Source organism: Ignavibacteriales bacterium (genome assembly GCA_015709675.1).
Classification (GTDB): domain Bacteria; phylum Bacteroidota; class Ignavibacteria; order Ignavibacteriales; family Ignavibacteriaceae; genus H2-BAC3.
Map to the genome: position 1 here is coordinate 2,998,913 of CP054182.1, position 57,671 is coordinate 3,056,583.

The 57,671-nt window shown below is 42.2% G+C and carries 59 protein-coding genes (2 of these 59 running past the window's edge); 13 read left to right on the plus strand and 46 right to left on the minus strand.

Features of this window, described 5'->3' with window-relative positions; genetic code table 11:
- From HRU80_11520 to HRU80_11585, 14 genes are all read right to left on the minus strand, one after another.
- Positions 1 to 650: the 5' portion of a glycosyltransferase family 9 protein gene (locus HRU80_11520; protein ID QOJ29471.1), read on the minus strand. 334 nt of this gene lie to the left of the window's left edge; only the first 650 of its 984 coding nucleotides appear in the window; the start codon lies at positions 648 to 650; the stop codon falls past the left edge of the window.
- Positions 651 to 765: 115 nt separating this feature from the next.
- On the minus strand, positions 766 to 2,298 hold the full coding sequence (locus tag HRU80_11525) for a polysaccharide biosynthesis C-terminal domain-containing protein (GenBank protein ID QOJ30533.1): 1,533 nt from the start codon (positions 2,296 to 2,298) through the stop codon (positions 766 to 768).
- A gap of 1 nt (position 2,299) precedes the next feature.
- A complete protein-coding gene (locus tag HRU80_11530; GenBank protein ID QOJ29472.1) occupies positions 2,300 to 3,244 on the minus strand; it encodes an SDR family oxidoreductase in 945 nt (314 codons plus the stop codon).
- On the minus strand, positions 3,237 to 4,379 hold the full coding sequence (locus tag HRU80_11535) for a hypothetical protein (protein QOJ29473.1): 1,143 nt from the start codon (positions 4,377 to 4,379) through the stop codon (positions 3,237 to 3,239). The genes HRU80_11530 and HRU80_11535 overlap by 8 nt, the downstream gene beginning before the upstream one ends.
- Positions 4,380 to 4,381: 2 nt before the next feature.
- On the minus strand, positions 4,382 to 5,956 hold the full coding sequence (locus HRU80_11540) for an SLBB domain-containing protein (GenBank protein QOJ29474.1): 1,575 nt from the start codon (positions 5,954 to 5,956) through the stop codon (positions 4,382 to 4,384).
- 47 nt (positions 5,957 to 6,003) lie between these two features.
- On the minus strand, positions 6,004 to 8,226 hold the full coding sequence (locus tag HRU80_11545) for a polysaccharide biosynthesis tyrosine autokinase (GenBank protein ID QOJ29475.1): 2,223 nt from the start codon (positions 8,224 to 8,226) through the stop codon (positions 6,004 to 6,006).
- A 30-nt stretch (positions 8,227 to 8,256) separates the two neighbouring features.
- Complete coding sequence (locus HRU80_11550) at positions 8,257 to 8,778, minus strand: SLBB domain-containing protein (GenBank protein ID QOJ29476.1); 522 nt, start codon at positions 8,776 to 8,778, stop codon at positions 8,257 to 8,259.
- A 97-nt stretch (positions 8,779 to 8,875) separates the two neighbouring features.
- Complete coding sequence (locus HRU80_11555) at positions 8,876 to 9,727, minus strand: hypothetical protein (GenBank protein QOJ29477.1); 852 nt, start codon at positions 9,725 to 9,727, stop codon at positions 8,876 to 8,878.
- A 3-nt stretch (positions 9,728 to 9,730) separates the two neighbouring features.
- Positions 9,731 to 10,213, minus strand: a complete 483-nt coding sequence (locus tag HRU80_11560; protein ID QOJ30534.1) for a hypothetical protein — start codon at positions 10,211 to 10,213, stop codon at positions 9,731 to 9,733.
- Positions 10,214 to 10,229: 16 nt separating this feature from the next.
- Positions 10,230 to 10,811, minus strand: a complete 582-nt coding sequence (locus HRU80_11565; protein QOJ29478.1) for a hypothetical protein — start codon at positions 10,809 to 10,811, stop codon at positions 10,230 to 10,232.
- Complete coding sequence (locus HRU80_11570; protein QOJ29479.1) at positions 10,795 to 11,529, minus strand: methyltransferase domain-containing protein; 735 nt, start codon at positions 11,527 to 11,529, stop codon at positions 10,795 to 10,797. Before HRU80_11570 ends, HRU80_11565 begins: the two co-directional genes overlap by 17 nt.
- Positions 11,526 to 12,125 (minus strand): recombination protein RecR, encoded by a 600-nt coding sequence (recR, locus tag HRU80_11575; GenBank protein QOJ30535.1) that lies wholly within the window; start codon positions 12,123 to 12,125, stop codon positions 11,526 to 11,528. The genes HRU80_11570 and recR overlap by 4 nt, the downstream gene beginning before the upstream one ends.
- Complete coding sequence (locus tag HRU80_11580) at positions 12,125 to 12,460, minus strand: YbaB/EbfC family nucleoid-associated protein (protein QOJ29480.1); 336 nt, start codon at positions 12,458 to 12,460, stop codon at positions 12,125 to 12,127. Before HRU80_11580 ends, recR begins: the two co-directional genes overlap by 1 nt.
- Positions 12,461 to 12,477: 17 nt before the next feature.
- Positions 12,478 to 12,666 carry a hypothetical protein gene (locus tag HRU80_11585; protein ID QOJ29481.1) on the minus strand — a complete coding sequence of 63 codons (189 nt, stop codon included), beginning with the start codon at positions 12,664 to 12,666 and terminating at the stop codon, positions 12,478 to 12,480.
- 57 nt (positions 12,667 to 12,723) lie between these two features.
- Between HRU80_11585 and HRU80_11590 the strand changes: the two genes are divergently transcribed.
- The 11 genes from HRU80_11590 (at position 12,724) to HRU80_11640 (ending at position 20,705) form a co-directional block, all read left to right on the plus strand.
- Complete coding sequence (locus HRU80_11590; protein ID QOJ29482.1) at positions 12,724 to 13,380, plus strand: phosphatidylserine decarboxylase family protein; 657 nt, start codon at positions 12,724 to 12,726, stop codon at positions 13,378 to 13,380.
- Positions 13,377 to 14,114 carry a CDP-diacylglycerol--serine O-phosphatidyltransferase gene (gene pssA / locus HRU80_11595; protein QOJ29483.1) on the plus strand — a complete coding sequence of 246 codons (738 nt, stop codon included), beginning with the start codon at positions 13,377 to 13,379 and terminating at the stop codon, positions 14,112 to 14,114. The genes HRU80_11590 and pssA overlap by 4 nt, the downstream gene beginning before the upstream one ends.
- Positions 14,115 to 14,118: 4 nt before the next feature.
- Positions 14,119 to 14,367, plus strand: a complete 249-nt coding sequence (purS, locus tag HRU80_11600; GenBank protein ID QOJ29484.1) for a phosphoribosylformylglycinamidine synthase subunit PurS — start codon at positions 14,119 to 14,121, stop codon at positions 14,365 to 14,367.
- A gap of 5 nt (positions 14,368 to 14,372) precedes the next feature.
- Complete coding sequence (purQ, locus tag HRU80_11605) at positions 14,373 to 15,083, plus strand: phosphoribosylformylglycinamidine synthase subunit PurQ (protein QOJ30536.1); 711 nt, start codon at positions 14,373 to 14,375, stop codon at positions 15,081 to 15,083.
- On the plus strand, positions 15,076 to 15,261 hold the full coding sequence (locus tag HRU80_11610) for a twin-arginine translocase TatA/TatE family subunit (GenBank protein ID QOJ29485.1): 186 nt from the start codon (positions 15,076 to 15,078) through the stop codon (positions 15,259 to 15,261). Before purQ ends, HRU80_11610 begins: the two co-directional genes overlap by 8 nt.
- A gap of 2 nt (positions 15,262 to 15,263) precedes the next feature.
- Positions 15,264 to 15,473: a twin-arginine translocase subunit TatB gene (gene tatB, locus HRU80_11615; protein ID QOJ29486.1), complete on the plus strand. Its 210-nt coding sequence runs from the start codon at positions 15,264 to 15,266 to the stop codon at positions 15,471 to 15,473.
- 11 nt (positions 15,474 to 15,484) lie between these two features.
- Positions 15,485 to 16,903, plus strand: a complete 1,419-nt coding sequence (gene gatA / locus HRU80_11620; GenBank protein QOJ29487.1) for an Asp-tRNA(Asn)/Glu-tRNA(Gln) amidotransferase subunit GatA — start codon at positions 15,485 to 15,487, stop codon at positions 16,901 to 16,903.
- A 23-nt stretch (positions 16,904 to 16,926) separates the two neighbouring features.
- The gene (gene sucD, locus HRU80_11625) at positions 16,927 to 17,958 is read left to right on the plus strand and encodes a succinate--CoA ligase subunit alpha (protein QOJ29488.1); all 1,032 of its coding nucleotides are present in this window, start codon (positions 16,927 to 16,929) and stop codon (positions 17,956 to 17,958) included.
- A gap of 18 nt (positions 17,959 to 17,976) precedes the next feature.
- A complete protein-coding gene (ndk, locus tag HRU80_11630; GenBank protein ID QOJ29489.1) occupies positions 17,977 to 18,393 on the plus strand; it encodes a nucleoside-diphosphate kinase in 417 nt (138 codons plus the stop codon).
- 97 nt (positions 18,394 to 18,490) lie between these two features.
- Entirely contained in the window at positions 18,491 to 19,651 is a 1,161-nt protein-coding gene (locus HRU80_11635) for a DUF1343 domain-containing protein (protein ID QOJ29490.1), read from the plus strand.
- Complete coding sequence (locus HRU80_11640; protein ID QOJ29491.1) at positions 19,644 to 20,705, plus strand: hypothetical protein; 1,062 nt, start codon at positions 19,644 to 19,646, stop codon at positions 20,703 to 20,705. Before HRU80_11635 ends, HRU80_11640 begins: the two co-directional genes overlap by 8 nt.
- 67 nt (positions 20,706 to 20,772) lie before the next feature.
- Here the strand turns inward: HRU80_11640 and HRU80_11645 are convergent, their stop codons facing one another.
- The 14 genes from HRU80_11645 to HRU80_11710 all read right to left on the minus strand — a co-directional run bounded on the left by HRU80_11645 (position 20,773) and on the right by HRU80_11710 (position 37,193).
- Positions 20,773 to 22,089, minus strand: coding sequence for a nodulation protein NfeD (locus HRU80_11645; protein QOJ29492.1), 1,317 nt, complete (start codon positions 22,087 to 22,089; stop codon positions 20,773 to 20,775).
- Positions 22,086 to 23,306: a bifunctional 3,4-dihydroxy-2-butanone-4-phosphate synthase/GTP cyclohydrolase II gene (locus HRU80_11650; GenBank protein ID QOJ29493.1), complete on the minus strand. Its 1,221-nt coding sequence runs from the start codon at positions 23,304 to 23,306 to the stop codon at positions 22,086 to 22,088. Before HRU80_11650 ends, HRU80_11645 begins: the two co-directional genes overlap by 4 nt.
- 14 nt (positions 23,307 to 23,320) lie before the next feature.
- Complete coding sequence (gene yajC, locus HRU80_11655; protein ID QOJ29494.1) at positions 23,321 to 23,620, minus strand: preprotein translocase subunit YajC; 300 nt, start codon at positions 23,618 to 23,620, stop codon at positions 23,321 to 23,323.
- 12 nt (positions 23,621 to 23,632) lie between these two features.
- On the minus strand, positions 23,633 to 24,775 hold the full coding sequence (gene tgt / locus HRU80_11660; protein QOJ30537.1) for a tRNA guanosine(34) transglycosylase Tgt: 1,143 nt from the start codon (positions 24,773 to 24,775) through the stop codon (positions 23,633 to 23,635).
- Between the two features lie 76 nt (positions 24,776 to 24,851).
- Complete coding sequence (locus tag HRU80_11665; protein QOJ29495.1) at positions 24,852 to 25,250, minus strand: thiol-disulfide oxidoreductase DCC family protein; 399 nt, start codon at positions 25,248 to 25,250, stop codon at positions 24,852 to 24,854.
- On the minus strand, positions 25,250 to 26,464 hold the full coding sequence (locus tag HRU80_11670) for an HlyC/CorC family transporter (GenBank protein QOJ29496.1): 1,215 nt from the start codon (positions 26,462 to 26,464) through the stop codon (positions 25,250 to 25,252). The genes HRU80_11665 and HRU80_11670 overlap by 1 nt, the downstream gene beginning before the upstream one ends.
- The gene (locus HRU80_11675) at positions 26,465 to 26,926 is read right to left on the minus strand and encodes a hypothetical protein (GenBank protein ID QOJ29497.1); all 462 of its coding nucleotides are present in this window, start codon (positions 26,924 to 26,926) and stop codon (positions 26,465 to 26,467) included.
- 5 nt (positions 26,927 to 26,931) lie between these two features.
- Complete coding sequence (locus tag HRU80_11680) at positions 26,932 to 28,587, minus strand: methylmalonyl-CoA mutase family protein (protein QOJ29498.1); 1,656 nt, start codon at positions 28,585 to 28,587, stop codon at positions 26,932 to 26,934.
- 75 nt (positions 28,588 to 28,662) lie between these two features.
- Positions 28,663 to 30,537 carry a DNA mismatch repair endonuclease MutL gene (gene mutL, locus HRU80_11685; GenBank protein ID QOJ30538.1) on the minus strand — a complete coding sequence of 625 codons (1,875 nt, stop codon included), beginning with the start codon at positions 30,535 to 30,537 and terminating at the stop codon, positions 28,663 to 28,665.
- A complete protein-coding gene (locus HRU80_11690) occupies positions 30,527 to 31,021 on the minus strand; it encodes a dihydrofolate reductase (protein QOJ30539.1) in 495 nt (164 codons plus the stop codon). The genes mutL and HRU80_11690 overlap by 11 nt, the downstream gene beginning before the upstream one ends.
- Positions 31,022 to 31,023: 2 nt before the next feature.
- Entirely contained in the window at positions 31,024 to 34,143 is a 3,120-nt protein-coding gene (locus tag HRU80_11695; protein QOJ29499.1) for a hypothetical protein, read from the minus strand.
- A 21-nt stretch (positions 34,144 to 34,164) separates the two neighbouring features.
- The gene (gene thyA / locus HRU80_11700) at positions 34,165 to 35,004 is read right to left on the minus strand and encodes a thymidylate synthase (protein QOJ29500.1); all 840 of its coding nucleotides are present in this window, start codon (positions 35,002 to 35,004) and stop codon (positions 34,165 to 34,167) included.
- Positions 35,005 to 35,055: 51 nt separating this feature from the next.
- Positions 35,056 to 36,174 carry a glycerate kinase gene (locus HRU80_11705; GenBank protein ID QOJ29501.1) on the minus strand — a complete coding sequence of 373 codons (1,119 nt, stop codon included), beginning with the start codon at positions 36,172 to 36,174 and terminating at the stop codon, positions 35,056 to 35,058.
- Positions 36,171 to 37,193, minus strand: a complete 1,023-nt coding sequence (locus tag HRU80_11710) for a glycosyltransferase family 9 protein (protein ID QOJ29502.1) — start codon at positions 37,191 to 37,193, stop codon at positions 36,171 to 36,173. The genes HRU80_11705 and HRU80_11710 overlap by 4 nt, the downstream gene beginning before the upstream one ends.
- A 2-nt stretch (positions 37,194 to 37,195) precedes the next feature.
- Between HRU80_11710 and HRU80_11715 the strand changes: the two genes are divergently transcribed.
- Complete coding sequence (locus tag HRU80_11715; protein ID QOJ29503.1) at positions 37,196 to 38,308, plus strand: glycosyltransferase; 1,113 nt, start codon at positions 37,196 to 37,198, stop codon at positions 38,306 to 38,308.
- Here HRU80_11715 and HRU80_11720 read toward each other — a convergent pair.
- Genes HRU80_11720 through HRU80_11780 form a run of 13 tightly spaced genes read right to left on the minus strand, consistent with a single transcriptional unit; the run spans position 38,267 to position 51,752 of the window.
- Positions 38,267 to 39,730, minus strand: a complete 1,464-nt coding sequence (locus HRU80_11720) for an oligosaccharide flippase family protein (protein QOJ29504.1) — start codon at positions 39,728 to 39,730, stop codon at positions 38,267 to 38,269. The two genes, HRU80_11715 and HRU80_11720, sit on opposite strands and share 42 nt — an antisense overlap.
- Positions 39,731 to 40,807 (minus strand): glycosyltransferase family 1 protein, encoded by a 1,077-nt coding sequence (locus HRU80_11725; protein QOJ29505.1) that lies wholly within the window; start codon positions 40,805 to 40,807, stop codon positions 39,731 to 39,733.
- Positions 40,807 to 41,781, minus strand: coding sequence for a GNAT family N-acetyltransferase (locus tag HRU80_11730; protein ID QOJ29506.1), 975 nt, complete (start codon positions 41,779 to 41,781; stop codon positions 40,807 to 40,809). Before HRU80_11730 ends, HRU80_11725 begins: the two co-directional genes overlap by 1 nt.
- The gene (locus HRU80_11735; protein QOJ29507.1) at positions 41,781 to 42,668 is read right to left on the minus strand and encodes a PorV/PorQ family protein; all 888 of its coding nucleotides are present in this window, start codon (positions 42,666 to 42,668) and stop codon (positions 41,781 to 41,783) included. The genes HRU80_11730 and HRU80_11735 overlap by 1 nt, the downstream gene beginning before the upstream one ends.
- Before the next feature lie 3 nt (positions 42,669 to 42,671).
- Positions 42,672 to 43,667, minus strand: coding sequence for a hypothetical protein (locus tag HRU80_11740; GenBank protein QOJ29508.1), 996 nt, complete (start codon positions 43,665 to 43,667; stop codon positions 42,672 to 42,674).
- Complete coding sequence (locus HRU80_11745) at positions 43,664 to 45,241, minus strand: hypothetical protein (GenBank protein QOJ29509.1); 1,578 nt, start codon at positions 45,239 to 45,241, stop codon at positions 43,664 to 43,666. Before HRU80_11745 ends, HRU80_11740 begins: the two co-directional genes overlap by 4 nt.
- 41 nt (positions 45,242 to 45,282) lie before the next feature.
- The gene (locus HRU80_11750) at positions 45,283 to 46,071 is read right to left on the minus strand and encodes a hypothetical protein (protein ID QOJ29510.1); all 789 of its coding nucleotides are present in this window, start codon (positions 46,069 to 46,071) and stop codon (positions 45,283 to 45,285) included.
- A 4-nt stretch (positions 46,072 to 46,075) separates the two neighbouring features.
- Positions 46,076 to 47,074: a site-2 protease family protein gene (locus HRU80_11755; GenBank protein ID QOJ29511.1), complete on the minus strand. Its 999-nt coding sequence runs from the start codon at positions 47,072 to 47,074 to the stop codon at positions 46,076 to 46,078.
- A 6-nt stretch (positions 47,075 to 47,080) separates the two neighbouring features.
- Positions 47,081 to 47,920 carry a DUF1207 domain-containing protein gene (locus HRU80_11760; protein ID QOJ29512.1) on the minus strand — a complete coding sequence of 280 codons (840 nt, stop codon included), beginning with the start codon at positions 47,918 to 47,920 and terminating at the stop codon, positions 47,081 to 47,083.
- A gap of 18 nt (positions 47,921 to 47,938) precedes the next feature.
- Positions 47,939 to 49,027 carry a glycosyltransferase gene (locus HRU80_11765; GenBank protein ID QOJ29513.1) on the minus strand — a complete coding sequence of 363 codons (1,089 nt, stop codon included), beginning with the start codon at positions 49,025 to 49,027 and terminating at the stop codon, positions 47,939 to 47,941.
- On the minus strand, positions 49,012 to 49,647 hold the full coding sequence (locus tag HRU80_11770) for a polysaccharide deacetylase family protein (protein ID QOJ29514.1): 636 nt from the start codon (positions 49,645 to 49,647) through the stop codon (positions 49,012 to 49,014). Before HRU80_11770 ends, HRU80_11765 begins: the two co-directional genes overlap by 16 nt.
- A 5-nt stretch (positions 49,648 to 49,652) precedes the next feature.
- Positions 49,653 to 50,777 (minus strand): glycosyltransferase, encoded by a 1,125-nt coding sequence (locus tag HRU80_11775; protein ID QOJ29515.1) that lies wholly within the window; start codon positions 50,775 to 50,777, stop codon positions 49,653 to 49,655.
- Positions 50,778 to 51,752, minus strand: a complete 975-nt coding sequence (locus HRU80_11780; protein ID QOJ29516.1) for a flippase-like domain-containing protein — start codon at positions 51,750 to 51,752, stop codon at positions 50,778 to 50,780.
- A 104-nt stretch (positions 51,753 to 51,856) separates the two neighbouring features.
- Here HRU80_11780 and bshC point away from each other — a divergent pair, with 104 nt between their 5' ends.
- Positions 51,857 to 53,488 (plus strand): bacillithiol biosynthesis cysteine-adding enzyme BshC, encoded by a 1,632-nt coding sequence (bshC, locus tag HRU80_11785; GenBank protein QOJ29517.1) that lies wholly within the window; start codon positions 51,857 to 51,859, stop codon positions 53,486 to 53,488.
- Positions 53,489 to 53,632: 144 nt separating this feature from the next.
- Here the strand turns inward: bshC and ugpC are convergent, their stop codons facing one another.
- The 5 genes in view from ugpC to deoC are tightly spaced (at most 15 nt apart) and all read right to left on the minus strand, a layout consistent with a single transcriptional unit that may run on beyond the window.
- On the minus strand, positions 53,633 to 54,742 hold the full coding sequence (ugpC, locus tag HRU80_11790; protein QOJ29518.1) for a sn-glycerol-3-phosphate ABC transporter ATP-binding protein UgpC: 1,110 nt from the start codon (positions 54,740 to 54,742) through the stop codon (positions 53,633 to 53,635).
- Positions 54,743 to 54,744: 2 nt separating this feature from the next.
- On the minus strand, positions 54,745 to 56,028 hold the full coding sequence (aroA, locus tag HRU80_11795) for a 3-phosphoshikimate 1-carboxyvinyltransferase (protein QOJ29519.1): 1,284 nt from the start codon (positions 56,026 to 56,028) through the stop codon (positions 54,745 to 54,747).
- Positions 56,029 to 56,030: 2 nt separating this feature from the next.
- On the minus strand, positions 56,031 to 56,609 hold the full coding sequence (locus HRU80_11800) for an RNA methyltransferase (GenBank protein QOJ30540.1): 579 nt from the start codon (positions 56,607 to 56,609) through the stop codon (positions 56,031 to 56,033).
- Between the two features lie 15 nt (positions 56,610 to 56,624).
- The gene (locus HRU80_11805; GenBank protein ID QOJ29520.1) at positions 56,625 to 56,843 is read right to left on the minus strand and encodes a hypothetical protein; all 219 of its coding nucleotides are present in this window, start codon (positions 56,841 to 56,843) and stop codon (positions 56,625 to 56,627) included.
- A gap of 4 nt (positions 56,844 to 56,847) precedes the next feature.
- On the minus strand, positions 56,848 to 57,671 hold the 3' portion of the coding sequence (deoC, locus tag HRU80_11810; GenBank protein ID QOJ29521.1) for a deoxyribose-phosphate aldolase. It continues 46 nt past the right edge of the window; only the last 824 of its 870 coding nucleotides appear in the window; its start codon lies beyond the right edge, outside the window; it ends in the stop codon at positions 56,848 to 56,850.

Here is a 57,671-nt window from a genome sequence, read left to right on the forward strand (position 1 = left end):
GCCGTTTCCGTAAATGAAAGCGACTCTTCAAAAAGTGCCTTTTTGAATTCTTCGGTCAGATAATCAGCCTGAAATACAAAATGTATTTCAAATCTCTTTTTCAGTAACTTCGCTGTTTGGATAAATCTGTTTATTCCCCACTCTTTTGCCTTCCATCCCCCGCCTGGCGCAATCAAAACAGAATTTATTGAAGAAATTCTTAACGGAAACTGCTTTAGTGAATCCGGTGGGAAATCACCAAAATAACCTCTGACAATATCCAGATAAATATCCATGATATGCGGAGTCTGTCTGATGGGAATATAATTATCATAAACTTTACTGTATAGCGGAAGATTTATACCAATTTTCTTTTTCGCAGGTGAGAGAATAGTAATTCCAGCAGAATAAAGTCCTCCGGAAAAGTCAAAGAAATACTCTGCCGGAAGAGAAAAATATTTCCGCCAAAGTGAAAGTTTTAGCACTTTGCCGTGATAGAAAAAATCATTGCGACTGATAATTATAAAATTCACTCCCGGAAAAAGCCTGCTATAAATTTCCCTGTTTTCCTCAAATGTTATAATTGTTACAATCGTACTTCCTGTGTGTTCCAACACCAATCTAAGTGCTGGAATAGTAAAAATCGAGTCACCCAGTTTATGAGATGACATTATAACAGTTCCGTAACGTTTTCCGGGTAAAATTTTCCTAAGCCAGCGCAGCATAGATAACGCAAAATCAGCAACATACTGAAAATAGGTAATAGAATGAACCGGATTATACTTTTTAGTTCGCAGCATTGACCAGGTCTTTATTAAAAACCAGTTTTACTATTCGTAACTTGAACAATCTGGCGAACAAGAAATAAACCAACAACAAGAGAATAAGGAATCCCAGTTTAAGATAAAGGGAGGAAAGAGGTAACCATTGTGCAAGCAGCATACCTAATCCACCTGTTATACTAAGAGATGCAACAATTTTTATAATATTCACGAGTTGAAAATTACTGATTCCGCCTATCCGTTTATAAATCAGAATCAGACTGGCCCCAAACAAGAAAACATAACTGACCGACGTTGATATTGCCAAGGTTAGGTAATTATATTCATGAATAAAGAAATAATTCACAGCAAGCTTAATCAGGAGTGCTGAGATATTTATTAGCAGTAATGCAAATGCCCCGTTAATACCATATAAAAATTTACTAAATACAGCATAAACTGAGTAAAAAATAAGCGAAAGGATGAGAATAAAAAAACTGCTGCTTACCATCTCAAGATCATCAGTAGAAAATGATGAATTAATGTAGACAGTGTTCACAATTTCATAAGGAAATATTAAAAATAGTAAAACTAACGGAAGGATGAGAAAAGTTATTAATTCTATTGACTGCCCTAACTTATTCCGAAGGGCATCAAAATCCTGTTTGGCAAAATAATCTGCCACCCTTGGAAAAAGAGCTGTTGAGAAAGCCATTGCAATCATAGAGACGGGCAGCAGCATAAGATTATTTGCATAATTTAATGCTGATATACTTCCCTCTTTAATCTGTGTGAAAAATGCTCTGTCAACTAATGGGTTAAACTGTCCGACAATCTCAATCAAAACCACTACAATAAAAGCCGGAATCAGTCTGACTCTGGCAAAGCTCATTTTCGCGATAATACTCTTCTCTCTAAGATCCTTCCGTGTAATAAAAATCAAATGAAGAAACTGAAGTACTATTCCAGAAAGATAACCATAGGCTATGGTATAAACTCCAAAGGATCCAGAAGCGAATAGCACAAAAAGAATAATAAGCAGATTAGGCCAGATTTGAGAAATAAGTGAATGCAAATATCTGTTATTAAAATACTCCCAGGAAATAATTATGGATAACACAAAAGAAAGCGGGAGCGTCAGAGTATAAATTAAGAAGAGCTTCTCAGCAAGATCAAATTTCTTAGTTGATATCTCCCCGAGAAATGCATCCAGTACTAATTCAGAAAAAAGTATGAGAATCGCGGCAGTAATTATGGAAAGTAATCCACTCTTAATGAGAGCGGTCTTATAATAGCTTTTAGCTTCAGCAGGATTCCCTGCATTCACCCTGCTGAATGATGGTATATAATAATTCTGGGCAATATAATAAAAAGAGGTGGATATCATCACTGGAAACAGGGTACTGACGAAGTAGATATCAAGATCCTGATTTACGCCAAAAGAGGAGGCAAATACCAGTTCTCGCAGGAATCCAATTCCCTTTCCCCCTGCATTAAAAATTGTTATGAGTACTGATGCCCCGGCTAATGTCTTTAAAAATCCATTACCCTTGAACAGATCAAACGCCTAACTTATTCTTGAAATAGTCAATTGTTATTTTTAATCCTTTATCCCTCTCAACTTTTGGTTCCCAACCAAGCAAGGACTTTGCCCGGGAAATATCCGGCTGCCTCACTTTGGGGTCATCAGCAGGCAAATCCTTATAAATAATCTTTGATTTTGTTCCTGTTATAGAAATAACTTCCTCGGCAAACTGCTTGATTGTTATTTCAGCAGGATTTCCAATATTAACCGGTTCCGATTCACCAGACATCAGTAGAGCATAAATTCCTTCAATCAGATCACTCACATAACAAAAACTTCTGGTCTGTGATCCATCTCCGAATACGGTTATGTCCTCACCGCTTAACGCCTGGGAAACAAATGCAGGAAGAGCCCGTCCGTCATTGAGTCTCATCCGGGGACCGTAGGTGTTAAATATCCTTACAATTCTGGTTTCTACTCCATGGAATCTATGGTATGCCATGGTCATGGCCTCTGCAAATCTTTTTGCTTCATCATATACTCCCCTTGGGCCCACCGGATTAACGTTTCCCCAGTAGGACTCCGGCTGAGGATGGATTTCCGGGTCTCCGTAAACCTCAGAAGTTGATGCAAGTAAAAAGCGCGCTTTTTTCTCCTTGGCAAGACCGAGTACTTTATGAGTACCTAATGATCCCACTTTAAGTGTCTGAATGGGAAGTTTCAGGTAATCAATCGGTGAAGCCGGAGAAGCAAAATGAAGGATATAATCAACGTTTCCCCTCACATGAATGAATTCCGTAACATCATGTTTAACAAACTTAAAAGATTCATTTCCAAAGAGATGTTCAATATTATGAATATCACCGGTCAGCAGGTTATCCATACAGATGACACTATGACCCTTGCTGATAATCAAATCACAAAGATGAGAACCGAGAAACCCCGCTCCGCCTGTTACCAGAAAAACTTTCTTATCCATTACTCATTTTATTTCTTAAGTAACTGAACATCTTCATTTCTCTAATATAAAAAAGTAAAATAATTGTAATTAAAATAAAGATAAAGCCCGCGGCAGTATCCATAATTATTCTTGGTGCAATCTCTTTTTCCGGAATCTGTGGCATATCAAGAATATCAAGAGTCGGCACATCCCGGTTTTCCTGGACCAGTTCTTTATAGTACTGCTGCTGCAGTACGAGATAGACCTCATTCAGAATCTTTGCATCTCTCATGAGATTAGTCAGCTGATATCCCAGTTCAGGCGCGGACTTAAACGACATAAATATATCAGAAGAACTGTTCTCAAGTTTTGAATACTGCTGCTGTAATTCTTCAAGTTTAGATTTTGCGGCTATAACTGCTGAGTGACTCGGTGCAAAATTCTGTTCAAGCAGTCCAATTTGAATTTCCGTAGCAATGATTTCCGCTTTTACCTTGGCAAGTGTCTCCATCGTTGCTTTAATCTGATCAGGTACTGAAAGTGTCCTGTTCTTTAACTGAAACTCCATAAGTGCTTTTTCGGCAGAATCCAATGACGATTTAGTTTTTTCGATCTGCTGTTCTATATACTTCCGTACTTTACCAGCTCTGGAAGATAATTTTTCCTGATTTATTTTGTCAAGACTCTCTATATAGGCATTTGAAATATTTCTGCTCAGCAGTTTGATGGAATCACGTTCATCAGAAAACCGGGCAAAATAACCTGTTTTTACCGTCACATGCATTTTCAGAATTCCCTCTTTCGTCACATCAACATACAGGGATTTTTCAAGCTTCTCAGCCGCCTGATTTCTAGTTTCAGTATCGAAGAATTCTACAAGATTATTTTTATCAACAACATAAAGAGATACGGTTCTGCTTTTGAGAATTTGGGCGTATAATTGTGAATTTACACCTGATGATCCGGAAAGCAGCATGGACAAATCACCCCCCTGTAAGAGAGAAGAAAAACTTCCGGCTTTTGCATTATCAGGAGGGAGAATCGCTACGGGGGAAATATAACTGATTGGAGCGGCCAGCCAGAACCAAAGGAATAAAAATACTGCCCCGGTAACGGACAGCCCGGTAATCTGGTAACGGCGTGAGATGATAATTTTAATAAATTGCTGAATCATTTTTATCGTACACTCACAACAACGGCAACTGTTGCAGCAACTACAGTTGCAACCTGTCCGAGTATATTTAACGTATCCTTAAATATTGTCCAGAATGGAGGAGATGGCGGATCTTCCGGAACCCAGATAATATCGCCTGGACTTAAATCATCAACATCCTCAGCATCGACCCATTCACCAGTTGAAGATTTAACAACACGTACTTCTGAATCTAATGCCCGCCATCCAAATCCGCCCGCTAGTCTAATGTAATCTTCAACAGAGAAACCATCCTTATATTCCAGTTTCCCAGGATTAACGACCTGACCGATAATTGTTACATAATTCTTCTTAGCGGGAAAGTCAATTCTGTCATTTCTTTTAAGAAACACATCTTCTCCTTTATCCCCCTTCTCAAGAAGTGACACAAAATCCACCACCAGTTTTCCTTTTCTTTCTCTCGCCTTAGACTTAAAGTAATCATACTCATCTTCAGTCATATCAGCACGGGGGATCATTTTAATTCGCTCATATTCCGGATCAAACTCCTCACGTCTGACATTCCTGTAAAGTGATGCATCAACCAAGGATGCCTCAGGATGTAATCCTCCCGCCAGTTTTATGATATCGGTCAGTTTTGTAACATTTTTTTCAATCCGGTAGTATCCGGGATATTTCACATAACCCTCAACAAGAACAATGTGTTCTTCAAAAAGAGTAGGATCTTTTCTTATAAGAATTCTGTCACGATCTCTGAGAAGTATTCCTTTCAGATTATCTTTCTGAATATCGATATACGCTGAATACTGAGTTTTGCCCTCTTCATCAAATCTGATTATTTCAATTGAATCCTTACGGGCATCGGAAGTAAATCCGCCGGCAGTACTGATGATATCAGCAAGAGATTCCCCTTCGACAAATTCATAAACACCAGGGTAAGAAACACTACCGCTCAAGGTGACATGCCGGTCGAATCGCGGTATATAAATAAAATCCCCTTCTCTTATATAGGGATTCTGGCTCAATTCTCCCAGCCTGAAAAAACGGAGAAGATCAAATTTCATTCGTGAATTATCCGATGAGGTAACCAGAATATTTCTTATATCTGCAGTTTCTTCTAGAAATTTCCCCGATGAAATAATATCGCTTAATCTGGAATTGGCGAAAAGAATAAGACCACCTGGATTCTTAACACTTCCGGTAATCTGGACTTTTACTTTGCGTATTTCACTTAAAGCTATAAATGTTTTCACTTTCCGGAAATTGTACTGAACGAGTGAATCCAGTTTTAATTTGGCAGATTTTAGTGTGTTGTGTCTTAAATTAACTGCTCCGAGTCCCGGGATGTAAATATTATTTTCATAATCTATTACAGGGGTAAATGTTATCTCCTCTATTCCCATCACTGAGATAAAGAACCTGTCTCCCGGGCCTACTATATATTCTTCATCGGACAGGTTTCCTGAGGATGGTACAATGAAATTATCTCCTGCAGCAAGCAGTAAAGAGTCTTTAACTGGTTTAAAACTTCTTTCCTGCCAGGGCAGAGAATTTTGAGCAAATAAAGTAGAACTTAAAATAAAAAATAAAAGGAGCATTACACTCCTTTTATTTCTCAACAAACTTGCCGAAATCATTCTTTCAATTAGCTGTTAACTGAACCAGGTAATTTAGGTCCCTCAACTTTCTTGGGACGCGTGTAGTAATAATAATATTTGTAATAGGAGCCATAGGTGCTCTTATAGACAAAATTATTAAGAACTATTCCGATAAAATTGATTCCTTCTTTTTTGATGATACCGAGAGCTTTCTCCATGAGTTCAAGTTCTGTGGTATTAGCAGAAACCACAAGCATGGTAGCATCCACAAACTGAGAAAGAATTTCTGAGTCAGAAACCGCGATGATCGGTGGTGAGTCAATTATTACCAAATCATACTTAGATTTAAGCATTTCAAAAAACTCCCTCATCTTATCGGAACCGAGAATTTCTGATGGATTAGGAGGAATAGTGCCTGCAGTTATATAATGCAGGTCAGGAATTTCTGACTGTCTGAGTATCTCTTCAAATGTTGCCTGACCGAACAAGTAGTCAACCACTCCGGGGAATCTGTTTGTCTTGAAGAAATTATGCATACGAGGTTTACGAAGATCACAGTCAACGATGATCGTTTTCTTACCTGCCTGAGCTATACTTCCGGCGAGGTTACCTGAAATCATCGTTTTACCTTCTGAAGGCGCAGAGGAAGTTACCAATAGTGTCTTAAAACTGTTTGAGTCAACTCTGGTAAACTGAATACGTGTTCTAAGTGCTCTGAAAGCTTCGCTGGGGATGGAATCCGGCCTTTTCGCAACGATAAATTCAAACTCATTCTGGCCATTTGCGGTTACAGAACTTTCAATCTGAGGAATCCAGGCCAGAACATTCTCCCCGCGCTTCTGAATATCCTCTGGTGTTTTAACCGTATTATCAAAATAATTCTTCATGAAAACATATCCCACTGAAACACCAAGTCCCATTACCAGACCTATCATAATGATAAGAATACGGTTTGGTTTGCTGTGAGTGTCTGACGGCCTTGCGTTCTCGATTACAATTACTTTACCGGCCTGTGACTGTTCATTTATCACTGCCTCTTGATACTTCTCTTCTACCAGCACATAAAGTTTCTCAAGTGACTGCATTTTTCTCTGAAGTCTTGCAAGTTCAATTGCTGAGCCAGGAAGAATATTGAACTTCTTTTCGAGTTCACTAATAATTACTCCGAGCTGTTGAATGGTTATTCTCAGTGAAGAGTTTTTGATTTCTTCATCAATAATCTTCTGAATGGCAACCTTTATTTCAGCGGGTGTCGAAGCAAGAGCTCCTGCCTTGTAAACATTAATTTTTTCATTGAGCTTTTCTTTAAGATTATCAATCTTACGATTGTAATCTTCAATTAGCTGACCATTTGCTCCGGATTTATTATTCTGAGAAACAAGGTCTCTGCTCAGTTCAAGCTTGGATATTTCATTTTGCAAAGTTTTCAGATAGGTTTCAGCAGAAAAACTCTGAATATAAGCATTTGCTTCAGGATCCTGTTTCTCCAGTTCTTCCTTGAGCTTCTTCAGAGTCTTGTCAGAAGCCATAAGTTCAATTTCTGCCATTCCCTTCTGAGATTCAAATTGAGAAAGCTGGCCGACCAGTTGAGAGGCCTGTTCTTCGAGAACGATGATCCCCCCCTGCTGCTGATATGCTTTAAGTATATCTTCAGAAGCATTCAGTTCATTTAATTTATCTTTCCTCTGATCTTCCAGAAATCTGCGAACGACCGTTAACTGGTTTCGGTTAAATTCAAGGTCGTACTTGAAGTAAACGGAAGCATAGGTACTTGCTATCAGAGCAGCTTCCCAGGCAGATGGCGATTCAGCTTTAATGGTGACGATATCAAGTCCCCTCTTTTGCTCAATAGCCACAGAAGCAAGTCTGTCTGTCAGTCTGGAGAGGGTAATCAGCTGAGGAGGCACTCCGCTTTCAGATGATTGCAGAAGAATGGAAAATCTTGAAGGATCATTATATACCTTAAAACTGTCAATAAGCGCCTGGGCTACTCTCTCCCGGAAATCATAATTCTTAAGAATTTCAATCTCATTTGCAATCACACGGTCATTTCCGAATCCTGATGATTCCATAAAAAAGGGAGCTTCAAGAATATTGGACTTTGCCTGAGAAATTTTTACGGAAGCAGAAGACGTATATATATTTCTTGCCGTGACCGCGTATATAATCGAGAATGTCAGAGTCGTTAAGGTAATAAGTAATATCGGAAACAGATTCAGTCTGATAATATTCAGATAATCTTTCAGACTCAGTGTCTCTGTTTCATTCATAAAGCTGTTCGGTTTCAAATGCAAAACCCCTTACTTGGTTATCTGATAAATTAAAAGCGTTACCGAAATTAAAGCCGATAACGTAGAAAAGCCGAGGGATAAATAATCTCTGAGATACCATCGCGGTTCTCCCGGGAAAACTAGAACATCTCCCGGTAATATGCCCATCACCTTTTTAATGTTTACATCATCTCTGCCCCAGAGTATATTTTCGTAATCAAGGGGAATAATATCGTAGGTTGAATCCGCTTTCATGCGGTAGAGACGAATTTCATCCAGTTTTGCATCGTTAGTTGGACCACCCGCAAGTGTAATTAATTCTATTACATTAAGAGACTGGGGAACCAGGTATTGACCGGGGAATCGTACATTTCCCCAGATATTGACCTTGATATTAATCATTTCAGGATTGGAATAGTCATAATATGCTCCCTGGCTCTGAATCCGGTTATTTAGTGGACTGCCAATTATTGTATTTTGGTCTTGAGCCAGCAATTGCGTTGAATGTAACAACACAAGTACCAGAAAAACAATAATATTTCTGATTGTCATTAAAGAAAAATACTCCTGAAAAATGAATCTGAAAGATAGCTAAATTGCCCTGAACCTCAAAAAAGAGTCTTTTATTTGTGACCTGCCGGACACCCTCTTATTTGAGTTTCACCTTTGCTGCACAGAGAAGCCCGCTTAAAAGACCAATTCCTATTCCCGAGATCGCCCAGAATGATAGGACGTTATATGATAGGAGAAATCCATCAGGAAGAAATTCGACATATTGCTGAATAAGCCTGCTGCCAAAATATACAACTCCTCCGGCGATCAAAGTTGAGATGAGCGCAATTAAAAGGCTGTAAAAGAGCACCGGCATTCTTATCTTGCCTGCTGTTGCCCCGACTAGTACCATTATACTTGTTTCCACCCTCCTTTTTTCCAAACTAAGGGAGGTTGTGCTGTAATTGAGGTAAAAAGCAGCAATCAGAAGCAAGATGGTAAGATACGGAAGAAGTCGATTGATCTTCTGAATCGCCCCGAAAAGCATGAGGTAAAGTTCACCTTCAAATACTGCTTCCTCGACACCAGGTAGTTTTTGAAATTCTTCCCTCAGATATTCGATTTTGCCGGGGGGCGTTCCTGGTTCCAGAGTAAGCCGGAACGAAGCCGGAAGAGGATTATCGGTCAGAATGGTGGCAAAATCTTCCCCCGTTTTTGCCTTAAAAAGTCTTGCCGCATCAGATTTACTTAGATATTCCGAATGGATGACACTTTTTTCCGCAAGAACCTGTTTGTTCAGAGACGAGGTTTCATCCTCACTGAGACCTTCTTTTAGAAAGAGCGTCATCTTAAAAGAACGGGAAAGCTTTTCGGAGAGTAGTTCAGGAATCTGCATACCAACGAGGGTAGCATATAAAAGCAGTAAACCAAATACCGAAGTCAGCAGAGAAAACATAAAACCAGTGGAGGTATATCTTACGGATTTGACCAGTTCTTTAAGTAAAAACATATTCTATAAATTAGATTCGTCTATCCATTTAATTATTTTCCATACCCCCTGCTCATTTTTCTTCATAGACAGATTAACCCTGCCGTCAATTCTGACAATGTCGGAGGGATTAAACGTTATGGTAAGATTAAACCCCCTTATTATCAATGCAGAAACACTATCCTCACTTGAAGTAATAATGTTATTCCAAATAAGTTCAAGACGTTCGGAATTACTAAAGAGGCCGGCAGTTGTCCTGATATCTTCTTCTCTGCCCCATGTAACATCAAACCCCAAATCATAATCACGATAGGTAAATGTGAATTCCTGATCAAGCAGAGGACCATAATAGAGAGTATCACGCAGACTATAAGCATACTGCAGATTTCTGAAAACACCATCTATGGTCTTCTGATCGGAAAACAACCCTGAACCGGACTGCTCCAGGGAGGAAACCCGTGGAGCAAATGGATTATCACAACCACTCAGCAGGAGAAAAACAAATATTCCGGAAATTAGCGCCTTAGTACTTTTCACCCTTCAGGTCACTCCAACTCGGATTTATAGTGGTTTTATAATCCTCCCAGTGAAATATTTCCCAGATGAGATTTTTGTTAACCTTCATCCTTAATCTCATCTCACCCGAATAGGTAAGCAGCTGCTGATTTGATGAAGGAGGTACTGCCAGAGAATATTTGCATATGAACAGGGCACTGTCACCATATCGGTTTATTACAGAATCAGTCAAAGTGATTGTTACCTTTCTTTCTTCGCTGAGTTCGGCAAGAAAATTTCTAAAATAACGGTTTTCTTCTTCTCTCCCCCACTCTCCTGAAAATACCGGATAAATCAGTGCCGCATTTGAAGAAGGGGTAAATATATACTTAAACCCTGATTGCACGGAATCAGCAAAATTCGCTGTATAATTATCAGCATTCATTTCTCTTACTGATGTGATAAAATTTTTAATCAACATCTCTGAAGAGGTTGCGAACTGATTTGTGTCACGCGGATTAACCGGTGGTTCGGAGTCACGTACATCGAATAAACCGCAGCCCTTTACCAGCAATATTATTATAACAAAGAGACTAACTTTTTTGAGCAAATATAATCAGTCTTTCAGATGCTTTAGTTAACGGATTACCAGAATAATCACCGAATATTTTTTTCATGGTTAACCCCTCAGATTCAAGAGCACTTGTAAGTTCATCAGGAGTATATAACCTGACTGATTCAAAATAACGTCTGACGTTTTGCGCATCTGTAATTTTGATTTCCTTAATCACTCTGTTTTGAGAAATAGAACGGCGCTGTTCGATAGCATAATTCTCATACTTCCTATAACTCTGAGGGACCAGGTTATTTCTTAAATAATCTGCATTAAAGAAGTCAATTATAAACCACCCCTCAGGTTTAAGTGCATTATTTATTGCCCGGAGAATAGAAAAATTCTGTTCATCGGATTCAAAATAGCCAAAACTGGTGAACAGATTAACAATGATGTCAAACGAGTTGAAATAATCAAGATTTCTTATATCACTGCGGATAAAATTAACCTTCAGATTCTCCGCAGCAGCACGGTGACGTGCATGATCGAGCAGATTTGCACTGAGATCAATTCCCGTTACACTAAAACCTTTTTTGGCAAAAAGCAAAGAATGCCGGCCAGCACCGCAGCAAAGGTCAAGCACACTTTTATTACCATCACCTGGTATCTGTGAACTTATCAAATTTGATAATTTCTCTGCGTCCTCTTCATTTCTGTGGCTGTAAATTTCAAGATACTCTGAAGTTTCAAACCACGTATCAAACCATTCACTCATTTTACGGTAATCCGGCCTGCCATTGCTCTGCCAATGGTGGCATCGTCGGAAAATTCCAAATCGCCACCTATTGGAATTCCCCTTGCCAGGCGGGTAACTTTAATCGGAAAATTCTCCAGTTCTTTCATGAGCATTAGTGAAGTAGTGTCTCCCTCCGTATCAGGATTTAATGCCAGAATCACCTCAAGAACATTCCCAACCATTACTCTCTCAAGGAGTTCTTTAATTCTCAGTTCTTCTTTATAAATTCCCTTCAGAGGCATCAGCACTCCCCCCAGAACGTGATAGACACCCCTGAACTCATTGGCTCTTTCAATGTGCAGGATATCGCCTGCTTCTTCCACAACGCAAATAACGGATTTATCTCTCTTTTCACTGCTGCAGATTGAACAAATCTCTTTTTCAGTGATATTATAGCAGATATTACATGAATGTAAATCCCGCTTTAATGACTGAACAGCATCTAAAAACTTCTGAAAATCAGGATCTTTACTGCGAAAAAGATACATGGCCAATCGCTGGGCTGATTTTTTTCCAATTCCCGGGAATTTTGCAAATTCCTCGATCATTTTCTGAAGCGGCTCAGCAATCAAAATCAGAATCCGGGGATATTGAGTCCGGGAGGGAGCATTCCCTTAGTCACTTTTTGCATCTCTTCTTCAGCAAGTTTTGTAGCTGAAGCAATTGCCTTGTTAACTGCGGCAACCACCAGATCTTCGAGTATTTCTTTTTCCTCTGCATTAATAACACTCGGATCAATCACAAGCGAAATAAGTTCCTTGTTGCCATTTACTGTAGCCTTAATCATACCGCCACCAGCCTCTTCGCTGACCGTCAGGTTTCCAAGCTGTTGCTGTGCTTTAGCTATGTCTTCCTGCATTTTTTGAATCTGTTTCATCATGTTGGGCATTCCGGGGAATCCGCCTTTCATATTGTCCTTTCAGTCTCTCAATTAATAAAAAATGGATTCAAAATATACTCATCCTGATCTTCTAATTCAGGACTCAAATCGCTCCACTTGGGAGTGAAGGGTACCGCTTCCTGTAAATATTTTTTCGATTTTTGATAAACTCCGTCAATTCCCCAAAACCGATCAGGATAAAAGAATCCGCAATCCTGTGGATTCAATCGTTTCATTCTTACCTGCAGGTTACTTAACTTTCATATTACTTTTTTTTATTTCCGGAAAGGCAGATGACAAAATACGGCTATTCGACCATGGGAGTGGTTTTTGCCCTATGTTTTATCCTGATACTCGCTGGTATCTGGGCAGAAAATCCTATTCTCAAATACTCGCTTTTCGTTTTTACAGGGCTTTTAACCATTTTCACCCTGAATTTTTTCCGTGACCCTGAAAGAAATACTCCCTCCGCAAAGGACGTAATTGTCTCCCCTGCTGATGGAAAAGTCATTATCATTAAAGAGATTGAAGAACCCAATTTCATTAAGGGAAAAGCCACACAGATTTCTGTTTTTATGTCCCCTCTGAACGTCCATGTCAACCGCATCCCGGTTGACGGCTCAGTTAACTATGTCAAATACCACAAAGGTCAGTACATTGCTGCTTTTGAAGACAAGGCGTCAGAGGTAAATGAACGTTCGGAGATAGCTTTGGATTCAAAACTTGGAAAAGTTCTCTTTACTCAGGTTGCCGGATTCGTTGCAAGAAGAATAGTATACGACCTTAAGGCCGGTGATCAGGTTATCATGGGGAAAAGGTTTGGCATGATCAAATTTGGCAGCCGCGTGGATGTCTGGGTTGGAGAAGGTTTCTCGACCCAGGTCAAAGTCGGTGATATCGTAAAAGCAGGCGAAACCGTGCTTTATAAGGCAGAAAAGCCGGCTCAATGAGAAAACAGGCATACCGCAGAATTATACCCAATTTTTTTACTCTGCTGAGTATGTTTTTCGGGTTTTATTCCATGATTCTTGCCTCAAATGGCAGATTCCGGGATGCTGCCTGGGTGATCATTATCGCTGCAATTTTAGATGCTCTTGATGGACTAAGTGCCCGGCTGCTGAAATCCGGCAGTGAATTTGGGGTTGAACTCGATTCTCTGGCGGATGTCATTAGTTTTGGGGCTGCTCCTTCGTTTTTAATTTACCATGCAGTATTCGAGAAATTTGGCATCTGGGGTATAATCTTTGCATCGCTGATGATGCTGGCAGGTGGCTTCCGGCTTGCAAGATTTAATTCAGAACTTACTGATTATGATAAAAAGAGTTTCAGCGGGCTTCCGATTCCCAGTTCGGCAATTACCCTGGCTTCATTCATTTTTTTGAGCGAGAACGCCGGATTGATCAGGGAAGAGTTTGTTGCCTGGAGTTTTCCATTGGTGGTTGGATTGTCCATACTTATGGTGAGCAGAATCAAGTATGAGACTTTACCGAAGCTTTCAGTTGAGGGCGTTAAGGATAAACCATTTCATTTTTTATTCCTTCTTGCCGGCCTGGTTACGACCATCTTTTGGGGAGCAGGCATGATTTTTTATTTCTTCATTTTTGTGATTCTCTTCGGTATTTTCAGAGAACTGTATTATAAATTATCAGCTCCGCACAGTAATTCGGAGCTATCAGAGAGGTAGCAACGTGTATTCGGTTCAGGTATATGTAAAAAGAAGAAAATCTATTTTAGACCCTCAGGGTAAGGCCGTTGAGCAAGGTGCCAGACTCCTTGGATATGAAGCCATTTCCGATGTCAGAGTGAATAAGCATATTGACTTTACCATCAATACCGATGATGAAAAAGAAGCCCGGGCGCTCGCTAATGATTTCTGTGCGAAACTGCTGGCAAATCCGGTTATGGAAGAATTTCAGATAAATCTGCAGAAAATATGAGCATAATAAACGCAGGAGTTGTTGTTTTTCCGGGATCGAACTGCGATCACGATGCCTTTGATGCACTCTCCAGATTTGACAACGTGACATCTGAGTTTATCTGGCACAAGGATACTTTTACCGGTCATTATGATCTAATCATCCTGCCGGGCGGATTCTCCTACGGAGATTATCTCCGATCCGGAGCCATTGCAGGTCTTTCACCCGTTATGCAATCTGTTAAAAATGCAGCTGGTGAAGGAACAATAATCATCGGTATTTGCAACGGGTTTCAGATACTTTGTGAAGCCGGACTGCTCCCGGGAGCTCTCAACACTAATAAGGCACTTAAATTCATCTGTTCTGATCAGTATCTTCGTGTTGAGCACAGTAATTCACTATTCACTGCCCTTTATTCAAAGGGAGAGGTTGTTAATTTTCCAATTGCTCACGGTGAGGGTAATTATACTGCATCAGCTGAAATAATTGAACAACTGGAAAGAGAAAACAGAATTCTTTTCAGGTATTCCGACAAAAAAGGAAACACCGGGCCGGATACAAATCCAAACGGATCAGCTAACAATATTGCGGGTATCATCAACACCGAAGGAAATGTTCTCGGACTTATGCCTCATCCGGAAAGAAATGCTGATTTACTTCTGGGAACCGCAGACGGACTCAGATTATTTACTTCCGTAATTAATTCACTTTCAGAGAAAAAGGTACAACATGCCTAATCTTGGCTTTACAGAAATACTTATCATAGTCGGTATCATCATGCTGCTGTTCGGAGCAAAAAAGATTCCGGAACTGGCACAGGGACTTGGTAAAGGTATCAAGGAATTTAAAAAAGCAGTTAAAGATCCTGCTGAAAACAATTCTGATGATTCAAAAAAAGAGATCAAAGATAAATAACTATGTTCTCTAACATCGGAACCGGTGAAATTATTGTCATCGGACTAGTTATTTTACTTGTTTTCGGACCAAAACGTCTGCCGGAAATTCTACGCAGTTTTGGTAAAGGACTTCGTGAGGTTAAAAAATCTATGTCAGAAGTTGAAAATGAAATCAAGAAATCCATGGATACTGATGACACCCCAAAAAACAATAACAAGAATCAAGGGTAACGGAACCTCGCTTGCTCCCCTACAGATCCATTGCTGAAAAACAGGAACAGATAAGAAGCGGTAATCTTTCGCTGAAAGATAATGTATCCTTTTATCTAAACCGCATTGAAAAGCTGAGACATCTGAATGCGTTCACTGAAGTTTTTGAAAATGAAGCATTAGAAGCCGCGGAATTGGCAGAAAAGAAAATTAACGCTGGCAAACATGGAAAACTGGCAGGTGCGGTTATCGCAATTAAAGATGTCTTATCAATCGAGGGCAAAACTCTGACCTGCTGCTCAGAGATACTTAAAAATTTTAAAGCTGTTTATACAGCAACTTCCGTACAAAAACTAATAGCTGAAGACGCAATCATCATTGGCAAGACCTCTTGTGATGAGTTTGCGATGGGATCTTCTAATGAGAATTCAGCGTTCGGACCAGTTCGAAATCCATATAATCCAGAGTATGTCCCAGGCGGGTCAAGCGGTGGTTCAGCAGCAGCAGTTGCCGCGCATATGTGTGATGCTGCACTAGGAACCGATACCGGTGGATCAATAAGGCAGCCGGCCGCCTATTGTGGTATATTCGGCCTCAAGCCAACCTATTCCAGAGTTTCCAGGTACGGTCTGACAGCATTTGCTTCTTCTTTGGATTCAGTCGGACCTTTAAGCAGATCGGTTAAAGACAGTGCCCTGCTGCTTGAAGTGATATCTGGTTTCGACCGCAATGATTCAACATCCGTTACAAAGGAAATTTCTCCCGTATATCCAATTCCGGAAAATAAAAGCACTTTTACCATCGGATTGCCTGTCGAGTATCTCACAGCTGACCTAAACCCTGAAATCAGAAACAAGGTAAACCAGGCAGCTTTTGAACTCAGAGAAGCCGGTCACCGTATTGTAGAGGTTTCTCTCCCCCACACTCCGTTTGCAATTGCTGTATATTATATACTTGCCACTGCCGAAGCTTCGTCAAATCTTGCTCGCTTTGATGGTGTACGATACGGATACAGAGAGGATTCAGCCCGGAATCCCCAGGAGATGTACACTGCATCCCGCTCAAAAGGATTCGGAACAGAGGTAAAACGGAGGATCATGCTTGGTACCTACGTCCTTTCTTCCGGTTATTATGACGCATATTACCGAAAAGCGCAGCAGGTCAGACAAAAAATCGCGGGTGATTTTAAGAAGGTCTTTTCAGAAGTGGATTTGTTATTAACCCCGACCACACCCGGTACCGCGTTTAAAATCGGCGAAAAGAATGATGATCCGCTTGAGATGTATCTCAGTGATATCTATACAACCTCAGCTAATCTTGCGGGTATTCCGGCCATGAGTATTCCCTTCGGAAAAGCTGAAAACGGTCTGCCCTTGGGTATACAACTGCTTGCTGATCAGTTTAATGAGGGGTATATACTTCAGGCAGCAATGAATTTCAATAAACCATAAGATTCTATTCAACAGAGGACTCAATGAGTATATTAGTTAACAGAAAAACCCGCCTTGTTGTCCAGGGAATAACCGGACAAGAGGGCTCGTTCCATACCGAACAAATGGTCGCTTATGGAACTAACGTTGTTGCAGGTGTTACTCCCGGTAAAGGAGGAGAAACTTTCAACGGCGTTCCCGTATATAATACCGTTAAAGACGCGGTCAATTACGCAAAAGCAAATACTTCCGTGATTTTTGTTCCTCCTGCTTTCGCGGCTGATGCTATCATGGAAGCAGCCGAAGCCGGCATCAAGGTTATTATCTGTATAACCGAAGGTATTCCCGCAGCTGATATGATAAAAGCTTATCACAATATAAAGGATAAAGGAGTAGTTCTTATCGGACCAAACTGTCCGGGCGTAATTTCCCCTGGTCAGGCGAAAGTCGGAATTATGCCGGGTTTCATTCACAAAGCAGGTAAAATTGGAGTTGTTTCAAGAAGCGGAACATTAACCTATGAAGCAGTAAAACAGTTAACCGATGTCGGACTTGGGCAGTCAACCTGTGTTGGTATCGGAGGCGACCCGGTAATCGGATCAAAGTTCGCTGATATCGTAAAGCTCTTTAACGAAGATCCTGATACTCACGGCATTATTATGATTGGTGAAATTGGCGGAAGTGCTGAAGAAGAAGCAGCCGCATACATCAAGAAATATGTAAACAAACCGGTTGTCGGATTTATTGCCGGAAGAACAGCACCTCCCGGCAGAAGAATGGGACACGCAGGCGCGATCATTTCCGGCGGTAAAGGCACCGCAACTGAAAAAATGCACGCGATGAAGAAAGCAGGCATCAAAGTAGTTGAGAGCCCTGCTGATATGGGTGTTACCATGAAAAAAGCCATTGATGAACTGAAGTCAAAATCTGCTATGGTTAAAAAAGCTGCTCCCGCTAAAAAGGCTGCTGCCCCCAAAAAGACAGCTGTTAAAAAGAACAGTGTTAAACCTGTAGTAAAAAAGTCATCGGCAACAACAGCAAAAAAGACTGTAAAAAAAGTAAGCAAGAAAAAATAGAAGAAAGGATAACTTACATTGTCAAACAGAACCCTGGCTATCATTAAACCCGATGGCGTCAGAAAAAATGTTGTAGGAAAGATTATTGCTCAGATTACTGAAGCAGGATTCAAAGTAAAAGGAATGAAACTCGTCCGCCTGAGCAAAGAGTCAGCCCAGGCATTTTATGAAGTGCATAAAGAAAGACCATTTTACGGTGAATTGGTTGATTTCATGACCTCCGGGCCAGTGGTACCTATTGCACTTGAAAAAGAAAATGCAGTAGCTGATTTCAGAAAACTGATCGGCGCTACCGATCCTGCACAGGCAGATGAAGGAACCATCAGAAAGTTATTTGCCAGTTCAAAGGCGGAAAATGCTATTCACGGTTCTGATTCAGACGAAAATGCGGCACTTGAAATCTCACATTTCTTTTCACGCAATGAATTATTATAAAATATTCCGGGAGCGCATTTCTTTGCGCTCCCTCCTTTTTCTCCCTCTTTTTTTAATTTTTACAGGCTTTACGGCTGCCCAGAATACTGAAATTATCATGGGTGCTGACCGTTTGTTTTCTGAAAAGAAAGATTTGCTTAAAGGAAAACAAATCGGACTTGTCACAAACCATACTGCGGTCTTTAAGAACGGAACACATCTTGCCGATTCACTTTTCAGTCTGGCACCTTATGCCCGTCTTACCACTCTCTTTGGCCCGGAACATGGTATAAGAGGTGACGCATCGGCAGGTGAGAAAATTGATAATTCAACTGATGCAAAAACCGGTGTCCCGGTTTTTTCTCTTTATGGAGTTCACCGCAAACCAACTAAAGAGATGCTGAAAAATGTTGACCTTTTAATTTTTGATATTCAGGATGTCGGCGCAAGGTTTTATACTTATATATCAACGCTGTATTATACCATTGAGGCAGCTGCTGAAAACAATATTCCTGTGATTGTCCTCGACCGGCCAAACCCGATTGCTTTTATGGGCAGTTTTGGTCCTGTCAGAGATACCGGCCTCACATCATTTGTGGGGATAGCTCCGATTCCGGTTGCGCATGGCATGTCAATTGGCGAACTTGCTAATTATTATGCAGGAGAACTTCTTAATGCAAAATCTCCTTCACTGACAGTTATCCCGATGAAAAATTACCGGTATGACGCTCCCCTGTCAGTTACAGCAGAGAATTTTATTAAACCCTCTCCGAATATCATGTCCCCGGAAACTATGCTGATGTATCCGGGAACCTGTCTTTTCGAAGGTACCAATCTTTCAGAGGGGCGCGGCACATATTTCCCCTTCCTCCTTTTTGGATCGCCCTATCTTGATAACGAAAAGCTTCTGACAGAACTAAAAAAATATCAGTATCAGGATATTTCCTTTGAGGCCGTTGACTTTACTCCTGTGGAGATACAGAATGCAGTCTCAAATCCGAAGCATAAGGATAAAGAATGCAAAGGAATAAAGATTACTCCCCAAAAGAATTTGAAATCAGATCCTATTCTGCTGACACTCAGAATCCTGCATCATGTAATAAAGATGCATCCGGCAGACTTCAGTTTCCGGGAAAAAAGTTTCAGTATTTTGTCAGGCAAACATGACCTTATGACACGCCTTAAAAGCGGCGAGAATCCTGATGTTATATATAACTCTTACAATCAGGAATTAGTTAATTTTATTAAAATTAAAAAGGGCTATCTCCTTTATGAATAAATTCAGAAATTTCACACTTACTTTTATTGTAATGGCATTGTTTCTTACTCTGACAGGTTGTGATTCAAAAGAAAAAGAACCGGAGTCATCAGGATCAGACCTCCTTACTGTTGATACTTCAGAGATTAAAGGAACTCCAATTACAGATAACTCATTTGCTGATTTTGATCTGAGTTATACTGTAACTAAAGGAAACACCTACAAGTACAAACTAACTTCAATAACCGAAGAGACACAGTCGTTACAGACTGATACAACGCAGACCATGCGTGCTAAGCAGCAGATTTCTTACCTCATTGAAGTAAAGGTTGAGGAAGTAGAAGCTGACAAAACCATGGAACTGAGTTTCAATTTCAAAGAAGTTGCTGTTGACGGAAGTTTTAACGAAGAAAAATATAAATACATCTCCAGCGCAAAAAATGATACTTCTGTAGAAGACCGGTTTCTTGAATATCAGGCACTAATAAACAATCCGTTTAACGCAAGGGTTGACAAACACGGCAATATTTCAGAGATTTACCGGACAACTAAGATTGCTGATAAAATTCTCGAATTGCGTAAAATGAAAGATTCTATCAGCGCTGAAGAAAAGCAGTCTTTTGTGCAGGATATTACTGACGGGGCATTACGTCCGGTGGTGATGCAGTTATTCAGAAAACTCCCTGAAGCCAAAGTAGCAAAAGATTCAACCTGGTATTTCCCCCAGAAGCCGGCAAGTTTTCAGATTTTCGCGATTCAGAATACACATGGCTTTAAATTATCATCGTTTGAAAAAGCCGGTGATGATACATATGCAGTAATTGATGCTTCACTTATCAGCACTGCAGAACTCGCACCTGATGCGAAAGCAAATGGTATATCAATGAAGAACACCGGTTATTCCGGCAGCGGAAAGTTATACTTCAATGTAGGAAAAGGAGTGTTTGAAAAGTCGAAGACGCTCACAACACTTACTGTAGAACTTGATATGAAGGCTCCTCCCGGTGCACCTTTCAGCTCTGCTAAAAGGAAACAGAATACCAGAACAACAAATATCCTGCAGTTGGTAAAGTAACCAGATAGTTTAAAATGAAAAACCCCTTCATACTCTGAGTATGAAGGGGTTTTCTTTTTCTGAATAACTAAGAAATCAGTTTAATTACGATTTTAACCCCTTCGGTTCTCACAACCTTTACAGCCTTATTCTTCTCAATATATTCACCATCTGAAATTGAATCATATTTCTGATCTCCGATTTTGATTGCCCCGGCTGGTCTGTGATCTGTTACCGTAACCGCCTCCATACCTACGAGATGAGTGTAGTCACCTCCGGAAGTGAATCCCTTATCAGCTTTTTCTTCAATGTGATGTACAAACTGGTCAAAAGTTTTTGATTTCGGAAGATACTTGAATATAATAAGTATAAGAATCAACCCTCCAATTAACGCACCTGCGAGCTGAATGATTGCCACATTAAGTATATCCCAATCATAATAACCTTCGCCGTCAAAAAGCGAAAAGAATATTGAACCAATAATCAGCACGATACCTCCTATTCCCGTGAAGCCAAATCCCGGGACGACAAATATTTCCATAGCCAAAAGTATTACTCCCACAATAAACAGTATAATTTCTATACTGCTCGCAAGCTGCAGGATGAATGAGGTACCAAAGAAAATTGCGAGCGCGAGTATTCCAATTGTACCCGCAATACCCCAGCCGGGAGTTTTAATTTCAGTAAAAAGACCCACCAGCCCGAGCATGATAAGTAATGAAGAGATTACCGGGTGATTGATAAATCGAACGACCTCTTCAGCCCAGTTAACTGCTGCATAAGTGACGGTCGCACCCTTAAGATCGAATGCCGCTAGCACTTCTTTCAGATTATTGGCCACCGTGTCACAATAACCCCATTTGATTGCTTCGTCTGTAGTGAGAGTGATAAGTTGTGTACTGTCTACCAGTCCTGGCACCACAACCCGCTCATCCACCATTCCCTCGGCTATATCAGTCCTTCTGCCGTTTCTTTCAGCAGTTGCTCTCATCTCACCCCGCATATAAGATTGATATTTTTCCGACACCTTGTTGCCCCCTTCATCAACCACAGTTGTAGCGCCGATGGAGGAGCCCTTTGCCATCGCAATCTTTTTACAGGAAATAGAGATCAGCGCTCCGGCAGATATAGCACGCTTGTTTACAAAGGCGATAGTGAGTATATCACTTTCCACTATTGCATCTTTTATTTGTGTGGCAGCGTCCACTCTCCCGCCAAAGGTATTGATTTCAAAAATTACCGCGTTATAATTTTTTTCTTCAGCTTCATTAATTACCCTCTGCACAAATGGTGCAAGCCCCAGGTCAATGGTTCCGTCAATTCTGGCAACCATAACTTTTTTCTTCTGAGGGAATACAGAGAGTGAAAAGAGGAGAACAAAAAAGAACAGCAAATACTTTTTCATGTTGCTTTGTCCTGGAATTCTTCCTGTAAAATGAGGTGCCCCATCTTATCCCTCTTTGTGCGAAGATAGTTGATGTTCACTGAATTAGGCACTATCTCAAGCGGGATCCTTTGATGTAAATTAAGATCAAATTTTTGTAAAGCTTTAATCTTGTCCGGATTATTGGTAAGCAGATTAACGCTTTTAACGCCCAGTTCTTTAAGGATTTGTGCTGCAGAAGCATAATTCCTTTCATCAGCCTTAAATCCTAAAGCAAGATTGGCCTCAACAGTATCTTTCCCCTCTTCCTGAAGTTTATACGCAAGAAGTTTGTTAACCAGACCAATCCCTCTGCCCTCCTGCCGCAGATAGATAAGTACTCCCCTTCCTGTCTCATTGATTACATCAAACGACTTCTGAAGCTGCTGCTGACAGTCACACTTCATCGAATGAAAAACATCTCCTGTCAGACATTCAGAGTGAATTCTTGTAAGTACGGGTTCATTACCGGATATATCCCCTTTTACAAACGCCAGATGTTCTCTCTCCTCAAGCAGTGACTTATATAAGTGTACCTGAAAAGTACCAAATTCAGTAGGCAGTTTTAAATCAAGCAATTTCTTTATGATTGATTCCGTACGGAGGCGATGTTCAAAAAGCTGATGAACGGTGATGACTTTAAGGCCGAACCTTTCAGCGATTTTAAGAAGTTCCGGTGTGCGTGCCATTGAACCGTCGTGGTTCAGTATTTCACATAAGGCTCCCACCGGCTGAAGGCCGGCAAGACGGCACAAATCTACTACAGCTTCAGTGTGTCCGGATCTTTTAAGAACTCCATATCCGGCCGCCCTTAGCGGAAAAATGTGTCCCGGAATACCGAAATCCTCCCTTGCAGCGGCAGGGTTAGCAAGTTGTCGGATAGTTGCGGCCCGGTCTGCGGCAGATATACCGGTCGTTGTTTCCTTTTTCAGATCAACAGAAACAGTAAACTGAGTGCCATGCAACGCAGAGTTACTTCCAACCATAAGCGGAATACCAATGCTGTCCAGAACCGTGTCTGCAGCGGCAACGCAGAGGAGCCCTTTCCCCTCTGTTATCATGAAATTAACTGTTTCAGAAGTGATCAGTTCAGCAGCACAGACAAAATCCCCTTCGTTCTCACGGTCTTCATCATCAATAATGATGATGGTTCTCCCATTCCGTAATTCAATAATTGCGTCTTCTATACTGCTGAACATGATCTGCCGGAAAATTATTTACTGAGTACCGTGGTAATGGCTGCTTTTTCAAATTTCAGTTTAACATTATCACTCACCTGAAGAATGATGATGTTATCTTCCATCCCTGCAACTGTGCCATGCAGTCCGCCGCTGGTAACTACTTTATCACCTTTCTGAACATTGGCAAGCATTTTTTCTCTTTCTTTTGCTCTTTTCTGCTGAGGTCTCATGACCATAAAGTAAAAAATGGCGAAGATAGCACCGAACATCACGATGGTGCTGATAAGATTTCCGGTTGGATCCTGTGCCTGCTGGGCGATAAGTATTTTCATAGAGTATATACCTTAATGATTATTGTTATAAAAACCTGATACAATTGCCGCTTTACGCGTTTTCCATTCTTTATAGGTTCCCCTGAGAATATTTTGCCGTGCTTCGCGGACAAGTGCAAGATAAAAACTTAAGTTATGCACGGATGCCAGTTCGTATGAAAGCAGTTCTTTAGCTACAAAAAGATGCCTTAGATAAGCCCTCGAAAAATTCCTGCATGTGTAACATCTGCATTCCGGATCCAAAGGCTCAGGGTCATCCTTAAAACGTGCATTTTTCATCTGTATGATGCCCCTGCTTGTGAACAGATATGCATTCCGGGCATTCCGCGTTGGCATAACGCAGTCAAACATATCTATTCCGCGCTCAACTGCCTCTAGAATATTCTCCGGTCTTCCTACACCCATTAGATAGCGAGGCCTCGTTCTTGGCATAAAGTCGGTCGTAAAATCAACCATTTCATACATTTCGTCCGTTGGTTCACCAACAGCCAGTCCGCCAATGGCATAGCCGTCAAAAGGTATTTCCGTAATTTCCTTTGCACTCTGCTCACGGAGATCCTTATATACACTTCCCTGGATAATGCCGAAAAGATGCTGCTTGTGCCCGTAAAGTTCTTCACTCTTCTGAAATGCCTCAAAATTACGGATCGCCCAGGCTGAGGTCAGGTCCGTTGATTTCCGTGCGTAGTTGTACTCGCACGGATAAGGAGTACATTCATCCAGAACCATCATGATATCTGACCCGATGGAGCGTTGAATGCCGATCACCGATTCAGGAGTAAAAAAATGCTTCGATCCGTCAATATGGGACTTAAAGGTTACACCCTCTTTGGTAATCTTCCTTAGCGTTGCCAGACTGAAAACCTGAAATCCACCGCTGTCGGTAAGAATTGGCCTTTTCCAGTTCATAAGTCCTCTCATGCCTCCGAACTTCTGTAAAACCTCTGTTCCGGGCCTGAGATAGAGATGATAGGTGTTACCAAGGATTATTTCAGCATTAATCTCTTCTTCAAGGTTCCGGTTGCTTACAGCCTTCACGGTTGCCTGGGTGCCCACTGGCATAAAAATGGGCGTGTGTACCTTTCCATGGTCTGTGATAAAGTAACCAGCTCTCGCTTTAGTTTCCTTATCCTCAGCCTCGAGAACAAATTCCAGCAATAGTACCTTGAAAAAATTGAACTTTAAAGTTACGCTATTTTACCCTGTCAGACAAGGAATGAACCCCTCCCCATTAGAGGAATTTGGCCCTCTCTTCGGGTGACGGAAGCCGGCAGGTCTCTGATTTACCGAAGAGTTTATATCTGTTCCGGGCTATCAGATTATACCCTCTATCCCGCAGCCATTGAGGAAACACAATAAACGGATAAAGAAGGCTGAGCGGGAGCCCGAGTCCTTTGGCAACAATCAGACCGGCGGTTGAGCGGGTGTAATATTTCCCCTTATATTTCAAAATAAATGAATCCGGATCAGAAGCATCAATTCCTGCCTCATTAGCTATCTGAGTTCCCGTTTCACTCTGAATTGAGGCAAACCGGAAAAGGTCATTTTTATCCCGGTCAATAATAAAGTTCACCCAGAAATTGCAAAAATTGCATACTCCGTCAAACACAATAATATATTTATCCGGCATTAATCCTCAATTATCCTAAGACGTGCAAATTCAATCCTTACCTTATTAGCTTTAACAATGCTAAACTGCAAATGTCCGATTTTCAAAATTTCTCCCTGCTCAGGTATCCTGCCGGTTGAAGAGGTAATAAAGCCTGATAACGTTGTATAATCCCCCGCAGGAAAAGAAATTCCGAACTTTTCTGTAATGTGATCAAGTTCAACGTTTCCGCTCATTAGGAATGTATCTTCCTTCAGCTTTTTAAGAACCGAATTTTCAGTATCGTACTCATCCCTTATTTCACCAAACATTTCCTCCAGAACATCCTCCAGGGTAACAAGACCTGCTGTGCCCCCAAATTCATCAATTACAATAGCCATACTGTATTTTTCAGCCATCATCTCATTGAGAAGTTCGATGCAGGATTTTGTTTCCGGGACAAATACAACCTCCCTTATCACATCCGAAAGGCTGGCCGGATTGGTAAAAAGATCAAATGCATATACAATGCCTTTTATATCATCAAGCGTATCAACGAATACAGGAAGTTTGGAGAATCCGGTCTGAGCAAACTTTTTTAATACTATTTCAAGTTGTGTATCAAGTTCAACCCCTGCAATTTCGGTCCTGGGTCTCATGACCTCATAAACACGGGTCTCCTTCAATTCAAAAATTCTCTTTATAATCCGCGACTGCTGATCATCCTGATTTTGCTGTGCCAGTGATTCCCGAACCAAAAGCATTATATCATCTCTCCCCATAACATTTTTGGAAGTATCATCAGCCTGTCCAATAACCTTACGGGAGACTTTTGCAGTAAAGGTAACCAGAGGTGAGAACACAATGGAAATCATTTTTAGCGGCGATGAAAACCAATAATACATGGTATGAGGAACTTCACCCGCGAGATACTTTGGAATGAGTTCTCCAAACAGTAAGAGTACCAGTGTTGAAACAACGAGTACCTGCCATTCACTTAAACCGAAAGCCGTAACAAGCACCACAGCACTCACGGAAGCAAAAGCAATATTAACAATGTTATTCCCGATCAGTACTGTCGAAAAGAAAACCTCCGGGTGATCAAAAAAGAATTTCGAACTTCTTGCAGTAAAAGAACGTGTTCCCGCACGCAGTTCAAGTTTGATACGGTTGGAAATAATATATGACATTTCTGAGCCGGAAAAAAAACCGCTCATAAGTATCAAAGCGATTAGAAAAACACTATCCTGTGCCATCTAATAGACCTTCAGAACAGAAATCCCGGTTCGCCTGACGGATACCTCACCAAATGCACCGGAGATAGTAATAACTGCTGTGTAACCATCATATACATCTGCCTCAAATCCCTGATAACCCTGAGCGGAAGATATCCGGTATATATTCCATTTTCCTTTTGTACTGTCAGGATATTCTCCGGTTATATCACTCACGGTTGTTTTGAACATAGCGGTTTCCTTCTCATTAAGGTACAGTAAAACTTTATCTATCCGCACTGAATCAGTGCTGTAAGACAATTTCTGTTCTACTCTTACTAATGAGGTAAAATGGAGAGCCGGTTCACCCCCCGGCATAAGGTTGTGCCATACTTCAAATGAATCAACAATCACAAGCGGCTGCTTTTCTGCATCATTATACTTTGAACTGCAGCCGGCAACCCACAACGACAAGAAAAAGATGTGGAGAAGTAACCGGTGCATTCTGATCAGAAAATCGCTGTTTCCTGATATACTCCGAATACTTCACGGAGTTCTTCCACCATTTCACCAAGTGTTACATAGTTTCTTGCAGCATCCACAAAAACAGGCATGAGGTTCTTACCGTCAAGAGCAGCGCTTCTTATTTCCTGCATTGAGCGCTCTACTGCTTCCTGGTTACGGGATGCTTTCATGGCCCGGAGCCGGTCAACCTGCTTCTTTTCAACTTCTTTTGAGACGGTCAGAATCGGAATTTCTACCTTTTCATCCTGTTCAACAAATTCGTTTACACCTACGATAATTTTCTCTTTTTTATCAACTTCTTTCTGATAGTGATAAGCTGCATCAGCAATCTGCTTCTGGAAATAGCCGGTTTCAATGGCTTCAATAACACCGCCAAGTGCATCAATTTCAGCGAAAATTTCTTCCGCCTGTTTTTCCATTTTATCTGTCAGTGCCTCAACAAAATAACTGCCGCCGAGAGGATCAACGGTATTAATAACTCCTGTCTCAAAAGCAATTAACTGCTGTGTACGCAATGCAATCTTAACGGCTTTTTCACTTGGAAGCGCAAGAGTTTCATCCATTGAATTGGTATGAAGTGATTGAGTACCTCCTAAAACTGCCGCAAGAGCCTGGAAAGCGGTTCTGACGATATTATTTTCCGGCTGCTGAGCGGTTAACGTGCATCCTGCCGTTTGTGTATGGAAACGCATCCACCATGATCGCGGACTTTTAGCCCCATAACGGTCTTTCATCCTTTTTGCGTAAATACGTTTAGCGGCACGGAATTTTGCAATCTCTTCAAAAAAGTCAAGATGCGAATTGAAAAAGAATGAGATTCGCGGCGCGAAATCATCAACAGGTATTCCCCGCTCGATCGCTGCTTCTATATACGCAAATCCATCAGCCAGAGTATAGGCCAGTTCCTGAGCCGCGGTTGATCCTGCCTCACGAATGTGATATCCGCTTACTGACACCGGGTTCCATTGCGGTACTTCATTCGTGCAGTATTCGATCATGTCAATAATAATTCTCATTGAGGGACGCGGAGGGTAAATATATTCCTTCTGAGCGATATATTCTTTAAGAATATCATTCTGAAGAGTTCCCCGCAGATTTTTAAAATCAACACCCTGCTTCTGCGCCACAGCCAGATAGAAAGCAAAAATCATTGCTGCGGGTGAATTGATGGTCATTGAAGTTGATACTTTTTCCAACGGAATTTTGTCAAAGAGAATTTCCATATCATCCAGGGAGGAGATAGAAACTCCGCAAATACCTACTTCACCTGCGCTCAAAGGAGCGTCAGCATCCCAGCCCATCAGAGTCGGGAGATCAAATGCCACGGACAATCCTGTTTGTCCATGGTTTAGGAGATAATGAAACCTCTGATTGGTGTCTTCAGGGGTGCCAAAACCCGCGAATTGCCTCATCGTCCAGAGTTTACCGCGATAGCCGTTAGGATGAATTCCGCGGGTAAAAGGGAATTCTCCCGGGAATCCTAGATCACGTAAATAATCAAATCCTTCAAGGCGGTCAGGACCATAAAACGGATCAATTTTTTCACCCGAAACGGTTGTCCATTTCAGCCCAATATCTTTTGAGGCATCAAGCTTTTTGTCAAAGGCCTCTTTTTTCTTGAAATAATCGTGATTTGTCATTAATTCCTCTTAAATAATTGTTGCAAAGTTAAGAAGCGGACCGGGAATAAAAAACTGCTCTTCGGTAAACGGCATCTATGTCCTGCCAAACCGGCGGTCAAATTCTTCAATTGAGATTTTCATTATTATTGGTCTGCCATGCGGACAGACATAGGGCATTTCAGTAGCGAAAAGCCGGTCTATCAAAGCTCTCATTTCAGATTCGTTGAGTTTATCCCCCGTTCTGATTGCTGTATGACAGGAGTAAGACTTGGCGAGGTTATCAGTTACATCCAGCACCTTTTTTTCCTGCTGATTACGGTAATATTCCGCCAGAATATTGAGTAAGGTTTTATCTTCCTCACCTTCTTTTACCACCGGAGGCACACCCTCAATAACTGCAGTATTTCCGCTGAAGAATTTAATCGCAAATCCAAGCCGCTCCAGGTAACCGGAAAGTTCCCTGGCAAGTGCAAAATCTCCGGGGTTCATCTGAAGTGTTTTATGAAATACCAGCAGTTGTGAAAAGGGAGAACTGATTTTAAATAGATTCAAAGCTTCTTCATAGCGGATTCGTTCATCTGCTGCATGCTGGTCAATAATCATCAGACCGCTTTTTACCTGAGCAAGAATATATTTATTACTTAGCTGAACGATAAAACCACCGCTAAGTTTTTCACCGCTTCCCTGACTCTGCGGCCGTACAGGATCAGCAGGCCGGGGGGAATTAATCCCCTGCTGAATTTCCCTGAATGACTCACGCGCCGGAGAACTTTCAAGTTCTTTATCAATCCTGCCGAATAGTAAATCAATTTCTTTTTCGCTTAGTGGTGAGGACTGGCGTGGCTGGCTAAAATCCCTTTCCTGTCTCGGTGCTGCAGGTCTGTCACTGAAATCATTTTTATCAACGGGTATATAATTGTCTATTCCTATTCTTTCAGTTTCGCCCAGGGGCTTCGTGAATCCGGCGCTTGGTACCAAATCAAAGTTACTCAGACTTTTTCTTACAACAGCAAGAATAAAAGTATAAATATCCTTTTCATTGTCAAACCGTATTTCCAGCTTGGACGGATGAACATTTACATCCACTTTGGAGTAATCAACTTCAAGAAAAAGAACAAAAAAAGGATACTCCCCTTTTTCCATCACATTTTCATACGCTGAAAAAACAGCATGATTCATCTGCCGTGAAATAACAAAACGCCTGTTTAGAAAAAGATACTGATCGCCTTTATTTTTCTTCAGCAGGAAGGGTTTGCCAATATATCCCGTGAGAGTAATGTAATCAGTGACTTCTTTTACCGGAATCACCGCATCAGAAACTTTGTCTATGAATACCTGATCCATTCTTTCCGCAAGTGTGCAGGGAGTGAAATCCAGAGCCAGATCATCATCAATATAGAGCTTAAAATGAATTTCCGGATATCCGAGAGCAAGCCGGTTGAACGTCTCAACTATGTGTTTCAGTTCGGTCGTGTCAGTCTTAAGGAAATTCCTTCTTGCAGGCACATTATAAAACAGATTTTTAACTGAAATAGATGTGCCGCGTGCAAATGACCCTTTTTCCAGAAATATTTCTCCCTGCTCATCAATTCTTAGACTGGTGCCTATAAGATCTCCCGCAGTCTGGGTTTTTATTTCCACCTGTGCAACCGCACTAACTGCCGAAAGTGCTTCCCCTCTGAATCCCAAAGTTTTAATAGCATCCAGGTCATTTTCTGTTTTCAGTTTACTGGTTGCATGTTTCTGTATGCAGAGAATTGCATCTTCTTCACTCATTCCTTCGCCGTCATCAATAACCTGAATAAGCTGCTTGCCTGCACGTTTTATCAGAAGTTCAATTCTGGATGCATGAGCGTCAATGGAGTTTTCCATTAATTCTTTCACAACTGATTCAGGCCGCTGGACAACTTCACCGGCTGCAATCTTTTTTGACAGATTTTCAGGGAGAATGGTGATTTTACTCAACAGGTTTTACCTTTCTTTCATAATAAGTAATGGTAAACTGTTCCCTTTCATCAGTCTGAATAATATTCCACTCACTGCGGTCAAATTCCGGGAAATACACTTCTCCTTCCGCGTTAAAGTGTAAATGTGACAGGATGAGCATATCTGCGCTATGAACAGACTGTTTATATATTTCTCCTCCGCCAATAATAAAAGCTTTTTCCTGACCGGCTTCCTCAGCTTTAGCATAAGCCTCTTCAAGTGAATGCACAATCGTAATCCCCTCCGAAGATGGCAGGAGTTCCATTCTGTGGGTAATAACGATATTAATCCGGTTTTTGAGCGGTTTACCAAGTGCGGCAAATGTTTTTCTGCCCATTATTACCGGAAAACCTAATGTAGTTGCCTTAAAGTGTTTGAAGTCCTCCGGCAGATGCCACGGAAGGTCACCGTTAGATTTGCCAATCACATTATTCTGAGCAACAGCAGCTATGATGATTATCTTCATGCTCAAAGAGATTCCTTATGCAGATTGAGTCTGATGGTGAATTCAGCACCGCCCGAACTGCTTTGACTTAATGATATTTCTCCTCCAAGAGCTGTTAGCATTTCTTTAACCAGAGCTAGCCCAAGACCGGTTGAACTTTCTCCTCCCGTTGGTTTAGCAGAGAGTCTTCTGAAACGTACAAAAAGATTCTTTATATCCCCTGAATTAAAACCGGGACCATCATCGGATACGCTGAGATATATAGTATGGCGGTCTTTCCAGGCTTTAAGAGCTATATTTTTATTCTGAGGCGAATATTTAACAGCATTGTTAACAAGATTATCGAGCGCACGGCGAAGCCAGTCACGGGATGAATTTACCGGCAATTCTTCTTTAGCCGTTACCAGAATTTTCTGATGTTTTTGCTCCGCTCTGGTGCGGTTATTTTCCGCCACCTCATAAATAATCTCCCTCATATCAAAAATCTCCCTGGTTAACTCCGCTGTTGCGGTATCAAATACAGCCGTCTCAAGCAGGTCATTAATCTGGAGAATCATTTTATTGGCAGCATCAGCGATAACCTGTGCATATTCTTTAGCAGGATCAATTTCCTGTTCTTCCTGAATCAGATGTGACAGCCCTAATATTGACTGAAGTGGGCTCTTTAAATCATGAGCAGCGATGCCGAGCAGTTTTTTAATCTGTTCATTAACAAACTCAACTTCATTTTTAGACTTTATTGTATCATTAAGCAGCTTCTCTGCTTCTTTTTTAGCCTCTAGAAGAGCTTTAGTTCTTTCTTCAACCTTCTTCTCGAGAGTTATCCTGCCTTCTTCCAGTCTTTTAATACGGAAGTTAACGAAAAGATTGATTCCGGAAACAATGACCCCGATAAGTAAAAAAGATCCAAGAATTATTGCTAAAGGTGAAGTGTACCAGGAATGAGTAATTGAGAATGAGTAAACCAATGGCTCACTCCAGAGTTTTCCGGATTCTTTTGCGGAGATATAGATAGTATAATTCCCTGCCTGGAGATTGGGTAAATAATACATTCCCTGAATCTTAGGGAAAACCCAGTCCGTCTGATCCCCGCCTTTCAACTTTACACGGTAGCGTACTTTATCTGATGGAAAAAGCGGAGAACTGAAACTAAATCCGACTCCGCTTCCGATCGGAAATTCAGACTGCTCATCTATACTGATCTCTTCCTCATCCTCCCGGTAGCTGATGCCCAGAATAACCGGGGTGATGGATTTTCTTAAGACAAGGTTTTTACTGCTTAACACAGCCACCCCGTTTACATTTGCAGTATATATGTCTCCATCAGCGGCTTCAAGAATTCCTCCCCGTACTATTGAGGAACTTTGCAGTCCGCTGAACCGGTCAAATTTAATTGAGTCATTACTGAAAAAAACATGAATCCCCTGTTCCGAACCAATCCAGAGTCCTCTCCCTTCAGTTGCAAGTATTGTGGAAGCAACATATTCCGTTGATTTTCCGACTCTTGTTATTCCTGTAAGACGGTTGTCTATCTCCATTATTCCCCTGTCTGTAGCAAGCATAATTTTCCCCTGCTTTGCATCAATGTCCAGTGCCTGTACGCTCTTGTAATCATGCTTAAATTGGGCGGAGACGGAGTAAAATGTTTCTGTTTTTTCATCAAACCTGAACACAAAATTATTCTTTGCATTGCCGGCAACAAGTATCTCACCTTTTTCTGTCTCGGCGAATTCATTCACATAAAAAACATCATTAAACGGAATGGGAAAAACTTTTATGGAATTATTTCTGTCAATCACAGCAACGGATCTGTTTCTCGCCAGATATGACCATAATCTCCCCCTGCTGTCGGTAAACAGTGAATAAAAATGATCATCCGGAAGCTTTTGTGAAGCAATATTCGCGCCCGATCTCAGAGAAGTTTTAATTAACTGCTGATCGGTAAAAGAAATCCACAATTCTTCTTCTCCGGATGGGACAGCATAAAGGATGGATTTCCCCGGCCGGCTGAAAATCTTTTTCGCTTTATACCCTTCAGCTGATTTATTAACTAAAAACACACCTTCATTATCATAGAAAAAAACTTTTCCTGCCGCATTGCTGAATATATGTTTAATTGCTCCCCTTTTCTGAGCAGTTACACCTGATAAATCAACATTTCTGAAAAACCTCTCCTGAAGAATGAATATACCATCATCCGAACAAATCCAGACACTGTTGTCCTTATCAATAAAAAAATCTTTTACCGAAATCCCCCTGAGCCGGATAAAATCTTTGCCAAAGTCAGTAACTCCGTATTTGCCGATTTTATAAATACCGTCATTATACGTTCCAAACCAGATGTTTCCGTTATGATCCCGGGAGACGGTTGATACACTGCTTACTGATGAAAGTTTTACCGTGGAGAATATCTGGTGGAGATTATTAATTCTGAGCAGATAGAGTCCGTCTGACTGACCGAGAAATAAGGAATCCCCCGTGCAATAAAACGCATGTGTTATTTTACCCTGATTCATTTTTGGCAATGAGAGGAGTATCATGCTGTCTTTCACACTGTCATAATAAAACAGATAGCCCTGCCATGAAGTTATATACAGATTACCATTTGCCTCCCCTAAACCAAAAGACTTGAAGAAACTGTTTGAATGATAGGTAAAATTAAAACTGTACTTTCTGAATATTCCATTTTCCCATTTGCTCACTCCTCCGATATCGGATATCCAGAGTGCCCCTTTACTATCAGGATAAATCTCCTTCGGATAATGCAGTTCTGTCTCAGAAAAAGCAGAAGATGACTGCAAAATCATCTTAAAGTCAGGATTGTATCCTTTATGCCCTACAATGCCTATTCCTTCGTCTGAGGAAACATACATTCCCCCCTGACCGTTGCTCCGTAAATCCTTGATAAACCTTGTATTGAACTTAAACTGGAAATTCTCAAAATCTCTGCCGTTAAAACGGATGAGACCCCCGTCGGTTGCAATCCAGATAAGCCCTCGTGAATCGGCTCCGATTGATTTTGTCAGATTACTTGGAAGACCTGATTCATTATCTATTTGACTTAGTGTGTATTCCTGTGCGCTGATTTCTGAGGACAGAAAAACAATCAGGGACAGACACAGGTTTACTAACAGAATTTTCAAAGCAGATTTATATATTACTTGTCAGACTGCTACTTCGAATCTGATCCGGTCATGGCTCTGATAGCCAACCAGTTCAAAATCTTCAAAGGTTAGTTCATCAATCGGCTTTTTCTTTATTACCAGCCTGGGCAGCGGAAGAGGTTCCCGTTCGAGCTGTTTTTTTAGCCCTTCAAGGTGATCATATTTTTCTGTGCCGGTTCCTTTGTCGGCTATGTAAATGTGCGCATCAACAATGGTGTGAGAAAAATACCCTAATTCAAGATTTGTCTCCTGGGCAATAATCTGCGTCAAGATGGAATAAGCCGCAAGGTTGAAAGGAATCCCGAGAGCGATATCTCCAGATCTCTGTGTGAGATGAGTATTCAGTTTTCCGTTGGCGACATTAAAAACAAAGGTATAATGGCAGGGCGGAAGTTTGCTTGTAGTGGCATTCCCCGGTTCCCATGCAGATACAACAAGCCGTCTTGAATAGGGCTTATTTTTAATCTCGTCAATTACGTAACGGATCTGGTCAACTTCCCTGACCTCCCACTCCCCTTTGTCATTTTTTTTGGCACTGGGGAATTTTCGCCAGTAGTAGCCGTATGCTGTTTCCAGTTTACCGTTTTCATCAGCCCAGGCATCCCAGATCTTGGTGTGCTGCCTGAGATTTCTGATATGGTCATCACCGGAAAGATACCACAAAACCTCATGGAGAAGTGATTTCCATTCCATTTTTTTGGTTGTCAGTAAGGGAAACCCTTTGGCAAGATCTACTCTGTAATGAGCAGAAAAATAGGACAGCGTATCAACCCCTGTACGGGAATATTTTCTTTCCCCCTGCTCAATTACAAGACGGACTAAATCTAGATATTCTTTCATTATTCACACAAAAATGGGAAATAGTAACTTACAAAAATAGCCAAAATGCCCCTATTTCAGTCCGGCATAAATTGCTTTGACACATTTTTGTAGACCGAGCTCTGCATGCAGAATTGATTCCTGAATACTGCCTCCAAAAAACCCGGCTAACTCAAAAATTTTGGTGCCCCTGCCCGTCAGATAATGTTTCACTTCCTCTTCGGCTGAGCCACAAATGATGATAAGAGGCTTCCTGTGTTCCAGGCATTTTGACTCTATAACTGAAACTGATTTATTCAGAAGACTTGTGCGGTCTAATTTTCCTTCTGTTGTTATAACCAGGTCTGTATTTGGAAGAAAGGATTTCAGGTCAAGGAATTCCCAGACAAACTCTGCCGAATGAGAAAGCGAAATCTCATGCAAGGCATCCAATCCGACAGCCAGTCCTCCCCCTGCTCCCATAGCCTTGCTCCTGTATTCTTTTCCTGTGGTAGCTTCAAGGGAGCCAACCAGTTCATTCAATTGGTGTCTGAGCATCTCAGTTTGTTCCTGTTTCAGACCTTTCTGTGCTCCGAACTCTGTGACCATATCTTCCTGACCCATGACTGCCACTTTAACATCCAATACAAGTTCTATATGAGGGCATCCAAGTTCTTTAATTTTAAGCAGTTGTGCAACCTCAGCAGAGTCTGTTCTTAGTATTGGTTTAGTAAGATTATGGCCTGCAAGAACCAAAGATGCTCCCAAACCAAGGTCAATTGTGGCTGTCCCCCCCACTCCAATTACCACCTTGTTTACCTGTTTACCTGATACCTCTAAGACCTTACATACTCTTTTTATGAATGCTCCCAGACAGCGGGAGTCATAAGTGAATACGTCCCGTTGGGGAGCAGGGATCAGTTTTAGACCTATAAGCGAAGCCGACTCTGTAAAAAGTACTCCCGATTGCTCATCAAAAAGATATTCCGCATCTCCAAAAGTACCATTTATAAGCTGAGCATTAATTCTGGATTTAGTAATTCCCTTATGGAATGCCAGGACATCAATAAACCCGTCACCGCCGTCTGAAATGGGAAATTGCTGATACTGGTGGTGTGGGGCTAAGGCATTGAAATTATTAAAGAGTATACCGCTGATGGTACGGGCACTCAGAGATTCCTTAAATGCATTTGGAGCGAAAAGAATTCTCACACAATCTGCTGCCTGAGTATGTCTGCAACCCTCTCAGCATCTATACCGCCTTTTCCTGAAAAGGTACAGATATGGGGATCACCGGGACACTCTCTTGCGCAGTAACCTTCATCGGGCAGAATAAATCTTGCTGCAGGATTCATCGGTCCCCACAGAGCTGGCTGACAGGCAGGTAACGGGCAAAACAGTGAAAGAGTCCTTACTCCAAGTGCCGCTGAAACATGCATCGGCCCGGTGCTCGCAGAGATTAGCCAGTCTAACGCAGCGTAATTAAGGATTGACTCACGGAGCGTTGTTCCTCTGTTAATATAATCAACTTCGGGAAGATCCTTCATCCCGGATACTTTTTCCAGATCTGTATTCACAACAGCCAGATCTCCGTAACCGGAGAGTTTTTCCAGGAGTAACTGATACTCCTCCGGTTTCAGATTGGGTGCTGAGTTGCCGCTGGTTACATGCACACCTACAATGGCTTTTTTACCTGTCCCAAGCGCTGCCTTTTTTTCGGCAATAATCTTTTTTTCAGCATCACTCAGATAAATACGCGGCAGAGGGTTCTCAACAGGTATTCCAATTTTTCTTAAATGATCAAGACAGTAATCCCCTTCATTTCTGGACTGCTCATATTTCCTCCGGTAGACACTTTTAGTATTGGTGAGAAACTGGAAGAGTTTATTTCCGACCCCCGAGCGATACGGAATTCCTGCAAGGAACATTGCATAGGTTATCTGCTCATTCGGAATTAATTGAAAAGCATGTGTAATCCCTAAAGGCCTGAGTTGTTTTGCCAGCGTAAAAATCGTCTCTGATTTTTTATTTTTGGACTCAAAAAACAGTATTTTATCCACATAAGGATTATTCTCAAACACAGCAGCCGTCTGCTCCCTTACTAAATAGTATACCTCACTTTCAGGAAAAGCGTTCTTGAGAACCGAGGCAAACGGAGTAGAAAGAGTTACATCACCAAGACGGTCGGGGCGGCAGACTAAAAACCTGTTACTGTGTAATTCAAGATTCATATATGAAAACTATTTGTCTTATTTCTTCCGGACATCAGCCGGAAGATGAACGTATTTTTGAAAAATTTTCTTTGTCCCTGAAAGATAATGGATTCAGAGTCATTATCATACTGACAACCGTTGATTTAATCGAATCCCGTGAAGGAGTTCAATTTGACTGCTTTTATGCGGGAAAAGGGATATTATCCAAAATAACCGGAGTTAAGGATAGGCTGAGGAAGTACAATCCTCAACTGGTGATAGCAAGTCAGCCCATAATGGCATTTATTGCAAAACTAACTCTTCCCTATGCCAGGGTTATCTCTGATGTGACCGAATGGTACCCCGAAAATGTGACCTACCGTAAACCGCCGGTAATCAGACAACTACTCTACGGAGTTTACACAGTTTTGAATGCTGCTGCCTCGTTCATATCAGATGGCTTTATCTTCGGGGAGAAAAGGAAATCAGAGCGTTACAGAATTTTCGGCAAAAAATCTGAGATTATAACTTACTATCCGGTATCCCGATACTTCAGGTATCTGCACTCAGCAACAGGGCCTGGTTACCTGAATCTCCTTTTCGCGGGATATATCTCTCCTGAACGGGGTGCTAACAACCTTCTCAGGGTTCTTAAGTTTATTGAAAAAAGCGATTTTGGTATTGAACTCTCATTGCGGCTGGCGGTAAAATTTCAGAATGTCGCCTATGAGAATTTTTTCCGGTATGAATTAAGCTGCCTGAGAAAGACAACAGTCTCATTTGTACCCTGGCAGCCTTACAGGGAAATGGAAAAACTTTACAAGGATATTGATCTTTATATTGACCTGAGGGATAAAAACTTTATTTATGACAACTCCCTTCCGATAAAGTTATTCGAATCTCTGGCATTTGGTGTGCCTGTGCTTTATAATGATTTGAGGGTTTTCCGTGAGGACTTTCCTCTGTCAGCATTCGGTTATACTGTGAATGCTGAAGATGCCGGAGCCACAGCAGAACTACTGCGGAGTATTGCCTTTGACAAAAAAGAGCTGATTACAAAATCTCAGAACACGAGGGATGCAGTAAAGAATTTATATAACTGGGAAAAGGAATCAGGAAAGCTTGTCAGATTTGTTAAGGAATTCATTCAATAACCCCTGCGGCCAAAGCAATTGCAGCCTGATTCCGCCGTAATAGATCAGCAGGCCGATTCCGGAAATCAGAACTCCTGAAAGAACAAATATATTCTCAATTAAATAAAAACTGCTGTAACCAACTGAAAGTATCAAAAGCGGGACCGTTACATCTGATAGTCTGATTGACTCAGAAACACTGCGTAATGATACTCTGCTGATATACAGAAATACTGACATAAATGCCATCAAAGTTGCCACGGCTGCTCCATAAATACCGATAAGCGGAATGAGCAGAAAATTTAATCCGGCATTAATCACAATCCCGGTCAGATCCATCTTCAGAAAGTAATTCCCTTTTGCGAGAGTATAAGGATAAATAGAAAAATAAGAAACCAATCCGCTGAAAATATATGCAGTGAGCAGAATGGGAATCAGTCCAATACCGCTGCCATAGTTTCCCGCAAAAAACTGGCCCAGACCAGGTATATGAGTAAATCCTGCTTTACTTAAAAGAAGAAAAGCAAGTGACAGCAATACCAGTATATTAATAAGATTTCTGAAAACCCGGGGTGACTTTTCGCTGTATTCTCCGTTTCGCATAAGTTCTATTCCGGCCGGAGTCCATGCCGTTCTGAATGCAATCACAAATACGTTAAGTCCTAGCGCAATACGGTACATGAAAGAGTATATCCCTACTTCCTCCTCGCTCAGATAGTAAAGCAGAATAAAGCGGTCAGAGACATCAAGCAGTGTCGAAAATAAAGCTCCTGCAACTACCGGCATTCCAAAAACCAGAACCGGTTTCAGGGGAATATGACCTGAGTTCATGGTAAGCTGACCTCTGATAAGGAAAATTCCCATTGGCAGAATTATCAGCGGCGAAACAAGATGAGCGGAAGCAAAAGAGAAAATGTTGTTAAAACCGGTAAGAAGCATGGTAACAAGTACTGCAACATGAACCAGAGTGGATGCAAACTGCAGCAAAGCAACTGTTCGCGCCTGCTGCTCTGTTCTGAAGTACTGAATTATAGTCATGCTCACTGTTTCAACAGCGGCAGCCAGGAAAAGCATCTGATAATAGACAGTATAATTCCCGTTCCCATGAACAAGACGGGCAATGCTTTCTGAAAATGTGAATAACAGGAAGAAGAGAATCCCCGCCCAGATGATATATCTGAAAAAGAAAAGTGACAGAACCTTCCCTGAGCCATGTATGTCTTTATATTCGAGATAAAACTTCGGAAAGATGGTCTGCATCCCTAACTGGAAGAACACAGCAGCAGTTACGGAAACACCCATCATCAGGGATGCAATGCCGAATTCTTCCGCAGAAAAGAAGTAAGAATAAAAAGGAAGGAGTAAAAAGCTGATTCCTTTTACAGTAAATCCTGTCAGAGTATAAAGAAACGTTGAAAATCCAAGTGACGATTTTTGTGACACTCAGATTATTCCTTTTTCTCTGTACAGGCTCTTCAGCGCAGAATTAACAGATTCAAAGGAATGGTATTTTTCAACCCACGTTTTCCCCTTCTCACCTTTTGCAAGCCGGAACTCTTTATCATCAATCAGCCGCATAAGCTGTTCAAACAATTCACGTTCGTTATTTGCAACAACAAACGGATTTTCAGGAAGCCAATCTTCATATTCTTTGGTTATATTAGTCAGCGTCGGAATGCCCATACCAAGTGTCTCAAGTCCGGCCTTTCCGTAACCTGTTCCTCCCATCTTGCCCCCTACCTGGTCAATGGATATATCACAATCAGCTTTGATTTCCAGTAATTCTCCCCTGGGAACTCCTTCACAGAGGATAAACTCAATATCCCGCTGTTTTTTAACTTTTTCGATAACTTCAAGAATCAGATCAGTCCCCTTATATTTCCTGTTAGTCGGAGAATGGATAATTTTTAATTTTTTTCTCTCTCTTGTAACAGGTTCCGGAAGTTCCGCCGTTGAATAGGGATAAAATAAATAGTGCAGATCATTCTTCATTGCCAGATGATCATATTCGGATGTGATATTCAGATCGGAGATTTCATCAAGTTCACGGATTACCCCGCGCAGCCGGAGATCACTGCCGTAATAGCAGCATACGATTTTTTTCCCGGCCTGTTTCCACTTAAGAGCCTGCCTCGGATAGCGGTAGAAATCCAGCCCGGCATCAAAGTGAATAATGTCAAATGAATCAAGTTCATAGTCTCTGATAACTCTGTTGATCACAGGCCTTCTTATTGTATCATTCAGAAAGAAATAGAGTTTCTCAGCAGCATTGGAGGGAGTAAAGTAATGCGGATAGTTTATTACAGTTTTCGCAGTTTGTTCTGCCTTTTTTCTACGCCACAATCTGGCAGCAGAAAAAACGGGCAAAGGCAGTTCAAGGCAGATATCCTCTGGAAACTGAAGCGGATTTTTATGAAGTGTAATAATCCTGGAATAATCACCGCACGCATTATGCATTTCATAAAAGCTGTAAGGTACACCGGCATAATTCTGCGGAGCAATATGCAGGATGCGAAGCATCAGAGCTCTATATAAAAAGTATCTCTGAAGATTCCCCGTGCGCCAAAGTTTTCCTTAAATCTCCCCAATCCCCAATTCGGCTCCATATTTACGGTAAAGATGCCAAAGTCCAGGAATTTAAATCCTTCATCCCGTGAACGATTCATGATTTCATAAAACAGCAGATTAACCGGGCGGTACATCTGATATTCTTCATCATGGCTTATATAAAAAGCAAGAACAACATTATTATTCGCGGAAAAATTGCAAACCCCCGCAAGTAATGTTTCATCCTTAAATGCTCCCCACAAGCGGATTTTAGCAGGATACATTTGCTTCAGGCGCTTTAATTCTTCGAGCGTGTGAGTAGGATTAACATTATGACGCATCCGCAGATTCTTTTTCAGAATTTCGTAGTATTCATCAAACCGTTCAGTTTCGGCGATTTCAACACCAAGACTCTGTGCTTTCTTTAATGCAGTACGCGCCTCGGGCCGGTAGGAGGCAAGAATTGACTCCCTGCCGCCGCTTAGTTCCACCACACTGGAGACTTCTCTTTTGAGATAACTGAATCCGTTTCGGAACAATGCAAAATCAAGATAGTTAGAGTAACTGGACGCATAAATTATTGGCGGGAGGGTGAGCTGAATTGCATCAAACCCGTTGTTCTTTGCGAACTCAAGAGTTTGTTCAACAACAGTAAATGCTTCCTTGAGATTAAAGGAACTTTTATATACGAATCCTCCGTACGATGCTCCAGAGTGGGAAGAAAGTACTCTTTTTCCGTTTCTGTTTATCGCGACTGCGGGAAGTAAAGAGAGAGGTTTGCCATCTTTGAAGAACAGTAGTGAAGTGTCCTCAAATCTGCCTTCAGGATGATAAGAAAGAAATTTCCTTGTATGAAAAATTGTACCATTGTCAGATTTTTCAACAAACTCATCCCATTCAGCGGAGGAGAGTTCTGTGTCACTCAGCTTTTTATAATCGAATACCATCAGAAACGATAATTTAGTGAGATTAAATGTCCGGCTCCGAGATCTTCAGCAAAAGGGGTAAATCCGTAATCAATTCGTATGCCGCTGATGTTGAATCCTAAACCTGCCGTTAAATAATTTGAATCATTAAGCGGCAGGGTGCCAAACCGCATGGCCACCATATTGTCATAAACAATCTCAGCGCCTGCATTCAAACCAAAAATACCTGATGTAAGCTGCTGCTGAACTTCAGCACTCGCGGAAACATCAAACTGCGGAAAGATGGAAGCAAAAGATTTATTAATTCCTGCTCTGAATGCTGCCGGCAGTTTGGTCGGGTTATTTTTGAGATTATTCATACTTCCGATATTACTGAGTGCCGCAGAAACGCGAAAACCTGAGAATGTATAAACTGCTCCTACATCAAAGGCAAAACCATCGGCCTGATCAGCAAGATAATCCTCATATAAATATTTAATGGTGACACCTGACTGCCAGTTTTCAGCCGGTGAAAAAGCAGCACCAATACTAACAGTCATTGCGTGAGCATTAAACGTCCCCTCCGGATCACCGGGTTTGTTTCTTATTTCAATATCATCTACTGAACTTATGCTCAATCCGGCAGCGGCTGTTAAACCCCAGAATGAACTCTTCGCTGCAAAATACTCCGATGATACCCCTTGAATCCATTGATTGTGGAATATGAACACCTCAGGTGCAGAGGACTCATTCAATGAAGCAGGATTATAGAATAATGCCGTAACATCCGAAGCAGATGAAACCCCGGTATTACCCAGTGAGGCATTTCTGGCTCCGACCGGCAGTTTCAGAGTTGCAAAACCTGTTTTACCGGCATCTTGTCCGTAAACACTCATCGAGAAAAGCAGGAGAAAAATAATTTTTTTCATTGGTTAAAAATTTAATGAAATTCCAAAATAATGACGCAATCCTGAAGAAAACTGTTCAGGTGCTGCGGCATAGTCAATTCCTGATGCAAGCCCCGCCAGAGCAAACTGATAACTGAATCCGAATGACGGAACAACCGCTTCATCAGAATTCTTAAGATGCCATTTATCAAATCCGGCTCTTAGCAGGAATTCAGGTATTAGTGCATACTCCCCTCCTATTCTGAGGAGTTTTCTTTCCATATTGTTAAATTCATATTCTGCGGAAAGATGGAGCGGTAAATCCGTAAACGTATAAGCGAAGCCGAACTTCTTTGCAACCGGAAAGCGGTCTGTGGTAGTGGTGCCCGAATTGCCGTATAATTCTGATGTGTCCCATTTATAAGCTGAGTTGATATCCTGTATCACCGCTGAAAAACTCAGATTATCTGAATAGGTATATACAATACCGATATCAAATCCCAATGAGCTTGCAGAAGCTTTTTCGTAGAGATCAAAGTAATAAAATTTTACTCCGATTCCTGCGGAAAATTTTTCAGAAAACTTGTTGGCAAACGCAAGAAAAAACTGATTCTCGGATATAGAAAGATCCTTTGTTTTAAGTCCCTGATTGTCCCTGCCGTCAATATTAGAGATTCCAAAGTTAATTATTCCTGCGGAAATACCAGCAGTTGACCGGGGTTTTCTGTTTTCCAGGGTATCATCTTTTGCAAAAAACTCAAATCTTCTGGTAAAGCCGAGTGTATTAAGCATCCGGTCATACGAAAGCACAGCACTGGAAACCGAAGTAAAATTATCCTTCTGAAAAACAACCAAAGCCGGGTTATAGTAGGATGTAATGTTGCCAGTTTTAAGAGCGGATACTGAATTCCCCATAGCAATACCGCGAGGTCCAAATCCATAACGCGCAAACTCTCCCGGCGCTGAATTAGTTCTTTCAAATTTTGGCTGAGCAAAAACGGATACAGCAAAAAGAATCATGCTTAAGAAAATTTTTATCATTGCAGCACCATGATCTTTCCGAACTGCGGTTCTCCGCCATTAATCTCGACCGTATAAAAATACACACCGTTAGCGGCCGTATTCCCCTGATCATCTTTGCCGTCCCAGTAATCAATTACCCCCGCAGGGTCATTTTTATCTATTGTGTGAATCACATCCCCTCTTTCAGCATTCTGAATAACCGTTCTAATATACTGCATACCGGAGTTATATATTCTAATCGTGACAGAAGCTCTCACGCCGCCGGTTGAGTATTTAATCTTGCAGGTTTCAACCTTTGGTGAAAAAGGATTCGGGAATGCATATGTGGCTGAACGGGACTCCAGCTTCTGTGACGCAAAAAATACTTTCCAGTTATCCGGCCAGAGATCACCTATACCCGTGTTTAACACCAGACCATCATCCGAACCAAGCCAGAGTTCATTGCCTGCTGCATTGTATCCGGCGGAATAAAACGCTGTTGTCTGCAGTTTGATTTTAGTTTCGGAATCAGAGATGTTTACCGGAAGAAGCCAAGACCTTCCGCCATCAAATGAACGGAATGGTCCGTTATCAGCTGCAGCGATAACCCTTGATGAGAAATTTGTGAAGTTATGTGCTTTTTCATCACGCAGACTGGTGCTCCAGTTCAGCCCGCCATCAGAGGATGAACTTACTGCATAAAACTCACTGCTCCCTTCCGCCTTCCAGGTTGCAGCCCAAAGAGTATTTGTTGAGGGAGCATAATTCATTGCAACGATAAAATTTCCGCTGATGGGATTAGTCTGATTCTGATGGCTGAATTTTTCCCAGCGCAGATTTTTACTCGTATCAGCTATCAAAGCATCGGTGGTTTTATTGATACCACCCGCAGTTCCGGCATATACAATAGAATCATTTACTGCAATGATTGAAAATCCTCTGTAGTTAAGATTGTTATCACTGCAGAATCTCCCAGCAACCGGTGTAATACAAAAGTTGTATAACGAATCAGGATGCACTGCGTCAAGTCTGTCCGGCGGGAGTACTACTCTGTCCCATTTCTTACTTGTATTCACCAGCAGACTGTCTATTCTGCATTTTCTGATACCACCCGCAAAAGCGGCAATCCAGACGGTATTCTTTGTGATGGCTATATCGTATATAATGTTCTGTACTGCCACTGTCACTGGAAGCGCCCTTAAGGAACTAACTCCGTAAACTTCAACCGTATCATTTTCAGCATCAAGAGGCTGAGGAATGGTTATCCAGGTACTGCCGTTATCCGAACTTACCCGGATACCGCTACCTTCCGGCAGACGCTGCCCGGTTATCTCACGTGTATGAGCAGTTGAAGCCCATATAGTGCCGGTGTTTTTATCATAAGCAAGAGCAGTAATACTTTCAGTACCAAATTCCGGAGTTCCGTAATAATTTTTCCAGCTCGCGCCTTTATCAGTTGTGCGGCTCAATCCCCTTGTGGTGGCAAGCCAAACAGTATCACCTACCACTAAAAGATCATTAATGCCGTTCGAGAGAGGTTTTTCATCAAGAGAGATCTTCGCGAAAGCTTCATCAGTCTGAAGATAAAAATTTCCCGGACCGCTCTGTGGCATTACGGTACTGCATAATATTAAAAATAATAAAGCTGATCGGTTCATCTGATTGTAATAAAATAATTTACCGGTGTGCTGTTAAGTTTTCCACGGTCTCTCGCCTTAAATTCAAAACGATAGGTACCCTTCTGATTCGTGCTGTCCACCTTAATACCGCGCGACCAGATACCGTCTCCGGCTGTGGCATCCCCTTCAATCCCTCTGTCATTCATCTCATAGAGGAAACCGTTTGTTGATCCGTCCGGACGGTATGTCTGAAAATATACTCTCTCTATATCATCGCTTCCGTTTGAATCAGCAACCTCGGCTGCAAGGATAAAAGGAAAAACTCCGGTTACGGTTATCGTATCAGGCGCAATAATCCTGTTAATGACAGGCGCGATATTAGCCGCGCCGTTATCGTATATAAAACTTTCCGAACCGGCTTTTCTTGACTCACCCGAACTCAACGTAAGATAATATTCAATGCGGTACAGGCCGTTCACCTGACTTTGTCCCAGCGTGATTCTATTGGTGAAGATGCCATCGAGAGCAGTCTGATCACCATAAAGAAAACTGCCGTCATCATGTAAACTGAGAGGAAATGGCTGAACCCGGTTGTTAAGCGGATTATATATTTCTGCCCTTACTGAAGTAACACTGCTGAAACGGGTAAGCTGCAGTTTGATAGTAATTACGCTATCTTCAGGTGTTCTTCTGAAAGTGCCAATCGCGGAAAGTGAGGTAACGGAGGGGGAAACTTCTGTGGGATCAAAGGTCCCTGAAAAATCCTTGTCACAGCCCGTAAAAAAGGCAGCGGTCAGGATCAGTAATGAGAGTACTCTTTTCATTCTGCTATATAATTAAAATCGGACTTGGTGTAAAGGTCAAAATGAATATCAGAACCGAGAAATACCCCAAAGCCATTCTCCTGCTGTCAATAGGAGCATCATCAGGTACAGGGGGGTGATTCACTTTTATGACAAAATACAGGATACCTGCCCAGACCAGCCATCCTGCCCATCCAAAAGCGAGTCCCGGCAGCAAAAACTGCCTGACAACTCCAAGAATACCCATGATGATAAGGGCAATCATTGCAACCGAGGCAATCTTTTTATGATTTCTCAGACCGAACATGCCATAAACGATATGACCGCCGTCAAGCTGCCCGACCGGAATCAGATTCATGGAGGTTACAAACATGCCGAACCACCCCACGCAAAGAAACGGATAATGGTATATCTCAGACATCGGGGGGATGAACACCCCGGGTCTGTTAAAAAATGAACGGAGCACCATGGTTATCAGATTATCACCGAACACCAGAGAAAGTGCGTTTTTGCCGTACTCCGGCGAGAAATAATCCGGATGAATTCCCAGCAGATACTCCGGACCGGGCAGGGTTGCAAAACCATAAATATACACTCCGAGACAGGCGATAAAACCCGCAACCGGGCCATAGACACCAATATCAAAGAGAGCTTTACGGGTATATATAACAGACCGCGTCCGTATGACCGCTCCCATGGTTCCAAAGCTGAGAAAGATTCCCTCAAACGATAAAAACGGTATAAAATAAGGAAGACTGGTTTTTACCCTGTGATATATCGCCGCAAAGTAATGACCAAACTCATGCACCCCGAGGACAAAAAGTATTGCCATAGAATAAGGCAGTCCTTTTGCCAGCTCAGAGATTTCAATGACGGCGGAGGACCTTCCCACCCAGTCAACACCCGCAAAGGTGGTTGTTATAAAGGTTATGATAAAAAGCAGAATCGAGTAAAAAATTCCCTGTCTCCGCTTTTTTCGCTCTTCAGCGGTACGGTCATATTCAGCTGACTGATAATCTTCCATGAGGGACTATAAATCCACGTTAAAACCGACTGAAGAATATGATTCTGCGGTATTAAAAAACATTCCGTGAACACTCTTGCCGGAGAGATAATTATAATAAAACGAGATGCCGCCCCCGTGTGCATTCCCCATTTTAATTCCTGCAGTAATACTGTTGTGACCCGTGTAGGATTCATTGCCCGCGAGCTCAAATCCATAATAGACAAACGGCGTTACTGACTCAGATAAAAGCCCGTCAAAATATTTTTCAGCACCTGTTTGCAGAATGAACGGCTTCACTTCTTCAGGTATGGTATGGAATATATATGTTACACCGCCGTAAACCCTGAATGATTTATTAAAATACACCGCCGGAAAAATTTCAATAAACTCCCTGCTGTAGACAAAAGGAAGCTGACCATCTCTCCACACAAGCGTTTTATCATCAAACTGCCCGTCAACCAGATGAGCGCTGATATGGCTGAAGCGAAATCTTATCCCTGCGTCGTATCCCGAGAGCTTAAAATTATACGATGCATTAAGACCAAAAAGATAATCCACGGCCATGACGGGGAATTTAAAGTCATCATTTTTTCTCAGGCGGGTCCAGGTAAAGAAATCCCCTCCGAAGGAAAATTTTTCTCCGCCGGGATAATCAATCCTCAAAAAATCTGCAGTGGTACCGATATCAAGACGCAGGCGGTTTTCACCCAGCATAAAAGAACTGCCGGCTCTTGCTTCAAGAAGATTGCTGTAAAGCGGTTTAAAAGTAACTCCCTGCGGGAAATAGGTTGTTGTGTTCTGAGATAAAGTCCAATTAAAAAATCCTGCGAATAAAAGAACAAAACCAGCGAGTATTTTTATCATTAATTGAATTTTGAAAAGTTAACGGAAGTATCTTCCTTTCCATGTAATTCCCTTTGAAAACGGGAGAATTAACGGAAAAATGATAACATAAACTGACAAATATAACTCAAAGGGAAGAAAATATCTCAATACCCCCCGCATTTTTACCTTATGCAAAAGATTATGGAGAAGTAAAAAGTCGGCCAGAAACTTCAGCAGGGGGAGCAGAAGACAATACCCCTGCAGCATAAAAGGAGCGATAAAAAGTCCGGCAGAAGCGAGCCATGCAGCGAAAAACAGAAGGTAAAAGACCGGCGGGCTTTTCAGTCCTCCCGCAGCCCAGCGTTTCTTTTGGCTGAACAGTCCCCCAAAATCATTGACCGGCAGTGTTCTGACCGAGGTTCCTTCTGAAGCAATGTGCACCACTTTTTCCCCTTGCTGTAAAAAAGCCCTGGTCAGCTGAAAATCTTCAGTCACCGAAAACCCCAGTTTTTCAAATCCCCCGGTCTTCAGATATGAATCTTTTTTATAGGACATGTTGTTGCCCATTCCTGCTAACGGCACCCTTATCCCTGAAAATCCCGCCGCCACCCCATGAAGAAATGCAAAATCAAGTGTCTGCACCCCGCTCAACCATCCCCTTCCTTCCGGCAAGGTTACCCCGTTAACCATTGAAACACGGTTATGGTAGTATGAAACAAGGGAGGAAATCCAATCTTCCGGCACAATGCAGTCAGCATCGGTATTCAGGATAATATCCCCTTTAGCCAGACGGATACCCGATTCGAGCGCGCAGGACTTACCCGGGGGCAGCGCGATATCATTCCGGCTATCAGTTACAATAATTCTCGAATCTATTTTTTGATATTCACTCACTATCTGTTTTGTCCTGTCCTCTGAGCCGTCATTGACGATGATTATCTCAAAAAGATAAACCGGATATTTCTGACTGAGAAGAGATTCAATGCAGGCACCTATATTACCTTCTTCATTTCTGGCAGGGACGATTACAGAAACAAAGATAGGATCCGTACTCCCCGATTCATGCCTCCTCATCAGTCCTGCAACGGCAGCAATAACGAGTAAAGCATAAAACGAAAAGACGGATAGTACTACTGCTTCAGGCATGCGGCCGGATCTCCGATCCTCAGGTTTTTCGATATGATTTTTGAATAAGTAAAATCCAGAATCTCTTTAATCTTCGGACTGGTATTCGGGTTATTATGAAACACCATGATGTTACCCGTTTTAATATACCGATCAATAATCCGCGTTACGGACTTTACCTCATGGCGGAAGTCCCAGCTCAGCAATGACCACATAACCGTCTTCATCAGAAGTTTCCTCATCATGTGAGCCATTCCAAAAAACGGTATGCCGTATGGAGGCCGGAAATATCTGCATTCAATGCCGGATATATTCGAAATCAGGTCGTTTGTTTCGATCAGTGATTTTTCAATCTCTTTTCTGCTCATGAAAAGTGCCCTTCTGTGTGTTCCCAGATGATTTGAAAGCAGATGGCCGCTCTGCGCAATTTCACGCAATGCTCCCCGGTCTCCCGTTGCATTAATGAAAAACTGTGCTTTAATCTTTTTTTCATCGAGCCATTGCAGAATTATTTCTGTACTCTCAGGATAAGGCCCGTCATCAAAAGTAAAAAGCACGGAACCATCATTGGTTTCCCAGATCGTTTCAGAAAAAAAGCTCCGGATGAAACTGGGCGGAGAGATAAAAGGACTGACAGGCATTACTTTTATTTCCTGTGATCTCTTTTTTTCCAGGTAAATCCCGAAAATACTCCCGCAAGCACAGAATAAATGATATACAATGGGTGCAGTAATTCAGCCGGAAGCAGAACACCCGGGGAGAGTTTTTCCATATATATTCCAACCCCCTGCCTCAGTACCATAAAGTCAGCCGCGGTTTTGAGCAAAAATACCGCAAGAAAAAACAGTGTGTATTGTGCCGGATCATGCACAGCAGCCGCAAACAGCGCTATATATGCAATAAAAAAAAGGAAAAGAGGCGAAAGCATCAGTATTGTCTGGATACGGTAATTCAGACTTTTGCTGGCCCATCTTCTTCTCTGCTGTAAGAACTCCGCTGTTCTCTTTTCAGGAATTGTTGTCACCAGACAGCGCTTGTCAAAGAGAAATACAACCTTTTTCTTCTCCTGATAGAATATCTTATGCATAAGCTGTTCATCATCGCCAGATGTAAGAGTTTTGGCGGCATCAAATCCGTTTATCTTCTCAAATAAAGATTTGCGATAAGCTATGTTTGCACCGCTGCAGATGACCGGATGATTTGTACCGATTAGTCCGGCTCCCGAGAGTGAAAGTCCCGCGTGTTCCAAGCGCTGCATCCGTTCAAATATCCCCTTCCCCTCTGCAATTGTCACCGGACCGGTAACCATTCCGGTTGTACTGTCAAATGCCGCCGAAAGTGTGCTCAGCCATTCCGGCGAATGAACACAATCCGCATCCGTCCCTGCTATAATTTCCCCACGAGCATGTGAAACGCCATAAGTAATAGCGCTTTTTTTTCCCGTAACGCCATCGGGCAAATGCAGGAGTGTAACAGAAATTTCCCCCGTATATGCCTGAATTATCTTAACGCTGCTGTCATCTGAGTGATCGTTGATCAATAGTATTTCAAATGAATCCTTTGGATATTTCTGCCCCTCAAGTGAAGCTATCAGCCGCGGGATATTTTTCTCTTCATTCCTGAACGGTATGATGACTGACACATACGGTACAGAGTCGTTCGCTTTTTCACTGCTGATTCTTTTTAACCGGACTATCCCTCTGCATACTCTGAAAAGAAACGCAGCGTAATAAAAAAGCAGAATACCCGCAGAAAGAGGAAGGTAATCCATTTATTTATTTCTCAGCAGAAACCAGACACCAGGGAGTGAGGGTAAAAATATATTAATTAAGAATAAGAAGAGGGAGGCATTAAAACCAACCGCTTCGGAAAGGCCGAATGAGGTAAGATAAAAAATTGACACCGCTTCCCTGACGCCCAGTTCTCCCCAGGTAAAAGCCGGAATAAAAGATTTTGTATAAAAGAAAAGAGCAGCTCCCCATACATAATTCAGAATATCATTCTGACCGCTGAAAGACATCACCAGGAGTGCATACTGAAGCAAAATAATGATATAAATTCCCCCTGAATAAAGCATCAGGCGGCTGATCAGACTTTTATCCAGATCCTTCAGTATCAGAAACCGCTCACGGTAATTTTTAAGGAACCGGAACTTTGATATATATTTTACAACGGAATTGTTCCACCAGATCTCGCTTATCAGCAGATGCATGAAAAGAAAAAAGAGTATTGCGATAGTAACAAAGAGTGCGGTCGCTGCTATTGCGGGAACCTCAATAGTTACATAGAGAAAAAGTGTCAGTGAGAGTGCCCCTACACCGGCAATAAAAAAGAGATTAAAAATTTTATCCAGAAACGTAACTATCGTTACCTCAAGAAGCCCTTCATCTTTAAGGGCAAGCTTTCTTCCGAGATATTCACCCAGTCTCCCCGGAGTGAAAGAGCCGAAGAGAATTCCCATAAAAAAGGCCTTGCCAAGTTCGGCATCCTCCCGGGTTCCCACAACCTGTTTTGCCAGAAACTTCCACTTCTGGAACTGCATGGTAATATTGGGCACCATGAGCAAAATGGCAAGCCCCATATAGACCATATCAGCGGATACGATAACCTCCCAAAGATTTACACCTCCGACTTTGCCCGTAAGAAAACTGACCAGCCAGACGGTGGCTATCAGTTTAACGGCTACTATCCATTTCCCTTTATGGCGGGGTATGCTTTTTACAATCTGCTGAACAATGGAGATCAAAAATCTCCCCCTGTCAGCCGCGTATTACGGTATCGCTCTGCTCTGTCTGTCATTCGAATTGGTTACATTTACAGGTTAGTTTTATTTAATTTTTGAGCCGGTTAATGTTTGTAAAATTCTCTGAAATTGGTGGTTTTTCTAAACTTTTCACAGATTACATTGAAAATTATCAAAAAATAAGCAATTATTTTGCGGCCGATTACCGGAACGCAGAAGGTTTCCCTCCCCTTTTCCGGGATATTTCCTCCACGAAGAGGAATCATGCCGCCGCCCTTAAAGAAATAATTACTTCCCAATATAAAAAATTAACCCCGTCCCTTAAGACGTTTCATAATCTTAACCTGCTGGACAAAAAAAATACCCTGTTCATCACCACCGGACAGCAGCTTGGCATGTTCGGCGGACCGCTTTATACCCTCTATAAAACCATAACAGCCATTAAACTGGCAGATCAGCTTTCTGCCGACTTCCCTGAGTACAGCTTCGTTCCCCTTTTCTGGCTTGAGGGAGATGATCATGATATTGATGAAGTGGATTTTGTTCAGGTTTTTGATGAGGCCGGGCAGACCGTTCGGCTCCTCTACCCTTCCGAACTTGCCGGACCGGACAAGCGCCTGACCGTAGGAGAGATCAGGTTTGATGATCAGATTTATCAGCTCTTTGATGAACTGGATAAAAATCTGCGCAATACCGATTTTAAGGAACGGCTTATGGAACTGCTACGTTCCTGCTATTTCCCCGGCAATAGTTTTAAGGAGGCATTTAAGGCGCTCATGTTTGAGCTCTTTGATGAGAAGGGGCTCATCATCTTTGACCCGATAGATTCCCGGGTAAAGGAGCTGCTCAAACCGGTATTCAAAAACGAGATTGAAAACTACCGCACCCACATGGAAAAGCTCATCCGTGTTTCTGCAAAACTGGATGAGGAGTATCATGCACAGGTTAAAATCCGGCCCGTCAATCTTTTTATGAAGCAGGATAACGAACGCTTCGCGCTAGAGCCGGATGATAACGGCGGATTCCGTCTCAGAAGAAAAAAATTCTCTGCCTCAAAGGAAGAACTGCTTAGCGCCATCGAAAACACTCCGGAACTGTTCAGCCCCAATGTTTTATTAAGACCTGTTTGCCAGGACTTCCTTTTCCCAACCGCATTTTATGTTGGCGGTCCCGGGGAGGTAAGTTATTTCGCTCAGGTTTCTGTGCTTTATGAAGAGTTCAACCTTCAGATGCCGGTTATATATCCGCGTGCATCAGCAACGATATTCGAAAAAGGAATTACCAATACCCTGGCTAAATTCGGATTTACTCCGCAGGAAGTTTTTGTTCTTGGGGACGCACTTATTGAAGCCGGACTAAAGCAGGTGTCTGAATTAAATCTCTCGGGACATTTTGACCGGACCAATGAAACAATTGACCAGGCAATGGCTCAGCTCCGGGCAGCAATTGCATCAGTAGATAAAACGATTGCAGATGCTTCCGAGACAACCCGAAAAAAAATGCTGGGATATTTAGGTGAACTCCGCTCCAAAGCATCAGAAGCGGAAAAAAGGAAACATGAAACTTCGGTAAGGCAGCTCAATAAAGTGCTTTCAACCGTATATCCTGAAAAGAGTCTGCAGGAGCGTGAAATCAGCTTTATCTACTATGCGAATAAATACGGCATGGATTCAGTTAAGATGCTCTTTAACGAACTCAAACACGATGAGTTTGGGCATCAGATAATTACGCTGGGGTAAAACTTATAGCTGGTTAAAAATATCGCGCAAAGATCACTCCGATCCTCTCCAATCCGCTCTGCGAAGCATTCGTACAATCAGCGGGCTAATGAGAATCGGTAGGGACAGGTCGCGACCTGTCCTTAGGGTAAAACCGCAGAGAAATTACACTAACAGTGATTTCTCATCAGCCGCATCAAAGAAATTCAGCTTGCTCAGGTCCATATATAAGGGGTGTTTGGTTCTGGGGCTCAGGCGCTCTCTTGTGGGGATGCGTGCGGTTATCTGTATACCCTCCTGGGTAAAATAAAGGAATACTTCATTGCCCATCGGTTCTACAACTTCAAGCTCAGGTGTCAGTTCGTAATACTCTGTCCCCTCTTTTTTGGTAGAGATATCAAAGAAATCCTCCGGACGGATACCCATCACAACGTTCTTTCCGGCATGACCTTTCAGTTTTTCCGAATATACTCCGTTCAGCGGGAAATGAAATGCTTTATCATTGCTGGTAAACTGAAGACTTCCCTCATGAAGAAGTCTTCCGGGAATAAAGTTCATAGCCGGGCTCCCGATAAAACCTGCTACAAATTTATTAACCGGATGATTATACAGATTTAACGGAGAATCTATCTGCTGAACAAATCCATCCTTCATCACAACTATTTTATCCCCCATGGTCATTGCTTCAACCTGATCGTGGGTGACATAGACCATAGTTGCTTCAAGGCGCTGATGCAGTTTGGAGATTTCCGTTCTCATCTGCACTCTCAGTTTTGCGTCAAGGTTGCTGAGGGGTTCATCAAAAAGAAACACTTTTGGTTTTCTTACGATTGCCCGGCCCACTGCCACTCTCTGTCTCTGTCCTCCTGAGAGCGCTTTTGGTTTCCGTTCAAGATACTCTTCAAGTCCCAGTATTTTTGCAGCTTCCGATACTCTGCTGTGTATCTCCTCTTTGCTGAATTTTCTGAGTTTAAGTCCGAATGCCATGTTTTCGTAAACGGACATATGGGGGTAGAGCGCGTAGTTCTGGAAAACCATTGCGATGTCTCTGTCCTTGGGGGAAACGGTGTTCACCACTTTACCGTCTATGATAAGTTCACCGCTGGAGATATCTTCCAGGCCGGCAATCATCCTGAGCGTGGTTGACTTTCCGCAGCCGGAGGGGCCGACCAGCACTACAAACTCTTTATCCTTTATCTCAATATTAACATCTTTAACTGCGGTATTTCCGCCTTCATACATTTTGGATACATTTACGAGACGCACATCAGCCATATTTAACCTGTAATCAGAGACAATTGATTAATGAAATCGGGATTTGATATTTTAACGCAGTCAAAATTATCAATTTTACCCCCTTCTTCCAACAGTAAAGAATAAATTGCAAACGCCATTGCAATTCGGTGATCATGAAAACTCTCAAATACCGGACTTGCTGTCTCCCTGCCCCTGCTCATTCTGAAGCCATCAGGGAATTCTTCAATCCGAGCCCCGGCAGCTTTGAAATTATGAAGAAGTGCCGCTATCCGGTCCGATTCCTTCACCCTCAGTTCCTCCGCTCCGCGTACTTCAAAATCACCTTTCGAAAAATATCCCGCCACGGCAAGGATGGGAATCTCATCAATAAGATTGGGAATCAACTCTGGTGCGATGGGAACGTTCTTTAACTCTCCCGCACGAATCCTGATATTACCATAAGGTTCACTGGCCGAAGTCCTGATATCCTCAAAACTGATATCCGCCCCCATCTCGTGAAGATGGCGGATATATCCGGTACGGGTTGGGTTAACAGTCACATTATTGATCAGGAGTTCACTGCCCGGAATCAGAAGCGCCGCAACTACAAAAAAAGCGGCCGATGAAATATCCCCCGGAACAAAATACGTTTCGGGTTCAGGGAGAAATTCAGATGATGAACTGATAAACCTTACTCCATTTACCTCAGAAAACGGAAGCTGAAGCATCCGCTCGGTATGGTCTCTGCTCTGAATTTTCTCAATAACCTGGCTTCTCTCCTCAAGCCCGAGACCTGCAAGCAGCACTGCGCTTTTTATCTGAGCACTGGCAACGGGAAGCTCATAACGGACAGAGCTTAGTTTTTTAGCGGGAATTATCTTCAGCGGAAGCCGGTCTCCCTCAGCAGCTTCAAACCTCGTTCCGAATAACGAGAGGGGCTGCATAACCCGTTTCATTGGTCTCCTCGAAAGTGATTCATCCCCCGTAATGACACTCTCAAAAGGGAGTACCGCTAAGATGCCCGCAAGCAGACGGGCAGTGGTTCCGGAGTTGCCTGCATAAAGCTCTCCCCCGGGTTTTGTGAAACCGCTGAGTCCCGGACTGCTTATACTGTATATACCATCATGAAAATTACACTCAGCACCGAGAGCACGGATGCAGCTGATGGAGGACTGCACATCCTCAGCACGGGAGAGATTCCTGATTGTTGACTCCCCCTGAGCAAGCGCTGAAAACAGCACCGCACGGTGAGAAATGGATTTATCCCCCGGCAGTGTCAGTTCACCTCTTATTACTCCGGGTCTCTTAAATTCTGCTCTGTTCATATTTACCGTTTAGACCATTCCTGTATCAATGCTTCAAGTTCCTGACCGCTTAAATCACTCCGCTCAAACATCTGTTTCACCATCCTCTGCCGTGCTGCTTCATACAGCATAATGGCCGCGGAGACCGAAACATTCAAGCTCTGTATCATGCCGAACATGGGAATATATACGGTTGAGTCGGCCAGTTTTTCTGCCTCGGCTGAAATACCGCGGTGTTCGTTTCCGATTACGATGGCTGTCTTTCGGGTTAAATCAAAATCATAGAAGTTTTTGGAAGTATCATTCAGCGAAGAGGCAAGAATAGTAAAACCCTGGCTTCTCAGTGTGGTGTAACATGCCTCAACAGTATCAAATTTCTCACGGTCAACCCACTTAAACGCCGAAGCGGATGATTTCTTCCCGATACGGGGGAATTTTTCATAATTATATATAAGTGAGACTTTGGGCACCCCTGCCGCATCGCAGGAGCGGAGTATAGCGCTTACGTTATGAGGGTCATGTATATTCTCCAGCACCAGATGCAATGACTGCTGTCTGGTTCTGGCAACACGGGTAAGTTTTTTCAGACGTTCTTCGGTAATGGGAACTCCGCGGTTCTAAAAAATCAGACGGTAGTGAAGCGTATTTCCTTCACGTTCTTTCAGGTCAGTTTTTATTTTTTTTGATGGGGGCAGTTTCATATAATAGCGCGCCAGTTCGGTTATCTTCTCAATAACTTCTTCTTCTGTATGAGCCCATGACTCACACCCCGGCAGTGTTGGTATCTCAGCATTAAAACCATCCCCTTCATTGGTGATTATTAAAGGAAGAACCACGTAATCAGTAACCTTTGGATTCTTCTCCGGCACCGGAGACAATTTTCACGCTTGCACTTGCACCAATCCGGTCTGCGCCGCTTGCGATCATCGCATCTGCATCTTCTCTGGTTCTTATACCGCCTGATGCTTTAACACCGACTGCCGAACCAACCACTCTTCTCATCAGAGCGATATCACCCACGGTTGCCCCGCCTTTGGAAAATCCCGTTGAAGTTTTTACAAAGTCAGCACCCGCATCTTTGCATATTACACAAGCCTTTACTTTTTCTTCATCAGTAAGGAGTGAAGTCTCAAGAATTACTTTTGTAAGCACCCGTTTTGGTTTTGCAGCAAGCACAACCTGCTGCACATCATTAAACACATAGGAATACTCCCCCTGTTTCAGCCGGCCGACATTAATGACCATATCAATTTCCGTTGCGCCGTTTTTAATCGCCTGCTCAGCTTCAAAACGCTTTACTTCTGTGGTTGTTGCCCCTAACGGGAAACCGATGACCGTGCAAACCTTTACTCGGGTTCCTCTGAGCATATCAGAGCAGAGAGATACAAAACCGGGATTAACGCATACCGAAGCGAATGAAAACTTTTTTGCCTCTTCGCAGAGTTTAATTACTTCTTCAGGAGTTGCATCGGGTTTCAGAAGCGTATGGTCAATATATCCGGCTATCCCCCGGTCAGGCAGCGTTTCACCAACACCAATGCCAGCGGCAATACGCTCCGCACCGGCATCAACAATCTGACGGACAGTTTTTTCACGCGTTAGGACGTCAACTTCCCACCCTTTGCAGGAGCCGTCCGCGCAATAAAAATCACGCAGCGTCTTTT

Excerpts from the sequence above, each read along its gene's own strand:
- HRU80_11725 (QOJ29505.1), bottom strand. The coding sequence starts at position 40,807 with ATGCTTCGCATCCTGCATATTGCTCCGCAGAATTATGCCGGTGTACCT.
- HRU80_11755 (QOJ29511.1), bottom strand. The coding sequence starts at position 47,074 with ATGGAAGATTATCAGTCAGCTGAATATGACCGTACCGCTGAAGAGCGA.
- HRU80_11675 (QOJ29497.1), bottom strand. The coding sequence starts at position 26,926 with ATGCACCGGTTACTTCTCCACATCTTTTTCTTGTCGTTGTGGGTTGCC.
- HRU80_11585 (QOJ29481.1), bottom strand. The coding sequence starts at position 12,666 with ATGAAACGATTGAATCCACAGGATTGCGGATTCTTTTATCCTGATCGG.
- HRU80_11635 (QOJ29490.1), top strand. The coding sequence starts at position 18,491 with ATGGGTGCTGACCGTTTGTTTTCTGAAAAGAAAGATTTGCTTAAAGGA.
- HRU80_11550 (QOJ29476.1), bottom strand. The coding sequence starts at position 8,778 with ATGACAATCAGAAATATTATTGTTTTTCTGGTACTTGTGTTGTTACAT.
- HRU80_11690 (QOJ30539.1), bottom strand. The coding sequence starts at position 31,021 with ATGAAGATAATCATCATAGCTGCTGTTGCTCAGAATAATGTGATTGGC.
- HRU80_11765 (QOJ29513.1), bottom strand. The coding sequence starts at position 49,027 with ATGCCTGAAGCAGTAGTACTATCCGTCTTTTCGTTTTATGCTTTACTC.
- HRU80_11770 (QOJ29514.1), bottom strand. The coding sequence starts at position 49,647 with ATGCCTGTCAGTCCTTTTATCTCTCCGCCCAGTTTCATCCGGAGCTTT.
- HRU80_11540 (QOJ29474.1), bottom strand. The coding sequence starts at position 5,956 with ATGCTCCTTTTATTTTTTATTTTAAGTTCTACTTTATTTGCTCAAAAT.
- HRU80_11710 (QOJ29502.1), bottom strand. The coding sequence starts at position 37,193 with ATGAATCTTGAATTACACAGTAACAGGTTTTTAGTCTGCCGCCCCGAC.
- HRU80_11735 (QOJ29507.1), bottom strand. The coding sequence starts at position 42,668 with ATGAAAAAAATTATTTTTCTCCTGCTTTTCTCGATGAGTGTTTACGGA.
- HRU80_11760 (QOJ29512.1), bottom strand. The coding sequence starts at position 47,920 with ATGATAAAAATACTCGCTGGTTTTGTTCTTTTATTCGCAGGATTTTTT.
- HRU80_11775 (QOJ29515.1), bottom strand. The coding sequence starts at position 50,777 with ATGGATTACCTTCCTCTTTCTGCGGGTATTCTGCTTTTTTATTACGCT.
- HRU80_11750 (QOJ29510.1), bottom strand. The coding sequence starts at position 46,071 with ATGAAAAGAGTACTCTCATTACTGATCCTGACCGCTGCCTTTTTTACG.
- HRU80_11570 (QOJ29479.1), bottom strand. The coding sequence starts at position 11,529 with ATGAGTGAATGGTTTGATACGTGGTTTGAAACTTCAGAGTATCTTGAA.
- HRU80_11715 (QOJ29503.1), top strand. The coding sequence starts at position 37,196 with ATGAAAACTATTTGTCTTATTTCTTCCGGACATCAGCCGGAAGATGAA.
- HRU80_11740 (QOJ29508.1), bottom strand. The coding sequence starts at position 43,667 with ATGATAAAAATTTTCTTAAGCATGATTCTTTTTGCTGTATCCGTTTTT.
- HRU80_11665 (QOJ29495.1), bottom strand. The coding sequence starts at position 25,250 with ATGCCGGATAAATATATTATTGTGTTTGACGGAGTATGCAATTTTTGC.
- HRU80_11745 (QOJ29509.1), bottom strand. The coding sequence starts at position 45,241 with ATGCCACAGAGCGGTCCGGGAAATTTTTATCTTCAGACTGATGAAGCT.
- HRU80_11590 (QOJ29482.1), top strand. The coding sequence starts at position 12,724 with ATGACAAAATACGGCTATTCGACCATGGGAGTGGTTTTTGCCCTATGT.
- pssA (QOJ29483.1), top strand. The coding sequence starts at position 13,377 with ATGAGAAAACAGGCATACCGCAGAATTATACCCAATTTTTTTACTCTG.
- thyA (QOJ29500.1), bottom strand. The coding sequence starts at position 35,004 with ATGAAAGAATATCTAGATTTAGTCCGTCTTGTAATTGAGCAGGGGGAA.
- aroA (QOJ29519.1), bottom strand. The coding sequence starts at position 56,028 with ATGAACAGAGCAGAATTTAAGAGACCCGGAGTAATAAGAGGTGAACTG.
- HRU80_11680 (QOJ29498.1), bottom strand. The coding sequence starts at position 28,587 with ATGACAAATCACGATTATTTCAAGAAAAAAGAGGCCTTTGACAAAAAG.
- HRU80_11730 (QOJ29506.1), bottom strand. The coding sequence starts at position 41,781 with ATGGTATTCGATTATAAAAAGCTGAGTGACACAGAACTCTCCTCCGCT.
- tatB (QOJ29486.1), top strand. The coding sequence starts at position 15,264 with ATGTTCTCTAACATCGGAACCGGTGAAATTATTGTCATCGGACTAGTT.
- HRU80_11610 (QOJ29485.1), top strand. The coding sequence starts at position 15,076 with ATGCCTAATCTTGGCTTTACAGAAATACTTATCATAGTCGGTATCATC.
- HRU80_11545 (QOJ29475.1), bottom strand. The coding sequence starts at position 8,226 with ATGAATGAAACAGAGACACTGAGTCTGAAAGATTATCTGAATATTATC.
- HRU80_11555 (QOJ29477.1), bottom strand. The coding sequence starts at position 9,727 with ATGTTTTTACTTAAAGAACTGGTCAAATCCGTAAGATATACCTCCACT.
- HRU80_11580 (QOJ29480.1), bottom strand. The coding sequence starts at position 12,460 with ATGAAAGGCGGATTCCCCGGAATGCCCAACATGATGAAACAGATTCAA.
- HRU80_11650 (QOJ29493.1), bottom strand. The coding sequence starts at position 23,306 with ATGTTCAGCAGTATAGAAGACGCAATTATTGAATTACGGAATGGGAGA.
- HRU80_11645 (QOJ29492.1), bottom strand. The coding sequence starts at position 22,089 with ATGAAAAAGTATTTGCTGTTCTTTTTTGTTCTCCTCTTTTCACTCTCT.
- HRU80_11535 (QOJ29473.1), bottom strand. The coding sequence starts at position 4,379 with ATGATTCAGCAATTTATTAAAATTATCATCTCACGCCGTTACCAGATT.
- HRU80_11530 (QOJ29472.1), bottom strand. The coding sequence starts at position 3,244 with ATGGATAAGAAAGTTTTTCTGGTAACAGGCGGAGCGGGGTTTCTCGGT.
- ugpC (QOJ29518.1), bottom strand. The coding sequence starts at position 54,742 with ATGGCTGATGTGCGTCTCGTAAATGTATCCAAAATGTATGAAGGCGGA.
- HRU80_11640 (QOJ29491.1), top strand. The coding sequence starts at position 19,644 with ATGAATAAATTCAGAAATTTCACACTTACTTTTATTGTAATGGCATTG.
- sucD (QOJ29488.1), top strand. The coding sequence starts at position 16,927 with ATGAGTATATTAGTTAACAGAAAAACCCGCCTTGTTGTCCAGGGAATA.
- yajC (QOJ29494.1), bottom strand. The coding sequence starts at position 23,620 with ATGAAAATACTTATCGCCCAGCAGGCACAGGATCCAACCGGAAATCTT.
- HRU80_11670 (QOJ29496.1), bottom strand. The coding sequence starts at position 26,464 with ATGGCACAGGATAGTGTTTTTCTAATCGCTTTGATACTTATGAGCGGT.
- bshC (QOJ29517.1), top strand. The coding sequence starts at position 51,857 with ATGTTTGTAAAATTCTCTGAAATTGGTGGTTTTTCTAAACTTTTCACA.